Origin of the sequence: Taibaiella sp. KBW10, assembly GCF_003852495.1 — a bacterium.
Taxonomy (GTDB): domain Bacteria; phylum Bacteroidota; class Bacteroidia; order Chitinophagales; family Chitinophagaceae; genus Edaphocola.
Genome location: NZ_QAJI01000003.1, coordinates 443342 through 501012 on the forward strand (window position 1 = coordinate 443342; position 57671 = coordinate 501012).

At 41.3% G+C, this 57671-nt stretch carries 47 protein-coding genes and 1 tRNA gene (2 of these 48 running past the window's edge); 22 read left to right on the forward strand and 26 right to left on the reverse strand.

From position 1 onward, the window contains the following. The 4 genes from DBR32_RS06240 to rfbG all read left to right on the forward strand — a co-directional run. Positions 1 to 495 carry the 3' portion of an ACP phosphodiesterase gene (locus tag DBR32_RS06240; protein WP_124635438.1) on the forward strand. The gene continues 105 nt to the left of window position 1, outside the view, so the window shows 495 of its 600 coding nt (coding positions 106-600); its start codon lies beyond the left edge, outside the window; its stop codon occupies positions 493 to 495. Positions 496 to 583: 88 nt separating this feature from the next. Continuing rightward, positions 584 to 1795, forward strand: a complete 1212-nt coding sequence (locus DBR32_RS06245; RefSeq protein WP_158605923.1) for a serine hydrolase — start codon at positions 584 to 586, stop codon at positions 1793 to 1795. A gap of 36 nt (positions 1796 to 1831) precedes the next feature. After that, a complete protein-coding gene (rfbF, locus tag DBR32_RS06250; RefSeq protein WP_124635440.1) occupies positions 1832 to 2605 on the forward strand; it encodes a glucose-1-phosphate cytidylyltransferase in 774 nt (257 codons plus the stop codon). A gap of 21 nt (positions 2606 to 2626) precedes the next feature. Next, positions 2627 to 3700, forward strand: coding sequence for a CDP-glucose 4,6-dehydratase (rfbG, locus tag DBR32_RS06255; RefSeq protein WP_124635441.1), 1074 nt, complete (start codon positions 2627 to 2629; stop codon positions 3698 to 3700). A gap of 135 nt (positions 3701 to 3835) precedes the next feature. On the opposite strand, the gene DBR32_RS06260 is transcribed toward rfbG, so the two are convergent. From DBR32_RS06260 to DBR32_RS06270, 3 genes are all read right to left on the reverse strand, one after another. Beyond that, entirely contained in the window at positions 3836 to 5014 is a 1179-nt protein-coding gene (locus DBR32_RS06260) for a TlpA disulfide reductase family protein (RefSeq protein ID WP_124635442.1), read from the reverse strand. Positions 5015 to 5088: 74 nt separating this feature from the next. Then, positions 5089 to 5697 carry a hypothetical protein gene (locus DBR32_RS06265; protein ID WP_124635443.1) on the reverse strand — a complete coding sequence of 203 codons (609 nt, stop codon included), beginning with the start codon at positions 5695 to 5697 and terminating at the stop codon, positions 5089 to 5091. Positions 5698 to 6006: 309 nt separating this feature from the next. Continuing rightward, positions 6007 to 6591, reverse strand: coding sequence for a DUF4126 domain-containing protein (locus DBR32_RS06270; protein ID WP_199724372.1), 585 nt, complete (start codon positions 6589 to 6591; stop codon positions 6007 to 6009). Between the two features lie 128 nt (positions 6592 to 6719). Here DBR32_RS06270 and DBR32_RS06275 point away from each other — a divergent pair, with 128 nt between their 5' ends. Continuing rightward, on the forward strand, positions 6720 to 7316 hold the full coding sequence (locus DBR32_RS06275; RefSeq protein WP_124635444.1) for a tRNA-(ms[2]io[6]A)-hydroxylase: 597 nt from the start codon (positions 6720 to 6722) through the stop codon (positions 7314 to 7316). 13 nt (positions 7317 to 7329) lie between these two features. Next, positions 7330 to 8127, forward strand: coding sequence for a 3-deoxy-8-phosphooctulonate synthase (gene kdsA, locus DBR32_RS06280; RefSeq protein WP_124635445.1), 798 nt, complete (start codon positions 7330 to 7332; stop codon positions 8125 to 8127). Positions 8128 to 8186: 59 nt separating this feature from the next. On the opposite strand, the gene DBR32_RS06285 is transcribed toward kdsA, so the two are convergent. Beyond that, positions 8187 to 8786: a DUF255 domain-containing protein gene (locus tag DBR32_RS06285; RefSeq protein WP_124635446.1), complete on the reverse strand. Its 600-nt coding sequence runs from the start codon at positions 8784 to 8786 to the stop codon at positions 8187 to 8189. A gap of 123 nt (positions 8787 to 8909) precedes the next feature. Here DBR32_RS06285 and DBR32_RS06290 point away from each other — a divergent pair, with 123 nt between their 5' ends. After that, positions 8910 to 9470 carry a UbiX family flavin prenyltransferase gene (locus tag DBR32_RS06290; RefSeq protein WP_199724374.1) on the forward strand — a complete coding sequence of 187 codons (561 nt, stop codon included), beginning with the start codon at positions 8910 to 8912 and terminating at the stop codon, positions 9468 to 9470. 8 nt (positions 9471 to 9478) lie between these two features. Here the strand turns inward: DBR32_RS06290 and DBR32_RS06295 are convergent, their stop codons facing one another. Together DBR32_RS06295 and DBR32_RS06300 are read right to left on the reverse strand one after the other, a co-directional pair. After that, positions 9479 to 10228 (reverse strand): LytTR family DNA-binding domain-containing protein, encoded by a 750-nt coding sequence (locus DBR32_RS06295; protein ID WP_124635448.1) that lies wholly within the window; start codon positions 10226 to 10228, stop codon positions 9479 to 9481. Further along, entirely contained in the window at positions 10218 to 12083 is a 1866-nt protein-coding gene (locus tag DBR32_RS06300) for a histidine kinase (RefSeq protein WP_124635449.1), read from the reverse strand. The genes DBR32_RS06295 and DBR32_RS06300 overlap by 11 nt, the downstream gene beginning before the upstream one ends. A 199-nt stretch (positions 12084 to 12282) precedes the next feature. Between DBR32_RS06300 and DBR32_RS06305 the strand changes: the two genes are divergently transcribed. From DBR32_RS06305 to DBR32_RS06320, 4 genes are all read left to right on the forward strand, one after another. Beyond that, a complete protein-coding gene (locus DBR32_RS06305; protein ID WP_124635450.1) occupies positions 12283 to 13233 on the forward strand; it encodes an SIMPL domain-containing protein in 951 nt (316 codons plus the stop codon). 105 nt (positions 13234 to 13338) lie between these two features. Beyond that, complete coding sequence (locus DBR32_RS06310; RefSeq protein ID WP_124635451.1) at positions 13339 to 14520, forward strand: VWA domain-containing protein; 1182 nt, start codon at positions 13339 to 13341, stop codon at positions 14518 to 14520. A 146-nt stretch (positions 14521 to 14666) separates the two neighbouring features. Beyond that, positions 14667 to 16085, forward strand: a complete 1419-nt coding sequence (locus DBR32_RS06315) for a serine hydrolase (protein ID WP_199724376.1) — start codon at positions 14667 to 14669, stop codon at positions 16083 to 16085. Between the two features lie 212 nt (positions 16086 to 16297). After that, complete coding sequence (locus DBR32_RS06320) at positions 16298 to 16555, forward strand: hypothetical protein (protein WP_124635452.1); 258 nt, start codon at positions 16298 to 16300, stop codon at positions 16553 to 16555. A gap of 380 nt (positions 16556 to 16935) precedes the next feature. Here the strand turns inward: DBR32_RS06320 and gyrB are convergent, their stop codons facing one another. Then, positions 16936 to 18918, reverse strand: coding sequence for a DNA topoisomerase (ATP-hydrolyzing) subunit B (gyrB, locus tag DBR32_RS06325; protein ID WP_124635453.1), 1983 nt, complete (start codon positions 18916 to 18918; stop codon positions 16936 to 16938). A 264-nt stretch (positions 18919 to 19182) separates the two neighbouring features. Between gyrB and DBR32_RS06330 the strand changes: the two genes are divergently transcribed. From DBR32_RS06330 to DBR32_RS06345, 4 genes are read left to right on the forward strand one after another with little or no spacing between them, the layout of a single operon-like run. Then, positions 19183 to 20307, forward strand: coding sequence for a GNAT family N-acetyltransferase (locus DBR32_RS06330; protein WP_124635454.1), 1125 nt, complete (start codon positions 19183 to 19185; stop codon positions 20305 to 20307). 15 nt (positions 20308 to 20322) lie between these two features. Next, positions 20323 to 21375 (forward strand): cell wall metabolism sensor histidine kinase WalK, encoded by a 1053-nt coding sequence (locus DBR32_RS06335; RefSeq protein ID WP_124635455.1) that lies wholly within the window; start codon positions 20323 to 20325, stop codon positions 21373 to 21375. Positions 21376 to 21384: 9 nt separating this feature from the next. Further along, entirely contained in the window at positions 21385 to 22476 is a 1092-nt protein-coding gene (locus DBR32_RS06340) for an AI-2E family transporter (protein ID WP_124635456.1), read from the forward strand. A gap of 32 nt (positions 22477 to 22508) precedes the next feature. Continuing rightward, positions 22509 to 23471, forward strand: coding sequence for an ion channel (locus DBR32_RS06345; protein WP_124635457.1), 963 nt, complete (start codon positions 22509 to 22511; stop codon positions 23469 to 23471). A 2-nt stretch (positions 23472 to 23473) separates the two neighbouring features. Here DBR32_RS06345 and DBR32_RS06350 read toward each other — a convergent pair whose 3' ends face one another. From DBR32_RS06350 to DBR32_RS06365, 4 genes are all read right to left on the reverse strand, one after another. After that, the gene (locus DBR32_RS06350) at positions 23474 to 24850 is read right to left on the reverse strand and encodes a di-heme oxidoredictase family protein (protein ID WP_124635458.1); all 1377 of its coding nucleotides are present in this window, start codon (positions 24848 to 24850) and stop codon (positions 23474 to 23476) included. 98 nt (positions 24851 to 24948) lie between these two features. Continuing rightward, a complete protein-coding gene (locus DBR32_RS06355) occupies positions 24949 to 26055 on the reverse strand; it encodes an imelysin family protein (protein WP_233559676.1) in 1107 nt (368 codons plus the stop codon). A gap of 51 nt (positions 26056 to 26106) precedes the next feature. Further along, on the reverse strand, positions 26107 to 26565 hold the full coding sequence (locus DBR32_RS06360; protein WP_124635460.1) for a ubiquinol-cytochrome c reductase iron-sulfur subunit: 459 nt from the start codon (positions 26563 to 26565) through the stop codon (positions 26107 to 26109). Between the two features lie 6 nt (positions 26566 to 26571). After that, positions 26572 to 27849, reverse strand: coding sequence for a hypothetical protein (locus tag DBR32_RS06365; protein ID WP_124635461.1), 1278 nt, complete (start codon positions 27847 to 27849; stop codon positions 26572 to 26574). Between the two features lie 214 nt (positions 27850 to 28063). Between DBR32_RS06365 and DBR32_RS06370 the strand changes: the two genes are divergently transcribed. Both DBR32_RS06370 and DBR32_RS06375 read left to right on the forward strand, forming a co-directional pair. Beyond that, positions 28064 to 28321: a hypothetical protein gene (locus DBR32_RS06370; RefSeq protein ID WP_124635462.1), complete on the forward strand. Its 258-nt coding sequence runs from the start codon at positions 28064 to 28066 to the stop codon at positions 28319 to 28321. A 132-nt stretch (positions 28322 to 28453) separates the two neighbouring features. After that, complete coding sequence (locus tag DBR32_RS06375; protein WP_124635463.1) at positions 28454 to 30454, forward strand: PKD domain-containing protein; 2001 nt, start codon at positions 28454 to 28456, stop codon at positions 30452 to 30454. A 94-nt stretch (positions 30455 to 30548) separates the two neighbouring features. Here DBR32_RS06375 and DBR32_RS06380 read toward each other — a convergent pair whose 3' ends face one another. The 3 genes from DBR32_RS06380 to DBR32_RS06390 form a co-directional block, all read right to left on the reverse strand. Further along, on the reverse strand, positions 30549 to 30767 hold the full coding sequence (locus DBR32_RS06380) for a hypothetical protein (protein ID WP_124635464.1): 219 nt from the start codon (positions 30765 to 30767) through the stop codon (positions 30549 to 30551). Between the two features lie 1338 nt (positions 30768 to 32105). Further along, the gene (locus DBR32_RS06385) at positions 32106 to 35504 is read right to left on the reverse strand and encodes a cold shock domain-containing protein (RefSeq protein ID WP_124635465.1); all 3399 of its coding nucleotides are present in this window, start codon (positions 35502 to 35504) and stop codon (positions 32106 to 32108) included. Between the two features lie 108 nt (positions 35505 to 35612). Continuing rightward, positions 35613 to 36104, reverse strand: coding sequence for a hypothetical protein (locus tag DBR32_RS06390; protein ID WP_124635466.1), 492 nt, complete (start codon positions 36102 to 36104; stop codon positions 35613 to 35615). 1311 nt (positions 36105 to 37415) lie between these two features. On the opposite strand from DBR32_RS06390, the gene DBR32_RS06400 reads away from it, so the two are divergent. Next, positions 37416 to 37901 carry a hypothetical protein gene (locus DBR32_RS06400; RefSeq protein ID WP_124635468.1) on the forward strand — a complete coding sequence of 162 codons (486 nt, stop codon included), beginning with the start codon at positions 37416 to 37418 and terminating at the stop codon, positions 37899 to 37901. A gap of 124 nt (positions 37902 to 38025) precedes the next feature. Here the strand turns inward: DBR32_RS06400 and DBR32_RS06405 are convergent. After that, positions 38026 to 38102 (reverse strand) — tRNA-Asn (locus DBR32_RS06405). 90 nt (positions 38103 to 38192) lie between these two features. Continuing rightward, a complete protein-coding gene (locus tag DBR32_RS06410; protein WP_124635469.1) occupies positions 38193 to 41645 on the reverse strand; it encodes a tetratricopeptide repeat protein in 3453 nt (1150 codons plus the stop codon). Between the two features lie 135 nt (positions 41646 to 41780). Between DBR32_RS06410 and DBR32_RS06415 the strand changes: the two genes are divergently transcribed. Genes DBR32_RS06415 through DBR32_RS06430 form a run of 4 tightly spaced genes read left to right on the forward strand, consistent with a single transcriptional unit; the run spans position 41781 to position 44394 of the window. After that, positions 41781 to 42275: a GNAT family N-acetyltransferase gene (locus DBR32_RS06415; RefSeq protein WP_199724378.1), complete on the forward strand. Its 495-nt coding sequence runs from the start codon at positions 41781 to 41783 to the stop codon at positions 42273 to 42275. A 42-nt stretch (positions 42276 to 42317) separates the two neighbouring features. Beyond that, entirely contained in the window at positions 42318 to 42929 is a 612-nt protein-coding gene (locus DBR32_RS06420) for an L-threonylcarbamoyladenylate synthase (RefSeq protein ID WP_124635470.1), read from the forward strand. 14 nt (positions 42930 to 42943) lie between these two features. Continuing rightward, the gene (locus tag DBR32_RS06425; RefSeq protein ID WP_124635471.1) at positions 42944 to 43366 is read left to right on the forward strand and encodes a hypothetical protein; all 423 of its coding nucleotides are present in this window, start codon (positions 42944 to 42946) and stop codon (positions 43364 to 43366) included. Between the two features lie 17 nt (positions 43367 to 43383). Next, positions 43384 to 44394, forward strand: a complete 1011-nt coding sequence (locus tag DBR32_RS06430; RefSeq protein ID WP_233559677.1) for a BtrH N-terminal domain-containing protein — start codon at positions 43384 to 43386, stop codon at positions 44392 to 44394. A gap of 271 nt (positions 44395 to 44665) precedes the next feature. Here the strand turns inward: DBR32_RS06430 and DBR32_RS06435 are convergent, their stop codons facing one another. The 10 genes from DBR32_RS06435 to DBR32_RS06480 all read right to left on the reverse strand — a co-directional run. Then, positions 44666 to 45358 carry a murein L,D-transpeptidase family protein gene (locus tag DBR32_RS06435; RefSeq protein WP_124635472.1) on the reverse strand — a complete coding sequence of 231 codons (693 nt, stop codon included), beginning with the start codon at positions 45356 to 45358 and terminating at the stop codon, positions 44666 to 44668. An 87-nt stretch (positions 45359 to 45445) separates the two neighbouring features. Further along, complete coding sequence (locus DBR32_RS06440) at positions 45446 to 46177, reverse strand: Bax inhibitor-1/YccA family protein (protein WP_370453697.1); 732 nt, start codon at positions 46175 to 46177, stop codon at positions 45446 to 45448. 128 nt (positions 46178 to 46305) lie between these two features. Beyond that, positions 46306 to 47319 carry a DUF3078 domain-containing protein gene (locus DBR32_RS06445; RefSeq protein ID WP_124635473.1) on the reverse strand — a complete coding sequence of 338 codons (1014 nt, stop codon included), beginning with the start codon at positions 47317 to 47319 and terminating at the stop codon, positions 46306 to 46308. A 25-nt stretch (positions 47320 to 47344) separates the two neighbouring features. Continuing rightward, entirely contained in the window at positions 47345 to 48376 is a 1032-nt protein-coding gene (locus tag DBR32_RS06450) for a hypothetical protein (protein WP_124635474.1), read from the reverse strand. Positions 48377 to 48435: 59 nt separating this feature from the next. Next, entirely contained in the window at positions 48436 to 49164 is a 729-nt protein-coding gene (locus tag DBR32_RS06455; RefSeq protein WP_124635475.1) for a tRNA1(Val) (adenine(37)-N6)-methyltransferase, read from the reverse strand. 4 nt (positions 49165 to 49168) lie between these two features. Next, complete coding sequence (tsaD, locus tag DBR32_RS06460; RefSeq protein WP_124635476.1) at positions 49169 to 50188, reverse strand: tRNA (adenosine(37)-N6)-threonylcarbamoyltransferase complex transferase subunit TsaD; 1020 nt, start codon at positions 50186 to 50188, stop codon at positions 49169 to 49171. 23 nt (positions 50189 to 50211) lie between these two features. Further along, on the reverse strand, positions 50212 to 52656 hold the full coding sequence (locus DBR32_RS06465; protein ID WP_124635477.1) for an AsmA-like C-terminal region-containing protein: 2445 nt from the start codon (positions 52654 to 52656) through the stop codon (positions 50212 to 50214). Positions 52657 to 52705: 49 nt separating this feature from the next. Continuing rightward, positions 52706 to 56134 (reverse strand): hypothetical protein, encoded by a 3429-nt coding sequence (locus DBR32_RS06470; RefSeq protein ID WP_124635478.1) that lies wholly within the window; start codon positions 56132 to 56134, stop codon positions 52706 to 52708. A gap of 9 nt (positions 56135 to 56143) precedes the next feature. After that, entirely contained in the window at positions 56144 to 57304 is a 1161-nt protein-coding gene (locus DBR32_RS06475) for a hypothetical protein (RefSeq protein WP_124635479.1), read from the reverse strand. Positions 57305 to 57374: 70 nt separating this feature from the next. After that, on the reverse strand, positions 57375 to 57671 hold the final stretch of the coding sequence (locus DBR32_RS06480) for an FAD-binding oxidoreductase (RefSeq protein ID WP_124635480.1). Its footprint extends 708 nt past the window's final position; 297 of the gene's 1005 nt are visible here — the last part of the coding sequence; its start codon lies off the right edge, out of view; it ends in the stop codon at positions 57375 to 57377.

Below are 57671 nucleotides of genomic sequence, written 5' to 3' on the forward strand. Positions count from 1 at the left end.
CCGGAAGGGATTCGTGAAGGGGTATTACTGCACCGTAAGCTGGATGCCTTTGCCGATACCCACCCTGCTTCCCAAAAAGCAAAAACATTCTTCCGCAAAGATTACCGCTTATATGCCGGTGCTTTTGTAGACAGTCTGTATGACCATTTCATTGCCAATGATCCGCAATGTTTTTTGAGTGAGCAGGACTTGTTTCAGTTTACCCAGGAAAGCTATGCGATCATCAGTGAGCGGCTACCGCTCCTGCCGGAAAGCTTTCAGAAAATGTTCGCATATATGAAAGAACAAAACTGGCTATATGGCTACCGAAACGTCAGGGGCATGCAAAAGTCCTTTAACGGCCTGGTGCACCGCGCCCGTTATATAGATAATGCCGACATGGCCTATGAGGCATTTGTATCTAATTATTATACCCTTAATCAGTATTACTACGAGTTTATTGATGACATCAAGGCCTTTGCCGCAACGGCCATAGATGCCCTCCCAAAGAAGTAAAACTTATTGTTAATTTTTTCAGATAATTGCAGGTTAAGAGTAACTTCGCAACAATCGTATTTTTGAAATGGCCATAGATAAATCTCTAATGAAAATCATTAAAGCATCACCATATATTATTTTATTTTTCTCTGCAATATTCATTGCCTGCCAGACAGGTCCGGCACATGATGCCAACGGCAGACCCCTTATAGATAAAGATAATTATCGCAAAATAAATATCACTTACGCAGATACCACAAGTCCACAGGCCCGCCAGTTAATCGCCACCTTAGATTCTTACTATAATGCACAAGTACTAAGAGGATTTAACGGGAGCGTACTCTTAGGCCAAAAAGGAAAGATATTGTATAAAAGATATTTTGGCATGGCCAACAGAAGTGCTAATCTGCCGCTGTCGTCCGACATTTCTTCGCAACTCGCGTCTACCTCCAAGCCTTTTACAGCTACCGCGGTACTTTGGTTATATCAAAACAAATACCTGGATATTGAACTCCCGGTTAATGTATACCTGAAGGATTTTCCCTACAGCAATGTTACCGTAAAAATGATGCTGGATCAACGAAGCGGTTTACCGGACTATACCAAAGTAGGCTTGCCGAAATGGGCGGCTAAAGCACCTATGTACAACATAGACCTGCAAAGGTATATTGCTACTTACAAGCCCAAATTAATGTTTACGCCCAATACCCGTTTTAATTATAGCAATACCAATTATGCCCTTTTGGCGCGTATCATTGAAGAGGTATCGGGAATGAGTTATAAACAGTTTATGCAAGAACTGATCTTCGATCCATTGGGTATGACACATACTTTTGTTTATGATCCTAAAGACGATTACAGCAGCCGCAAACTGACGACCAGCTATAAATTTAATTGGGCGGTACACGACAATACCCATGAAGATGGTGTATACGGTGATAAAGGTATATACAGTACAGTAGAAGATATGTATCGCTGGGATCAGTCTTTTTACAACAATGATATCCTGAGTGATAAAATGCAACACCTTGCGATTACAGGCTGCTCTAATGAGATGAAGGGCATGAAAAACTACGGTTTGGGATGGCGCATGTACGATTTCGAGAACGGACGCAAGCTTGTGTATCATAATGGATGGTGGCATGGGAACAATACCGTCTTCTACCGGTACATTCAGGATAATACAACGGTTATCGTTTTAGGAAACCGTTTCAATTCCAAAATTTACGAACAAGGAAAAGACGTATACCAGATCTTAAAAAGATTTTCAAAAGACTGTGTGTACAGTTTCGGAAAAGATACTGTCAGCGAAGAATAAATTATACAAAAAAACCATCTTAACACCCTTATCATTATGAAAGTAGTCCTATTTGCAGGCGGCAGAGGCACCCGTATCTCGGAAGAATCGCAACTACGGCCCAAACCGATGATCGAAATCGGAGGTAAGCCTATGCTGTGGCATATTATGAAAACCTATGCCCACTATGGCCATAACGAATTCATCATTTGCCTGGGTTACAAGGGTTGGTTGATTAAAGAATATTTTGCTAACTATTTTCTGCATAATGCCGACATGACGGTAGATCTGCGTAATAACAGCATCGAATTTCTGAACAACAATGCCGAGCCTTTTAAAGTAACCATGATCGATACCGGTCTGGATACCATGACGGCAGGCCGACTGAAAAGAGTATTGCCCTATACCAATAATGAACCCTTTCTATTGACCTATGGTGATGGACTGATTGATGCCGATATTAACCAAACTATTGACTTTCATAAGCAAACCGGGAAGATCTGTACCATGACTTCCATACAGGCCGGTAGTCGTTTTGGCGTGATCAAAATGCAGGATAACGGAATTATCGAGTCCTTTGAAGAGAAACCAAAAGACAGTGGTTCCTGGATCAATGCAGGCTATTTTGTCCTGCAACCCGAAATAAAGGACTATCTGCAAGGCGATATGGACGATATTATGTGGGAAACGGAACCCATGGCCAATCTTGCGGCAGACCAGCAGATTGCTGCATACAAACATCATGGCTTCTGGAAATGTATGGATACCCTGAGGGAGAAAGAAGAGCTGGAAGCAATGTGGGAAAAGGGTGCCAAATGGAAATGCTGGTAACAAAGATTTAAGCTATTGACAATGCAAGATCTCAAACAAATATTCAAGGGGAAACGCGTTTTTCTTACCGGACATACCGGTTTTAAAGGAGCATGGCTCTTACTGATGCTCCAGCATTTTGGTGCCATCGTAAAAGGATATGCCTTAGCACCGGAGCAGGATAATGACCTGTATCATCAAATCAATGGAGATGAGCTATGTTATACTTCCGTGATCGATGATATCAGAAATGCCAATACCTTACAAGGCGAATTGATCCGGTTTGAGCCGGACTTTGTTTTTCACTTGGCCGCTCAGGCTTTAGTACGTAAAAGCTATGAAATACCGGTAGATACCTTTGCCACCAACGTCATGGGGACCATCAATGTATTGGAAGCCATACGCCATCTTGATAAAGCCTGTGTGGGCATTATGGTCACTACCGATAAGGTGTATGAAAATAATGAATCCGGCGTTCCCTTTAAAGAAAGTGATAAATTGGGTGGTTACGATCCTTACTCCGCCAGCAAAGCGGCTTGTGAGCTCGCCATCAGTTCTTATATTAATTCCTATTTCAATACCGCAAGCTACGATAGCCATCAAAAGAGTATTGTCGCCATGCGTGCGGGCAATGTAATCGGTGGCGGCGATTTTTCTTCAGACCGTATTATTCCCGATATTGTCCGGGCGATACAACAGGATGTTCCCGTGCAATTGCGTAATCCTAAAGCTGTACGCCCCTGGCAGCACGTGATAGAGCCGCTATACGCCTATTTGCAAATGGCCGCCTGTCTTCAGGCACAGCCAACTGCTTATGCAAAGGCTTATAATATTGGCCCGGAAGCCGCAGATGTATTGGAAGTACAAACTGTGACCGAGCTATTTATTAAAGCTTTCGGAAAAGGAACTTACACCATACCGGAACAAGTGCTAGCTCAGCCGCATGAAGCTCATTTATTATTGTTGGACAACAGCCTTATCAAAAAAGATATCGGTTTTAGTCCTAAGCTAAACGCGCTGCAGGCCATACAATGGACCGCAGACTGGTATGCCGATAAAACAAGGCCGGCAACCGAAAAATGTATACAACAGATAGATCAATATTTTGCAAGTTAAGCTGCTGCCTATAAATAAGAGGGGTAATCAATATATTAGAACAAACGTAACATAATTAATTTAAAATCAAAACATAGTAAAGGCATTGCAATAGCTGCTGAGACAAGTAAAATGGTTATTGCAAAAAATAATAGGTCATTTGAAATTAGCTTCTTTAATTTTTGCTTCTATTTCGTCTGCTGCCTCTGTTGAAAAACCCGTTAAAGTAGAATGAACTTTGCCATCTTTACCAATTATTATTGTGGTCGGAAAACAAGTCACTTTTAACTTAATTTCAAGCTGCCTACTATCATCAATTGTCTGATATATAAAGTTATTCTTAGTAAGGTATTCTGTAACCATTGAGGTAGCATCTCTGGAGTTAACACCCAGAAACACAACATCTTTATATTTAGAGCTTAGTCGGTTAATCTCCGGCATTAATTTTAAGCAGTAAAAACACCCCCTATACCAAAAATCCAATACAACTACCCTTCCATTAAATTTATCTAATGAAGTGCGATCACCATTTACATATTTTAAAGGAACTCCGTTAAAAGGCAAAGGGCTTTCAATGATCTTATGATCAACAACGAGTTGATCAATACGACTCGGGAATGAATCCCGTTTCGTAATGTTTACATAAGCCTCATTATAGGGCTTATTGATATGTATATTGGATATTTCGTAACGATCATGTATAACAACTCCCTTTTCTACCTCACCATGAAATGAAAGGCTAAGAGGCATGTAATCGGCTTTCCTTATAATAATGGATTCATGTATTTTATTGATATCTGCATCAGGACTATCTTTTATAAATAGATCAATGAAAAAACAAGCAGTACCATTATACAATGTATCTTTTATTGAATAATGATCTATATTTTTTTCCCTGAACTGTATCATATCCCGTAAATTTTTTGCATTCAGGAATTCACATTTCTCATCACCAAAATTATTGCTCGTTGTTTTTTCTGTATTTTGCTGCATTTTACCATTCTGATAGAAGAGAAATGTAATACTATCCTTACTTAATGCTCTTCGATAGCCTACAACACCATCGGTATAATTCTGATCATATATCTGAATCAAGCCAGTATATTTATTACTCTCCTTATCAATATCAAAATACTTTAAATAGACATTAGCACTTACTATCTGTGTATCACCTGTTCTTATTGAAACTTCTGTAAAAGTCCTGTCAAATTGTAAGCTCTGAACAGTATCAAGTAACAGACAAGACTTCTCCATAATTTTCCCAAACTCCGTTTTTGGGCTATTGCATCCACCAACAAAAGAGGTAAGGAATATCAGATAAAATATCTTTTTCATATTCTAAATATAAGCTAAAGCAAGCCATTTAATTACTTACTTTAGTATCAATAAATCTGCTTATAAGTATAACTTTATATTGCAATAAGAATTGCAATTACGGCTATAATTAATGCACCGCCTGCGATGCCATCAGAAGTAGACATACCATCTTGTGCGGTTACTGATTTTGTATAATTGCAACTGCCACCCGAACACATAGTACAACCTGTAATATTCCTATTTGCATCGCGTGTAAAGTTACAAGCATTGCAGCTACCAGAACAATTATAGGTCGTATGGCTTTGTATTTCATTATTTGTGGGGTCTTGTACCTCAAAATAGCCATCATCATTTACCAATAATTCAAATTGATGCGCTACTGCTGTCCCATTTTTACGACCAATAATAACCAAAGATGCTTTGTATTTCTGAGTCGCATTATCATGATAGTAGGTAATATATGCTTCTGAAACCTCGTCTAACGCTCCACCATCTTTCAATGCTTTAACAAAAGCATCATTATACAAATCATATGTTCCTTTTTCACCATTCTTTTGATATTTAGTCACTAAAGGATATTGAGTAGTACTCGATGTAATTAACTGTCCTGCATTTTGGGTTTTGTTTGTGTTTTGTGGTGGATCACTCTTGCTACAGGAGAGAACTGTTACCGCAACAATAGAGAAAAAAAGTGCAGTCAATAAAATAATTTTTTTATAAAATAATGTTTTAACATATTAAATAAATAATAAGGATTTCACAATAATAGTAATTAACATTAAAGTAAAAATAATCTAAGAAAAGAGTTTATTGATTGTCAATAAACTCTTTTTACTTTTTAAAATAAATGATACTTACAAAACAACAACTGCCTTAGAAGAAGAATAAAAAGGCATCGTAATCTGACGCCTTTTGGGATAGCTAAGCTTGCTCCAACATCTTGGTCATCCCCATAAATAAAAAGGGTCAATGAAAAATATTTCATTGACCCTTTTATATTTTCTGAATCTTCAGGATTCCCCTATCTTCATTTTTCTAAATCGCTTAACGGCATACCGGCCCATGACCAATACAAGAATCAGTGCGGCTATTCCGGTTATAATGGGCAGGATTAAAGACAGTAGCGCACCGGCCGTTGCCGCGACATTTTCTCCCGTAGACACAACCGCATTACCTGTTGTCAGGGTCGCTTTACTGGACAATAAACGGGTAAATACGGTACCCGATTGTACAATACCGGCACTCCCCCCACCTACAATAATCCCCAGTCCCCATTTCAGTAAATCATTGTCAATAGGCAGCACAGAAGTAGCCAGCAAAGCTCCTGCAATTACAGCCAAAGGAGAGGCTACCGCGTCCAGCGCATTATCTACTACAGGGATATAATAGCCCAAAATCTCCAGGACAGATGCAGAACCAAAAGCGATAATGGCCGGTAAGGTGCCCATCCAGGCAAATTGGTTATGGATCATTCCCGGAAACCAGCCAAAATGTGTGGCCACAGCCGTCACCAATAAAGGTACAAAAACCCTAAAACCACAACTGGCACTTAATCCCAGACCTAATAGCAGTGCCATTATTATTTCCCAATTCATCGCCGTATTGATTTGTCTCCTGTAAAATTATTCTTTTATAAGGGGAATACCATGGATAATATTGGATAAAAATATATCCGACCCGCTACGGCTAAAAAAATTAATTTTGCACTTATATAAGCTTAATAATGTCAGAAAATACGATACTGGGGCTAAAGTTACCGACCGATCCGCGTTGGGTAGACATCGCCGCTATTTCACTGGAAGATATTCTTACCGACCATGCTTTTTGTGAACAGAAAGCAGCCACTACCATGATCTCTATTATTCAACGCTATTCGGACAGGGAAGAACTGGTAGACAAGCTCGCACCGGTGGTGACAGAGGAATGGGGTCATTTTCGCATGGTGCTCGCCGAACTAAAGAAAAGGGGGATGCACTTGGGTAAACAACGCAAAGATGATTATGTAAATGCTCTACTGGCACAGGAACCTAAAAGTATCAGCCCGGAAGAAAGGCTGTTGCATAAACTGTGTATCTGTGCCCTGATCGAAGCAAGAAGTTGTGAACGGTTCCGTTTGCTGAGCCTGCATATTTCAGATGAAAAACTAAAAGACTTTTATCATAAATTCATGGTGTCCGAAGCCGGACACTATCGTTTGTTCCTTGATCTTGCCCGTACCTATTACGAAGAGGAAAAGGTGCGCGAAACCTGGCAAGGGTGGCTGCAAATCGAAAAAAACATTATGGCGGACATGCCTCCAAGAGCCGACAGGATACACTAAAAATATACACACAATGACGTTTACACAAACTGATAATTTCTTTTTAATGGCCGGCCCTTGTGCCATAGAGGGCGAAGAGATGGCGCTGCGTATTGCCGAGCAAATCGTAAATATCACCAGCCAACTGAACATTCCTTATATTTTTAAAGGTTCGTACCGGAAAGCCAACCGTACCCGGCTCGATTCATTCAGTGGTATCGGTGACGAAAAAGCCTTAAAAATACTGGAGAAAGTCAAGCAAACTTTCGGTGTGCCGGTGGTCACTGATATTCACGATGCAACAGAAGCCGCTATGGCAGCACAATATGTAGATGTATTGCAAATCCCGGCCTTTCTGTGCCGCCAAACCGATATCCTGGTGGCTGCTGCACAAACAGGTAAGGTCGTGAATGTAAAAAAAGGACAATTCCTGGCGCCGGAATCCATGCAGTTTGCCATCAATAAAATAAATGAAAGCGGTAACAACCAGGTAATCCTGACGGATAGGGGAACCACTTTTGGCTATCAGGATCTGATTGTCGATTATCGGGGTATCCCAACCATGAAAGCCATGCAGGTACCCGTAGTGATGGATTGCACACATTCTTTGCAACAACCCAATCAGACCTCGGGAGTAACCGGCGGTAATCCGCAAATGATTGAAACCATTGCCCGGGCGGCTATCGCTGTTGGCGTAGATGGTTTGTTTATTGAAACACATCCTGATCCCAAAAATGCAAAATCAGATGGTGCAAATATGCTCTCGCTTGAATTACTACAACCGCTTTTGGAAAAAATGGTCAAATTAAAACAAGTAGTCAATACTTTATAAAAATAATAAAGCGCCTGTAAATACAGGCGCTTTATTTATAAATATATTGTTGCTTCCTTTTAAGGGTTTGGGGTCCAGGAAGGTTTAAAATCTTTTTGAAAATCCTGCCAGGCCATTTTCTTCGGATAGGCCTCTACAAAGAACTTCAGGATCGTCTCCATTTGATCAATGCGTTGGTAGCCCGGTATCGGGTTTACAAAACTCATGTGCTCACCCAGAATAACGGTAGTCGGGTAACTCATACGTCCGCCCATCATCTCTGCAGCCAGGCGATTCGATTTGATTTCAGATTCAAACTTATACTCCTTACCGTAAAATTTCACTACATCTTTGCGCTCTGCGTCAAACTTAACAGCATAAAAGTTTTTGTTTACATATTTGATCAATTCTTTGTTGGTATAGGTTTTGGAATCCATCACCTTGCACCAGCCACACCAGGAAGTATAAAAATCGACCAATACCATCTTAGGAGCCACTTTCATTTTTGCTTCCACTTCTTCCATAGAAATCCAGGCGATCTCATTGGTATCAACGACAGCATCTTTAGCTACAGTAGTCGTTACGGCAGCCTTATTGTTACTTTTCGCTTTTTTCTGTGCCCAAAGCGAAGGGGAAGATAAACTCAGGCCTAAACACGCCGCAATTGCAATATACTTCATATCAAAAATTTACAATAATTCATCTCTTAAGACATCCTGATCTTAAAATATGGTTTGTAAATTTAACTATAAAAACAGGAATTAAGAAGTAAATTTGCGAGGGCAAAAGAAAAGATTAACATTATGAAAATTGCAGTGGCGATAACAGGAGCAAGCGGATCCATCTATGCGAAACTATTTTTAAGCAGTTTGCAGGCATTGATCGCCTCTGGCATGGCCTTGCAGGTAGACCTGGTGTATAGTAAAAATGCTTTTACCGTCTGGAAAGAAGAATTGGAGGACACCACTTATCGGCAATTCAATTTTAAGGTTTGGGATACCCATGACTTTTATGCGCCATTTGCTTCGGGCAGTGCCGGCTACGATGCCTTAGTGATCGTACCCTGCAGTATGGGTACCCTGGGAAGAATAGCCACCGGCATCAGCGACAGCCTGGTGACCCGTGCCGCAGACGTAATGCTCAAAGAAAGGAAGAAACTGATCTGTGTGATCCGCGAAACACCTTATAACCTGATCCATATTCAGAATATGAAAACGGTAACAGAAGCCGGTGCGATCATTTGTCCGGCATCTCCCAGTTTCTACAGCAAACCTAAAAACCTTGAAGAGGCTGCAATGACCGTTGTTGACCGTATCATAGGGCTCTTAGGCCTGCCGGTTAAAGGATATAAATGGGGTGGTTAAACCCTTACTTAGACCAGTGATTTTAAAAAGTGCTCCTTATAACTTGCCGATACCTCAATTTCATTACCATCGTTTAAGATCACATAACCGCCAGCGCCCTTATGGTATTTCTTTACAAAATTGACGTTGATGATATGCGATTTATGGATGCGCACAAAAGGGTAGGTCAATAGTTCTTCAAAATGTTTCAGGAAGCGGCAGACCATTTTCTTCGTTCCGTCTTCCATATAAATATCGGTGAAGTTGCCATTCCCTTTTAACCGGATGATTGCCTTATTCTGCACCACTTCAAAACCCTCAACAGTAGGCAGGATCAGCTTTTGCAATTCAAAATTATTCTTATTGTTATCGATCACAATCTGGTTGCGCTGTATGCCATCTTTTTGCAGGATCATTTGCCCAACCTTGTTTACCGCCACGATCAGCTCTTCGATACTGATTGGCTTAAGCAAATAATAAGCGGCACTTTGATTCAGGGCTCGTAGTGCATAATCGGAATATGCGGTTACAAAAATCGTTTCAAAATCGAGGCTTTTACAGCCTTCCAGTACATCAAAAGCATTACCAAAAGGCATCTCTACATCCAAAAATACCAGTTGTGGCGCCACTTCATTAATCAGGCTAATGGCATCGTTGCAATTGTGGGCAACGCCAAGCAATTCTACTTGCGGGCAATACTTGCCCAGGTAGGCTTTCAGTGCGTTAACGGCAGCCAGCTCATCTTCGATAATTACAGCTTTCAGGGTATTAATCTTCATGGTTTCGTTTTTGTATGGGTATGTTTAGGGTAACCGTGGTACCGCTTGCGCCTTCAATTCCCCGGTCTTTGATATGGTATTGAATATGGGTTTTGTATAAGCTATTCAACAAGCTGATCCGCTCCTGCGTATTCTGCATGCCCAAAGATTTATATGCTTTTTGGTTCTTGGTTTTTAAGGCCAGGCTATGTTCAATACCAATCCCATCGTCCGTAATCGACAACTCCAGTTCGGCATCTTTTTTTACAATAGACAAGCTTAGCAAACCTTTAGATTCTTTATAACGCAGGCCATGCCAAATCGCATTTTCCAGGAAAGGTTGCAGGATCATATTCGGCATCAATACCTCATGCACTTCAATCTGCTCATCTACCGAAATGGTGTAGTCAAACTGATTGCTGAACCGCTGATGCTCCAGAGCAAGGTATTTCTGCAGGTGATCCAGCTCCACACTTAAGGGCACAAAATCCTGGTTGGAATGCTCCATAATAGTCCGCATAAGGCGGGAATAAGCATTCAGATAAGTATTGGCCTTACGATCATCATTCTCGGCAATAAACTGGTTCACACTGTTCAGGCTGTTAAACACAAAATGCGGGTTCATCTCCCGGCGCAGCGATTGCAATTTGATTTGTTTGTTCTTCTTGATAATAGCATAATAGGCTTTGATCATAAAACCCAGAAACAGCGCGACAATAGCCACTACTGTCAGTAAAAGATAATTGGACAATTTTGATTGGGCGATCACTTCATTTTGCAGGACCTTTTCCTTTTCCAGTTGCTGAATCTTCTGCTCCGACTGCTCAAAAGCCTTCATATCCATTAAGGAACTGTCTTTGGCTAGCAGTTGATCCATATCGTCCAGAAAGCCCAACATCATCAATTGCGCTTTTTGGGGCTGATTGGTTTGCAGGTAATATTCCAAAAGGCTTTTCAAAGCTGCTTTACCCGCTTTGGTATTGTAAATCGATTTGGCCGTGTCATACGCCTTCTTTAAGTTTTCTTCCGCCAATACGGGTTTACCGGATTGTGCATACAGTGTTCCTAATTGTGTATAGGCCGATATTTTCAATAACACATTCTGATTTGCCTCACTTGATTTGATCAGTTCTGTATTGAGTTTAATGGCATCGTCTATTTGGTTGTTTTGCACCAGCGTCTCCGATATTTTTTGCGCCACCAATTCTGCCCCCTGCTTATTCTCTTTATCGGCCGCTACGGCTTTTTGAAGCGAGGCAATGGCACCTTTACCATCATCCTGTTTGCTCTGGGTTTCGGCGAGCTGGGTATAGGCATCACTCAACTCCTTCTGTACCGCACCATTTTGTTCCGGGGCTTTTGTTAAAAGATCCAGGTTGTTTTGGGAGTACTTTTGTTGTACCTCATAACTGTTTGTACGCAGGCGGGAGGCATCATTATAATTGAGCTGACGGGTCACGCCATCCTTTGTATTACTTCCGGCAAAGTCATAATTTTTTGCGGCAGCAGCCAGCTTGTTCTGCTCTTCCTGAGCCTTAGCCAGCTTGCGCTTTGTAGCCACCAGCTTTTGTTCCGCTTCTGCTGTCTTAAATCGTTCCGAAGACCGCGCATAAATAGCGGCAGCCCGCTCAAAATAGGCCTCCGCCCGGGCAAATTCCCCTTGTGCCCTCAGGACTTCCGCAAGCCTTACATAAGAATCTGCAGTCGCCATTTCATCATTCGAACGCACACTATTTTCCGCTTCCTGAGCAGTAGCACCAAGGCTTTTTGGCTTATTGGCTTTCTTCCCCGATACGGATTCAGTCGTGTTGACAGACTGCCCGTACGTGTACGGTATCGCAATGCCTACAAGGATTAAAAACAGAACATATTTCATAAACAATATTGAAGGATAAAATTATAACTAATTCAAACAATGACCTCATATTTCACCAAGTCAGAAAAGCATTTCACCAAATGCGACATGATCCCGAAAGACAAGCCCTATATTTTTGTGCCATAATCGTTGCATATGCATCTTATGTATATCGGCTTGAAATGATGAGGATTCAAAAAATAACCCCAAACATAAAAACATGAAAAAGATCTTCTTTTTAGCGGCAAGCTTGCTCGGCGTCCAACAGGCCTATACCCAGATTTCGGGCAATATTAATTATGAAAGAACCACTGTGTTCCCCGATAATAATATCAGTATCGCGGCACCTCAGAACGCCAACATTACCCTCAATATTAAGGGTATGGCCAATGTAAAACCAGATGCTTTAGTGGCCATTTTTAGCGTATTGCAGGTAGGAAAGACCACACAGGAAGTGAATGAGCTGATCGATAAACGTATCAATCAGGCCATTCAGGAAATTGCTTTAAAAAAGGATGCGGAAACTTATGTTGATATGATTTCTTTCGTACCGGTTTACGAAACGGTGGTGGAGAAAAAGATCTTTAGTAAAAAGACCTATAATGAAGTGCCTGCAGGTTTTGAACTCAAGAAGAACATCCATATTAAATTTCTGCGCCCGGCACAACTCAATGAGTTTATGAAGATCTTATCGGCTTACGAAATCTATGACCTGGTAAGGGTCGATTATACCTTAAACCAGATGGATCAAATCAAGAAAGAGCTGATGAGTAAGGCGAAGACGGCTATGCAGGAGAAAATAAAATCGCATGAGTCTTTGTTAGGTGAGTCTTTTACAACGGTAGAGAAAAACATTACTGATGGCTATAAAGTGTTTTTACCCACAGAGATGTATAAAAGCTATACGGCCTACAACAACACCGCTCTCATGGAGACCGGTAATAATAAAGTAAATACCGCCAGTAAAGCAAGTGCGCTGTACTACCAACCGGTGATTGATAAAGAATTTGATTTTGTGATAAACCCCACCGTTTTGGAGCCTTCTGTCCAGGTACTCTATCAGGTACAGATCACCATCAACAGAGAAAAAACAAAACCCGTTAAAGCAACTAAAGACTATTTTATAATCACGCCCGGCGGAGAATTGAAGAATCTGCCCATTACGCCTTAGATGCTTACGATTTCCTTTTTATCCAGTCAAAAAGGGTGTTCACCAAGTGATGCCGTCTCCAATCAAACTTAAAAATATTTTTGTATCCATATAAAAACAAATATTATGAAAAAGATGATTTTATGTGCCTTTACCGCACTATACACGATAGTGGCTATACCCGCCACCCTTTTTGCACAACAAAGAAGGGAGCCAATCAGTTCTTTTGACAGACCGGCTCCCAGGATCACGGACCGGCAGAAAACAAAGATTCAGGTAGCGATCCTGCTCGACACTTCCGGTAGTATGGATGGCTTAATCGAACAGGCAAAATCCCGCTTATGGAATATTATAAATACCCTCAGTACCCTGCGCTTTAGAGGACAACAACCGCTTATTGAGATTGCTTTGTATGAATACGGCAATGACGGTATTCCGGCAAAGAATAATTATGTACGCTTGGTAACACCTTTAACAACAGACCTTGATCTGATCTCTGAAAAACTGTTTTCTTTATCGACCAATGGCGGATCAGAATATTGTGGTGCCGTGATCAAAAAAGCGGCACAGCAACTGGAATGGTCTGACAACAGCAATGACATCAAACTGATCTATATTGCCGGTAATGAGCCTTTCACGCAAGGTCAGATTTCTTATAAAGAGGCCTTAAGCCTGAGCAATCAAAAACAAATCACAACCAATACGATCTTTTGCGGCGACTACAATGAGGGGATTAATACCATGTGGAAAGATGGTGCCAGCAAAGGAAATGGCAAATACTTCAACATTAACTATAATGAGAAAGTACGCTTTATAGAAACGCCCTATGATGACCAGATTTCGGTATATAACGATAAGTTGAACAGTACTTATGTAACCTACGGCAACAGTGGCGCTACGAAGAAAGCAGTACAGATGCGCCAGGATTATAATGCGGAAAGCCTGGGGAAAGCCAATAAAGTAGAACGTTCTGTCAGCAAATCAAAAGCAGCCTACAGCAACCAATCCTGGGATCTTGTAGATAAGATGAACACCGATCAGTCGGCACTGAAAAGCCTGGACAAAAACTATTTACCTACGGAGATCAAGGACAAATCGGAAGCGGAAATCAAAAAATATGTTCAGGCAAAAGCTGAAGAAAGAACTGCTTACCAAACGAAGATTAAGGTACTGGCCAAACAACGTCAGGATTTCATTGACCAGAAAATGAAGGCTGATAAACCGGATGCTGATGATCTTGGCTCCGCCATCAATAATTCTATTATAGAACTGGCGGGCAAAAAAGGATATGTCATAGATAAAAACTAAGCTGCCGCATCCGTTCCGGGATGAACCCAATATCCTTGCTGTTCATCCCTTCTCTATCCTACAATACTTTTTTTACAAACAGCCGCCCCTAAGAAATCAAAAAAATTACGCTCCATTTTTCCACCCCTAATCCCTCGAAATAAAACATGATGACAAGCATAAAATTATTATTCCTTTTATCCTGCTTATCTGTTATGTGCTTTGGACAAGCGAAACAACAGGTACAACAACTCGACAGCATTTTTTCAATGTTGTCTGCACAGCAGCAGTTTAATGGCACAGTACTCATCGCGGAAAAAGGAAAAATCTTTTTTGAAAAAGGGTATGGCTATAGTAATGAAGTAAACAAGGAACACAATGGGATACATACCATTTTTGAACTGGCTTCCTGCTCCAAACAATTTACGGCAACGGCTATTATATTGTTGAAAAGACAAGGCAAACTCGACTATAAAGACAAAATATCGAAATACCTGCCTGAATTAAGCTTTTGGGATAAGGTAACGATCGAAGACCTGCTCCGGCATACCAGCGGCCTTCCGGAATTCCTGGGAGATATGGCTAAAGACTGGGATAGTACAAAGATTGCCACGAATGAAGACCTGCTGCGTTTCTATGCGGCCCGGAAAGACAGCTTGCAATTTGAGCCCAAAAGCAAGCATCGGTATTGCAATACCAATTATGCTTTGCTGGCCAGCATCATAGAGCGCGTTTCAGGTAAGCGATATGCCGATTTTCTGGCGCAAAACATCTTCAAACCTTTAAAGATGAACCATACATTTATTTATAACAGAAGGGAGCAGCCAAAGAAAGTAAGGCATGATGCTATCGGTTATGTATGGTCCAGACAATCGCTCAAAAAGATCCGCTCGGAGGAACCGGGATATGGGGAATACACGGTCTACTCTTTAGACGGTATCGTGGGTACAGCCAAAGTAAATTCCAGTGTAACCGATGTCTATAAATGGGTAAGGGCTTTAAAGGACAATACCTTGCTGACCAAAGCGGAATTTGAAGAAATGACTGCCATTACGAAAACCAGCAACGGAAAAGATATACCATATGGTTTCGGGCTGATGGTGTCCAAAGGTGAAAACAGATTCTCCTTCGGGCATAACGGGAGCTGGGACGGTTACGCAACGATGATCCATCACAACATGATCAAAGACCGGACAATCATTATACTGCAAAACTTTAAATTAGGTGCTTTTCCCTATAACAACATCGTACAAATACTGGACAAGCAAACCATAACAACGGAATTTCGCGAAAAGATCACCTTGCCTGCAGCCGAAATGGAAAAATATACCGGTATATACACAGACCCGGAAAACGCAGGGGAAGCGCATGCTATTAGCTATCTGGATGGACACCTTTTCTATAACACGACCAAGGTAAACTGGGACATGCGTTTCTTCCCGATCAAAAGCAATGAATTCCTGGGGCTGAGACAAGGCAATTATGACAGCATATTAAGGTTCACCACCCTTGATAATGGAGACACCAAAATGGAAGTCGTTGAAAGCGGCACCATTATCGGCAGTGGCATTAAGAAAAAATCATAACAGAATAACATTTGTAATCAGATACAACTGCTTCAATTCAACGGAACAAAACCTATTTCCCCTATCACCCCTAAATAGAAAGAGCGCTCATTCGGCGCTCTTTTCTTGTAAGCCGATACATTTGCATACCATAGACATCAATGGCCGAAACTTCATTCTTAGGAATATTTTTCATACTTTCGATATATAATAATATTCAATAAATCGAAAGTATGAAAAAAAGTATTGTACCCTTCATCGCCTTAACCATTTTTGCCGGCTTCTTCACTTCCTGCAAAAAAGATTATGAATGTGTGTGTATCGGAAAATATGATGATGGTACCATTGAACCTGTTTCCAATAAAGTACTTATACTACAAAACAATAAATCCAGAAAAGCCGCAAATGCCGGTTGTGCCACCTATAACACCAAACAGACAGCGGCAAATGGCAAAACCCTGACCACTACCTGCACTGCACATAAATACTAGGTGCAAACCTAAAGTATCATATCAAAATATTTAATTCACTCCAGTAAAAAAACATGAAAAAATAATTTTATGCTCCTTCAGTTTGGTCGCTGTTACCACTGTATTTACTTCCTGTAAAAAGGATTACCAATGTGTCTGCATAGGAAAATAGGATGATGGCACCACTGAATCTACGGTCAAGCCGATGATGATCGTACAAAATAATAAAACTAAAAAGAGGCGACTTCTGGTTGTAATGCCTATAATAATAAAGAGCCGATGGCGAACGGAAAAGTGTTAACGACAACCTGCACTCGGAGTAAATACTAATTTATAATTATAATATAAAAGCGACCTGCTCTTAAAGAACAGGTCGCTTTTTCATTGTAAATTAAATTTACTTATACATCAATTTTGGCATACTTCGCATTGGCTTCGATAAACTCTCTACGCGGAGCGACCTCCTCGCCCATCAGCATCGCAAATACACTATCCGCTTCCGCAGCGCTATCAATCGTTACTTGTTTCAAGGTACGCGTACCCGGGTTCATGGTTGTTTCCCAGAGCTGCTCTGCATTCATCTCTCCCAAACCTTTATAACGCTGTATGTTCACATTATCTTCTTTACCACCGGCAGCCAGTTTTACCACAGCATTCTTCCGTTGATCTTCGGTCCAGCTATAGATCGATTCTTTACCTTTTTTCACTAAATACAAAGGGGGTTGTGCCAGGTATAAATATCCCTGCTCTACCAAAGGCTTCATATAACGGAAGAAGAAGGTCAGGATCAGCGTCGCAATGTGCGACCCATCCACATCGGCATCCGTCATGATGATGATCTTATGATAACGTAGTTTCGCAAGGTTTAATCCTTTAGGATCTTCTTCCGTACCAATGGTCACCCCAAGTGCAGAATACATATTCTTGATCTCTTCGTTTTCGTATATCTTATGTTCCTGTGCTTTTTCAACGTTCAGGATCTTACCTCTTAAAGGTAAAATCGCCTGGAAAGAACGATCTCTACCCTGCTTGGCGGTACCACCTGCAGAATCCCCTTCCACCAAGTATAATTCACAACGGCTTGGATCTTTATCCGAGCAATCCGCCAGTTTACCCGGCATACCACCACCGGTCAGTACACTCTTACGTTGTACCATTTCACGAGCCTTTTTGGCCGCGGCACGGGCTTGTGCTGCCAAGATCACCTTATCAATGATCAGTTTGGCTTGTTTCGGGTTTTCCTCCAGGTAATGCTCCAGTACCTTACTCACGGCACCATCCACAATACTGCTCACTTCCGAGTTCCCCAATTTGGTTTTGGTTTGCCCTTCAAACTGTGGTTCGGGTACTTTCACCGAAATGATCGCACTTAAACCTTCCCGGAAGTCATCTCCCAGGATTTCCACTTTGGCTTTTTCAAACAATTTGTTTTTATCGCCATAAGCCTTAAATACCCTGGTAATCGCACGTCTGAAGCCTGATACGTGTGTACCGCCTTCAATCGTGTTGATATTATTTACGTAAGCAAAGATATTCTCACTATAAGAGCTGTTATACTCCATAGCTACCTCTACCGAAACGAAAGCTTCCTGGTCAAACCCTTGCATATAGATCGGCTCAGGAATCAACACATCGCGCTTTGCATTTTTATCTAAAAGTTGGATGAACTCTACGATACCGCCTTCACTAAAGAAGATCTCGCTCATAAATTCACCATCATCATTCGTTTCCCTTTCATCGATCAGGCTAATGCGGATTCCTTTATTCAAAAAGGACAATTCACGCAAACGGGCTGCCAGGATATCCCGGCTATAGGTCGTTGTGGTTGTGAAAATGCTATGATCGGGCCAGAAATGTTGTCGGGTACCGCGTTTGTCTGAGGGTCCGATCTCGCGAACATCATATTGTGGCACCCCGCATTTATATTCTTGCTCAAAAGATTTTCCTTCGCGGAAAACCGTTGTGTGCATGTGTATGCTCAGGGCGTTTACACAACTTACCCCTACCCCGTGCAAACCACCGGATACTTTATAAGAATCTTTATCAAATTTACCACCGGCATGCAGTACGGTCATTACAATCTCCAAAGCCGATTTCCCTTCTTTGGCATTGATCCCTGTGGGAATACCCCGCCCGTCATCTTCTACCGAAATAGAATTGTCCGGGTAGATCACTACATTAATATTTTTACAATGACCGGCTAACGCTTCATCGATAGAGTTATCGACTACCTCGTACACCAGGTGGTGCAAACCTTTCACTCCTGTATCCCCGATATACATCGAAGGGCGCTTACGCACCGCTTCCAAACCTTCTAATACCTGAATAGAGTTAGCATCATATCCCTGCTGCACGGTTGCGTTTTCGTTATTTTCCAAACTCATTTGTATATTTTGTTTTTCTTGAAATTTTGGTCCTGTTTTTTAGCGTATGGCTAATATGCGAAGATAAGGTTTTAATGCCATATATAGGCCATATTTATCCCCATAATCAGGCCCGAATGTAGATAAATAGCCGGGGATTACGGTCAGCTGATTCCGGTCAAAATTAAATCTGAAAATTGTGCTCTTTCAAGTACTTTTGTGCCAATTATAGTATACATTTATAACTGTATTAGCCTATTTTTATTTATAAAATACAAAAAAACGATGTCCGTAACGATAAGAGCAATTAACACCAAGGCCGATTTCAAAAAATTTGTACAATTCCCCTTTGACTTATATAAAAATAATAAATACTGGGTACCCCCTATTAAAGACGATGAATTAAAGTCTTTAATGCCGGAAACTAACCCGGTTATGAAGTATTGCAAGGCTGCTTTCTGGCTGGCGGAAAAAGATGGTAAAGTGGTGGGTCGTATTGGTGCCATCATCAACCCTGCGGCAAATGAAAAATACGGAGAGAAAATGTGCCGGATGACTCGTTTGGAATTTATAGATGATGCCGTTGTATTCAGCAAACTGATCGAGACCGTAGAACAATGGGCATTGGCAGAAGGTATGGACGGCGTACACGGACCTTTAGGCTTTACCAATCTGGATCACCAGGCCATGCTCATAGAAGGCTTTGACCAATTACCCTCTATCGCTTCGGAATACCATATGGACTATTATAAAAAGCACATCGAGGCCCATGGTTATGAAAAGGAAATAGATTGGATCGAATTCAAATTAAAAGTACTAAAAGAAATTCCGGAAAAAGCGGTTAAACTCAATGAGCTGATCAAAAAAAGATACAACCTGACGGTAAGGAGTTTTAATAATAAAGAAGAATTAAAAGCGGTAGCCTTACAGGTATTCCATTTGCTGAACACCTCTTTTGATGAATTGTTCAGCTTTGTAAAAATGCCGGATGATGTGTTGACCTTTTACATCAACAAATACATCGAGGTGCTGAATCCAAAGTTTGTGAAAGTGGTCGAAGATCCCGATAAAAAGATCATCGGTTTTATTGTAAGCCTGCCCTCTTTAAGTGAAGCCATGCAAAAGGCAAAAGGCAAATTATTCCCCTTCGGTTTTGTACATATCATGAAGGCCCTGAAAAAGCCTAAAGTCGCCGATCTGCTGCTGACCGGTATCCATCCCGACTGGCAGGCACAAGGTGTGAGTGCCTTACTGATCACTGAACTACAGCAGATTATGATCGAACATGGTGTAGAATGGGTAGAAACGACGGGTATGATCGAAACGAATGAAAAAGCGATCAACCATTGGAAGAATTACGAGCATATCCAACACAAAAGGAAAAGATGCTATAGAAAAATGTTACGCTAAAATCATGCTGCACCCATGCCCAATTCGATAAGATACCTTTCTCCGAAAATGATCTGCCTTTTGGCGGCCTTTATCTTGGCGGCCTCCCTTTCTGTGCTCTCTTTGGCCATAGAAGGAGACTGGAAACTGCCGATCATTATTTTTGGGGTTACGTTTGCCCTATCTTATTTTGTTTATAATTATTTTCTGCAAATCTTTATCGGGCGCAGGTTAAAGCTGATTTATAAATTTATTTACAACACCAAAGCAGGCAAAAAAGAACAATTCTTTTACGACAAGATCCTGCCGCAGAAAACGATCGAACAGGTAGAAAGTGATGTGACGCAATGGGCGGAGAAAAAAAGTACGGAGATTGAGCAACTTAAGGTGAATGAACAATTCCGGAAAGAATTTCTCAGTAACCTGACCCATGAGTTGCGTACGCCTATCTTCACGGTACAAGGCTATGTACACACGCTGCTCGATGGCGCCATAGAAGATGACCAGGTAAACCTTAAGTTCTTAAAAAATGCCAGTAAGGGATTGGATCGCCTGGTGCAGCTAGCCAGCGACCTGGAACAGATCTCCGCTTTGGAAGCAGGCAACAATCCGATACTCCTCTCCAATTTCAAAATCATGAATCTGGTAAAGGATACTTATGAGGAGCTGATGCTGAAAGCCAAAGAAAAAAACATTACCCTGCTGTTTAAAGAAGATGCCGATGAGCACCTGATGGTGCATGCCGACCGGGAGAAAATCAGGCAGGTTGTGGTCAATATTATTGAGAATGCGATTAAGTACGGCATTGTTGATGGTACGATTACAACGGGTTTTTGGGAACTGGATAAGCATAAAGTATATATAGAAATATCAGATGATGGCGTCGGTATCGAAGAGCAGCATTTAAGCCGGATTTTCGAACGCTTTTACCGTACCGATAAGAGCAGAAGCAGTGCCATTCCCGGTACGGGATTGGGACTGGCCATCGTGAAGCACATCATTGAAGCACACGGCCAGATCATTAATGTAAGAAGTAAGGTGGGTGTTGGCTCCTCTTTCGGCTTTAGCCTTGCTAAAAGTAAAAACTAATTTATTACTATGAATCTACCGATGAAACCGCATAAAGATGTAATGCAATACCTTGCATACCGACTGATCGTGATCAGCATTATCCTGCTCATGCTCTTCTTTGCGAAAAGTGTTATCCTTCCTTTAGCTTTTGCAACCATTTTTGCTTTAGCCCTGGCAACGCCTACCCGCTATTTGGAAAAGAAAGGCTTTAAACGGTCTTTGGCTGCATCGGTATGCCTGGTGCTGGCGCTGTTATTGCTCAGCGGTATATTTGTCTTTATCTCTACACAGGTCATTAATTTCAGAAATGACTTTCCACAACTGGAATATAAATTTAATGAACTGATCACCAATGCCCAAGTCTTTATTCAGGAAAGGATGCATGTATCGGGAGCAGTGATCCGGGAGAATGTAGATCCGCTGTTGAAGAAATTGCTGAACGAAACCCCTAATGTTGTGGGTACAATGCTTTCCTTCTTCTCCAGCTCCTTACTGCTTGCCGTATTCACCTTTATCTATACCTTGCTTATCCTGATCTATAAAGATAATATTGCGACCTTTCTGAACGTTAGTTTCCGTCATCTGGAAGATGATGCCATGGAGCAGATTGTTTCAAAAACACAAAATGTCATCAAAGGCTACCTGAACGGCCTCTTGATTGAGATGGTGATGGTCGCCGCTTTCCTGGCCATCGGTTTTTCCATAGCCGGCGCCAAATATGCAATCTTACTGGCCGTTATTTCTGCCATGATGAATGTTGTACCTTATCTTGGTTTTATTACAGCAGCCATCATCAGTGTGGTCATTACCTTTGCGACCAACTCACCCCATGCCGCTATGTGGATCGGGATTATTTCGATTATCGTACACCTGATCGACAGCAACATTATCTTGCCGGTGCTGGTGGGAAATAAAATCAGTATTAATGCCCTCGCAACCATTGTGAGTGTGTTTCTGGGTAGCCTCATCTGGGGCATACCGGGGATGTTTCTTGCCGTACCTGCTATTGCCATCTTCAAAGTTATTTTTGACGAAATCCCTAGCCTGAAACATTGGGGTATCCTATTGGGCGGGCGACCGAAGATCCCGAAAATGAAGAAAGTTGCGGTAAAAAAATAGTTGTTACAGGATCAAGAACCCAAGCCCATATTATGGCAAAACCGATACACAGCCCTAAGAAAAAGAATATTGACAACACCGGTCTGAGTACCAATGCAACGGTCAAATATGCCCGGTTCATTAATAAAGACGGCACGCCCAATGTGGTGCATCAGGGAGCCAACATATTGGATCGCTACAGCATCTATCATTTTCTGATCAATATTTCCAACTGGAAATTTATCCTGCTTATTTTCGGCTATTATATGCTGATCAACCTGTTGTTTGCAGGCATCTACTATATATTTTGCCTCGACCATTTGATCGGCCTCATTAAGGGAACAGCTTTCGAAACGTTTGAAGAAGTATATTTTTTCAGTTCCCAAACCCTGACGACAGTGGGCTATGGGCGCATTAGCCCGGAAGGGCTCGTTACCAATACCATTGCTTCTACCGAAGCGCTGATCGGTATACTGACCCTGGCGATCATCACCGGTCTGCTTTACGGGCGCTTTGTAAAACCCAAAGCCTACATCCGCTTCAGCGACCGTGCGGTAATTGCTCCTTTCCAGGATGGCAAAGGCCTGATGTTCCGAATGGTACCCATCAAAAATGCCCGCCTGAGCGAGATATCGGTACAAGTAACAGCCAGCATGATGGTAGAAGAAAACGGGAAAACAATCAACAAGGTATTTGCCCTACCCTTACAATTCAGTACCATCAATATTTTATATCTGGGATGGACTGTAGTACACCCAATCAACAACGATAGCCCAATTTGGGGTATGAGTTTCGCAGATCTGGAAGTGGTCGATTTTGAATTTATGATTTACCTGAAAGCCTATGATGAAGATTTTTCCAATACAGTAATCTCGCGTACGAGCTATACCTACGACGAAATCGTTAATGGCGCTAAATTCGTGACGATGTACTATGATTCTACCGAAGGAGCCGGTACCATTATAGATATGAAAAAACTACATGATTATACAGAAACACCTGAAAGCAGGATATAAATCTATAGCGACTGCAGAAAACGAAGCAAGGCATCCCGGTCTGTTTTGGATAACTGTACAAATTGCTGTTTAGATCGTTCTGCTTCTCCGCCATGCCAAAGAATCGCTTCTTCCAGTGTACGCGCTCTGCCGTCATGCAGATAGAAAACAGCATTCCCATTTACCCTGGGCAATAAGCCTAGACCCCATAAAGGAGCGGTACGCCATTCTGAGCCCGTAGCTTTATAATCGGGTCTTCCATCGGCCAGGTCAACACCCATATCATGTAATAACAGGTCGGTAAAAGGTTGTATCCTTTGGTTGGATAAAGCAGCCATACGCAGGTCTACACCGGTACGTACCAGCGGAGTATGACAGCCTTTACAGTTTAATTGATTGAAGAGCTGTTGTCCTTTCAGCACCGTAACATCATCTACATTCCGGCGCGCCGGTACGGCTAAGGACTGAATGTAAAAAGTAGTGGCACGCAACATACTGTCTGAGATTTCAGGATCATCATTTAATCCATCAGATTGCGCTTGTCCGAAAGCGGCTTCTCTGGAAAATACAGGATTGGTAATGCCCATATCCTGGTGGTAAGCGCCGGCAACCTGAACCAACAAACTAGGGTTATTGGCTTTCAAGCCGAAGCGGCCCAATTCCATGCGATTATTCACCGGATTCCATACATAATTGGCCTTGCCGCTGATCCCATCCCCATCACGGTCATTTTCATCAGATAAGGCCAGAATCGTTTCTTCCGGAATTAATTCCAGTAATCCCAATCCAAAAACCGGTGGCCCTAAACGAACGGAAATCATATGATTGGCCGGAAGCGTCATATAAGCAGCCGTAATACTGTAAGAAGGTTTACGCAGGGTTACGGTACTGCCATCGGGATAGGTAAATATTTTATTCTCGTAATTAATACTAAGTTTCCCTTCCGGTGTTTTTCCGGAAACGGCCTTATCCTGCAACTGGGTACCGAAACCGGGAATATCTAAAGGAGCGCCATGCGGACCTTCGCCCGGAATACTGATCCTGGTCAGCAAGCCGGAATTTATCAATCCTGCAGTAGGAATCCCTTTGCTGTCGTTATGATGACAACTCACACAAGAAACATTATTGTAAATCGGCCCCAGGCCCTGAAAGTGTGGTGCAGGAGAAGAGATAAATGTTTGTGCAAACAATTTGTCGCCCACATCATGTATATAGGAATCCCAGGTAGATAAGCCATCAATAGAAGAACCAAAAGCCTTTGCATTCGATAAAAAAACTGTAGCCGCACCACCCGATAACCGGGTGTCATAAAATTCATCACTAAAGGTCGTGGACTTCTTACATACTATCCCTGTAAACACAATGGACATGAGCATTACAACGACAAGGACTTTTTTCATTCTGCTACTATTTTACCGAAAACAAATACTGTATTAATATATCAAAAGTTGGCAGCCTTTAAGCCACCAACTTTCTTTTAAGATTATAAGGAATGCGTCTAGTCTTTAACGTACTGACGGATATAAGGAATCAATTTATCATCAAGGCTTGTTTTCAAAGCATTCAAAGCATTCAAAGTATTTTGCACCTGAGTTCTTTGGTTATAAATCGCACTTTCAAATGTAGTGGTGAATCCATCAAAAGAATTAATGGCCACTTCAAATTTTTGTTTGATCTCCAGGTCCAGCGTCTTGTTATTGAAACCAACCAGATCACTCAGGCTTTTGCCGGTAGCCCCGTTAAACGTACAGGTATATACATTTCTCGCACCGATAATGTTATTTTTAAAATCGGCAATAGAGTTATGGGCATAAGGCGATTCTGTAATTGTGCTGTCCGGGTTTGGTTCATATGGTTCGAGCATTTTTCCACCGGCTACTTCAGAGCAGATATCGATCAAGGCATTGGCCAGGGCTTCTAAGGCTTCTTTCTTATTCGTGTACAGATCATTTCCGGATCCCGGTGTGATCAGTTTGTTGCCAAAATAAATAGAACCCGGTAACCAACTTGCTTTTAAAGCACTAACGTTATTATAAATATCGCTGGCTAAAGCCACCATATATTCTTTTTCTCTTGCGCTAATGGTGCTGGCATCACGATTGCCTCCTAAACCCCATAATAAATACTCTAAGGGATGAAATCCACGTAAAGTCAGTTCTGTAGCATCTTCCGGATCATCCAGACCGGCAAGATAAGATACGGTGATCGGTGTGGTGCTGGATAACAAATTGTCCATGGCATTATGATCGGTAGGCCAGGTATCCATATAAGGATCATAGTTCAGATCATCTACAGGCCCGATCAGAAAACCTTCAGATTGTTCCCAGATCACACGCACATTTTTCCATGCGGTGCGCGCAGTCGCAAGGTTTGCCGGTGTTGGGTTACTGGATAAATTTTGTACGGCTGTTTTTAATTCTCCTGCCAGGGCTTCGAATTTTGCATACAAAGGATTACCCACCACATTTACAAAATCAGTCAATGTCGCTTGCTCCAGTTCGGTAAAGGTTTGCGTTGTTGGTTTGGGCGTCTTGTCTTTACAGCTGGTAAAGAATACCGTTCCGGACAATAGGGCAAGGCCTAAAACTTTGGAGACATTTTTCATATTCATATGATTATTATTATGTGTTTATGATGAGATAAAATAATTACGTGTTTAATATTTAAACCCTCCGGTATGAATCAGTAACCGATCGGCACTCAGCTCTACCGGCAATGCCGTCATTCCCCTGGCAGAAGGGCCTTTTACCACCGCCCCGTCTTTGGCAAAACGGCTGCCATGCATGGTACAAAAATAACCGGAACCTGTTTTGGTCAGGGGTTGATTGGCATGCGGGCACATAAGCACCAGCGCCAGAAAAGTATTTTGCTCCGTTTTTTGTACCCCCAAGTCAAAAGGAAAATCTTTTACCCTGATTAAAGCATAATTGGATTGTTCAAATTGTGATAAGGGTATCGATACAGTTCCGTCTGTCGCACTGAGTTTCAGTACAGACAATCCGGAGGCACAGGATTGCAGAAAGGCTGTTCCGAATACAAAGCCCAAACCTATGGCACCACAGGCTTTTCCGGTACATTTTATAAAGGCTCTTCTGTTGATCCCGTCTTGTTTCATAAATTATTAAAAAGAGTATCCTATACCAAAAGAAATGGTATAATTATCTTCCGCATATGGTCTAACGACCGGTGCGGGATTGATCTGTAAATTTTTATTAAAAGGACCGGTATGCGTATACCGCACATCTGCCTTGACTGCCACATTAGGCACCGGGAAGAATCCAACTCCGGCAATGACATGGTGCTGATCCAGTGTACCATCCATAATCCCGTTTTCAGGAAGTGCCGCATTCAGGTTTAAACGTTCGTAACGCACAAAGCCGATCAGCGATTTATTCGTCCTGTTTGCATTATAAGCATTATTCAATACATCATAGCTCAGCTCTGCATATAAGCCATAGGTTTTTTCTGCCGTGTTGTTGGCAAAAGTCCGGTTGATATCCGATGCTTTGGGATTATAGATATAAGCCCCCAATAGTTTAAAATTAAAGCCATCTTTTGCATATTGTACATTGGCCTCTCCCATGGTAATCGGTGCGGCAAAGGCACCATGTTCAATACCCAGACTATCAGCCGTATAAGGACTCAGTCCAATTGAACCGCCATAATATCCGGAAACCTGTACCTGAAAATCGCCCCAATACGCTCTTAACGATCCGGTAAGTGCCAGATTGTTGGCTGCTACAGACTGACCGCCGCCACTCCCCTTTCCAATACCGAATCCATGCTGGAATTTAGCGGCATCAAAACCATTCAAAACAGCAATAGAATAGGCAATCGGGAACTTACTCATTTGCCCGTAAAAACCAATACCCAGTTCGCGCCAGGTGGTGGGTATAACCAATTGCTCGACCTGAGGCCTTTCGGTACCATTAAAATTAGTTGGTAGATGGTTTTCGTTGGTAATTCCTATTCTGGGAGTAATCAACCCCGCAATAAAATATTGTCTGGGATTTAAACTGTATTTAAGAAAAGCCTGCTCCATACCAATCTCACCCAATACACTCCCTCCTTCTACACGGGCATCGGCCACTTCCAATTCCGAGAAAAAGGAAATACGGCTGCTGAACTGATGCCCTACAAAAAGGACGACACGATCTAGGCTCGCTTTAGAGGATTTGTACGCAACATTTCTTTTAAAAGACATCTCTCCATAACCGGAGATTACTGTAGAGGCTTCACCGGCGTTACCGCCCGTCAACAAGTCCTCGCCCGTATTGGCAATCAATTTCTGAGCAGGTGTTAAACCAGACTGCCACTTTTCCTTTTTCTCTTCTTCCTGAGCAAAGGTGTTATTACAAACCATCAGGGCTGTAATAACCAATAAGTATTTTTTGAGCATGTACTATGACTTCGTCTATATAAAAAATAGTCTGCAAAGGTTGCATAATTAATGGAGATGCACACATCTTTTTTTTAGAAATGACAATTAAATTACAAATCATTATTTTCCCAATATTTAACAAGTTGCGCTGCAAAAAATCAGCACTTACATGCGCGATATATGAAACAAATCATTTAATTTTATATGCATAATCAAAAAAAACAACTTAATTATGAAAAAGTTCTTAACCATCCTGCTGGTGTTGATCTTTAGCATCACCGGCCTGTATGCACAGTCTACTACGGCTACCTCTAAAAAAGCGGCAAAGAAAGAAACACAATCAACCACAAGTGGCACTAAATTAAAAGCCGATGGTACGCCGGACATGCGCTATAAAGAAAATCAAACAAAGACTAAGCCCGCTGCAGGCCCTACAAAAAAAGATGGCACAGCAGATATGCGTTATAAAGCCAATAAGAAGGGGAAATAACCGGGATCCATTTATATAATAAAAAGCTACCTAATATTAAGTAGCTTTTTATTTTTTGTATTGATTATCCGGACAACGGGGTAATGCAAACCTTGCTTCTTAAAAGTATGTCTTCTTAAAAAAACCAATACCATGAAATACATCTCTACCTCTAAAATTGTTTTACTCCTGCTCAGCTGCTTTGCCCTGAAATCGGTAAAGGCCCAGCCCTCCTGGCAATGGGGCAAACGTGGCGGTAGCTCCAGTTCGGCAGTCAATTCCTGCTGCTTCGAAAAGATCTCCGATATGGCCACAGATAAGAACGGCAATATCTATGTATTGGGCAGTGCAAATATGGGTATTAATGTGGATGGACATACACATACCGGATATGGCAATAACCTGTCCTCAGGTAATATCATCGTAGCCAGCTGGAATTGCAGTGGTAGTTTCCGGTGGATGAAAGTGATTGGGAGTTATACCTCCAGCGGTGGCAAAAGCCTCCGGACAGATACCTTGGGCGGTGTGTATGTTGGTGGGTACACCATCAGTAATAATACGCTTGGCTATACTCATTTTGATAGCGACACCGCATTGGGCAATACCAATAAAAGCATGTTTATCGTAAAATATGATACTGCCGGTAACTATCAATGGCTGCGCATGCCACAGGCAGATACGGTAGGACCGGCGGCAATAACCTACACCGGGCTGGTCGATATGGATGTAGCGCCTAACGGCGAGCTGTTCGCCTTTTGCTATCTTAACCCGGGTATCTACAATGGGACTTATGTAGTAGGCATCCCGGGCATCTATGTGTACCGTTATAATGCATCCGGCACCTTTCTCGGAGGCACCCCAATGGCCATAACACTTGCCGGTGGCTCGGGCGGCGGCCAAAACTTATATAACCTACAACAAAGCCGCTTTAAAAGGGATCATCAGAACGGCAGGTATTATATTGCCGGACATTATGATGCGAGCTTTGGAACAATGACTTTTGGTGGCATCAATGTGAACAAAGCATCTTATATTGGTTGCTTCAGCAGCGCGGGTTTTGAACAATGGACCCGGCAATCGGCCACCACCAATCCCGCTTATGAAACGGCCGGCATGATCAGTGGCAGACCTGCCATTGATGAACAAAGCAATATATACATAACCGGTAATACCTTTAACGGGCAGAGTTTTAACGGGCACACGTTTACCAATACCCTGTCTACTTTGGAATGGCCTTGTCCATTTGTAGCAAAGCTGAATATAAGCGGTAATATTGTATGGGCGGTAAATGCCTCGGTAATTGGCGCGGCCAACAGTTATAATATTACGGTTGCAAACAACGAACTCGCTATAACCGGCAATTTTTACCAGCAACTAAAATGGGATAATATCAGCCTGCAACAAGGCATGAATGAAGGTTCGGATGTCTTCCTTGCCCGCTTAAATATGCAGACCGGCAGCGTATCGGGTATCGATACCTTGATCAGCAGTTATGGTGCAGAAGAAATGCCGGCAATCATTACCCATGATAAAAAAGGTAATTATTACCTAGGTGGCCAATTCTTTAATGACCTTACCGTGGCGGGCAATACCCTTCTGAACAGCGGGGGAGAAACGGATTGGTTTGTGGCCAGATTCGGCGCCGCAAATTGCAATTGCACGGTTCCCATCGCACAATTTACCAACAGCAATGGCTCTGGCAGCAACACGATCAATTTCAGTTATACGGGTACGATGCCGGTAGACAGCGTGGTGTGGGATTTTGGTAATGGTAATCGCGGAACGGGCCTGAATAGCTCCCAAACGTATGCTGCAAGCGGAACGTATACAGTATGTGCCACCGCTTACAATAGCTGCGGCAGTAATCGCATTTGTAAAACCATAGCTACAAGTGGCGTAGGGATCAATGAGCGTGAGGGTTTAGCCGGTATCCGGTTTTTCCCAAACCCGGTTACCGGGATACTCTCTGTAGACGGTCTTCAGGAGCCCGTACAATTTGTGATGTACAACAGTCTCGGCAGTGCCCTCCAACAAGGCACATTATCCGAAGCACAGGCTAGCATAGATATGCATCAATTTCTTGCAGGTTTGTATGTCCTGGCCCTGCAAAATAAAAATGGAGCCCAACAGAGGATCAAAGTAGTGAAGCGCTAAAAAAGCACCTGATATAGGTGCTAAAGTAAGTATGATGCGATAATCATCATCGCACAAAGAGGACAAGTAGCGGGATGACTTTTCATGCATTTAATTAATAGTTGCTGACGCCCGAATACCGTGCGTGGTTCAGCATCAACATAATCATCGCGGGAGTTTGCTTTACATAAATCTTCCCGCCAAACCGGTTGATGATACAGGTTCTGATAAGCGCTAAGGGATTTTGTGATATTAATCTAAAGGATACAATATGATGTATGTCCAGACTATAGTTTCTGCCATTAGCCAGCTGCAGCTTAATAAATTTACCCATAGATAACCTGTTTTATTAAGAACAAATTTAGCGCACAGGCACAGTTATTGAAAAGTTAATGTTTAACCATTCAATAACAAACGGTTTCCTGTGCTGCAACATACTAATGCGATAACAGGAGAAAGCGGCAGTTCCAATAATTCTTGGTTTAAATGCTTTGAAACCCGCCTGAATAATAGTTGACCTTAAGTAAATAATTATTATTCCGGTTTGTGCTTAACAATACCAGTTATGCCCAAAGCTTTTCTATTTTTCATAAAGTATCATTTCCCTTTTAAGGGGTCAAAACGAAAGCTCCTGACGTAACCCCGAATTTTGGGTTTGTGTTTCCGTACAGGCGCATATTATATATAGCCGGGATCAGCACCAATAGTCAGATAGGAGGGATTTAATATTTCATAAATGAATGGTGTTTTCACAACCAACCATTTGCGGTGTTAAGCTTATAGACCATAATACCTTCTTTTTCTGCACTCCGGTTAAATGTCCCTGTAAAAACATACGTCTTCTGGCGGAACAAAAACAAAAAAGGTTATAAAAAAATAAGTTATAGAAAAGTAATGCCAATGGCATCAGGCGCAGATAAAAAACCGGAATAATATTGGACGACTGGACTGATGCAATCTTCTTTAATTGGAAATCTGCGCTAAAATGCCAACTATAAATACTCAGGCCATTTTCATGATCCTTTTTGTGTCCGCATTGTGTAACGAAAATAAAAAAAAAGTTTCAACAATACTGCTGAAACGCTTTCCTGTGGTGGCTCACCTGACTGGTGAAAAATTACACCAATTGGAGCAAAATCTGGCTGAAATATATGCTTTTAGGGAACTATTACCCATTTGAGTCATTAATCAAAACCTTCTAAAGTGCCTTTTAAGCCTTTAAACACTATTATATAATACACAGGCAGCCTTACACCACGAAGCTTTTTAGAACAGCCTCTAATACAGAAGTTGTCTTGAACCCTTAATTTGTCAAGATTTATGCTATAGTTTAAAACCGCGTATGGGCAAAAACTATTAGACCCCAAATCTTTTCTAAAGCCTATTATTGGATAGGTTTATAGACAAAAAATAATTTTAGGAGGGGGTGCATCAACGGGGATGCTTCTTTCATCCAGGGATGATTAAAACCAAGTTTATTCTAAAACATATAGGCTAACTGCTACTAAATAAAGATAAAAAGTTGATGACATATTCTAAAGCTAAATTACTAACGTCAAGCCGGATATGAAGCCAAATTGAAAAACAGAAGTTGAAACGCTGCTTCCGTCTGCCCCCATTTTGGCAAACCCCATGTTAGCCGTTCGTGCTATTCGTCATACCGCATGTGTCGCTATGTAAAATCAGTATCAAAGTCATTTGCTCCATAGTTTGTATTTGTCGTCCTTAAATGTCTGTGTGGTCGCTTTATTTTATACCTGACTGTGTCATACTTTACATTGCATTTGCTGCAAACAAATATGTCGGCACTTGTTTCCTGCATTTCGTCCTTACACTTGTAGCAAAAATATTCCGCTCGTTCAAGATGTCCCAATTTTTCATTTACACATTTTATTAGGTTTTGATGTATATAGCCACCTGTTGTTTGCAAATTCGTTAATCGCCTTTGAAGCATGCTGTGTGAACAGCAACTTCCGCAATTTTCACAAATATACAAGCCGTTTTTACAGCTTTTAGAAACCCTACTGTCAACAATAGAATTACATTGTCCATTTAGGCAATGATTTAAGTAAACTTCCTTTTTGTGCTGTCCGCACTTGTCATTTTCGCAGCAAAATCTTACAACATTATGTGCTGCAAAATGTGAAGTGTCCACCGGATGAAGCATTTCGTTACACTCATGGCAATATATTTTGTCCAATAACCTGTTAAAGCGATTTATTAAACCAATGAACTGATAGTAATGCCCTTTGAGAATGAAATCGTTCATACGATTGGTTTCATCAGTATTTAATTCCAATATTTCACAAAAGTCAAGAAGTGTATATGATTCCCACTGCTCTAAGCTGTGATAGGTTTCGCATTTCTGAAAGCACTTTTGATTACCACACCACCAAAACTCTTTTTTGAAAAGTTCGTCTTGCCTATTGGCTAATCGCCCTTCGCAGAATGAAATTCCGTTTGGAACTTCACCTCTTAAAAATTTGGCTAAATGTGTATTGTTAGCATAGTTGCTACCCTCAAAGTCTAAAAAGAAACGGTGGCTCTTTGCAAATTCTAATACCTCTTTTTCATATTGTGAAGGAACTCCCCAAAGTTTTGTGTCGTTATTCCATTTTCTTCCAGGTATATTTTTAACCGCTTCAACTAAGCCTGGGTCATACTCAAATTCAATTGCGAAATAAAATCTCCCTTCGCCGAAACTTACTTTTGAAATATTTCCATTCCTGCTCCAATCAAATTCTGCATTTAATCTTCCACCGCAGTTTTCAAAGTAATTGGTAAGCTTTAATTTTCTTTTTTTGTCAGCACCTAAACTTTGTAAAACCAAAGAAAGAAGTTGACCTTCAACCAGAAATTTATTTGTTTGAGTATAACTCAGCAAGGCACTTAATATGATTTCTGTTGAAATATCAAGTGGAGTTTCCGGGTTGAACCTTTTGCTGGTTCTGTAAAGGTCTAAATCAACACGGGTTAGTTTGTTTAAATCACTAATTGCTAATTGTATTGTTCCATTTGCTTTTAGGAAAAATAATTTGCGAATGATTTTAACTTGGTCATCGAGTGAAAAGTAAATAAACTTGCTTGCTAATAAGTCGAAGTCAAAAGTTATTCCACTACCTAAAAACCAAAGTATAATTGAATAAAAATCATTTTTAAAGTCTTCAATATTACTGACGGTGCTGTTGTCTAAATCAACTAAACATTTGATGTGATTATATTGTCTGTAAAAAATAATTCTATCCGATACTTCTTGGTTTTCTTTTAAATAGCTAAGCAAGAATGATTTTATTTTCTCTAATGAAACAAGTCCGTCAGTTATCCATTTTTTTAACTTGTTGTAATCTTCGTATTTTTCATTGAGGATAGATGCAATGTAGCTTTCTGGAAAAATATTTACTTTCCCATATTCCCAAAGTTTAAAGTAATCTGCAGGGGTTAGAGTGGCAAATATTTCACTGTCGAATTTTCCAAATATTTCATTTTCCAAATATTCTTTTCCAAATGTCACTATCCATTTTAAATCTTCTTGTTTTGCTGCAGCGACTTTTGTATTCAGACACTCGTAAATAAATCCCTGATTTGAAGAATAGGTTTTGAAAAGCTTCTCACATTGATTTGTATTTAATGATGCTGCATTTTTAATTGCCAATGTTAAAGAAAGGTCTTGTGTTAAACCTTTGAAAAACAGATTGTATTTTTCATCTTCGGTTGCTGTATGAGAAACATAATCATTAAATAAGGTTAAAAGGCTATTGCCTATTTTGTCCTTCAAAAATTCTCTATCAAATATTTTTTCGTTGAGTTCAAAATAATAAGGTAGCGAATTTTCTGACTTAAGATAGTTTTCAAGGATTTCAAAAGTCTGTTCAAATGTATTTTGTCGATTATAATTTTTTAGAAGTTCAAACTGTTCTGCTAAAGCTATCTTTTTAAGAATGGATATTTTAGTTTCGCTATCGCATTTGAGAAACTCTTTATTGATTAAATCAAATGGAATGCTTTGAATTAATCCTTTAAGCCAAAGACTTACCTTGAAGTTTTCGGTGCATTTGGCTATAATAATGTTATCAATTTCAACAGTAAGTTCATTCTTTATTTTTTCTGTTACTTCGCTTCCAATGAGTTGTTTTAACCTGTTGTGCTTATTGAAATCCTCATTTGTATGAATTTCGCTAAAGGAATTTGCTTGTTCATTAATTTCTTTTCGATACGCAGTAGTAAGTAAAATTGTAAATTGTTGGGTAATAGCTTCCTTTTTTTCAGTTAAAATAAAAGGCAATAAAAGCAGCAAGTTTCTTATTTCGGCTATTGTTTCTTTTTTTGATATTTCAATTCTATTAAGTGCTATGCTTTCGCAAAGGGCATTTCCAAAATCATATTCCTTTATTCTATTTAATTCAGGAATGCCAATTTCATTTGAAAATTTACTTAGGACTTCAATTGGTATTTCATAATCTTGCTTTTCTGCATAAGCTATATACTTAAACTTCTTTGTTTTCCAAACACTAAAAAGAATTTTGTCATTTAGCTTCCCTTTAAAATATTCAAATATTTCATTGATTAAGGGTTCTGCTATTTCAGACGAAATATTTTTACTAATTCTCGCTTCAATAAACTCACAAAATGTTATAAAGTTTTCTTTTTCTAACTCCTTGTCAAAATACTCCAGTATAAAAGATTTGATTGTATCCGTGTCAATGCTTTTAAAAAGTTGACTTGTCGCAGTAACTTTTACACTAAATGGAACACTTTCTTTTCTCAAATAAGTGTTACCATGTCTACTTGTGCCCCTTATTTCTTTTTCAATTGAAATGTTGTCTTGTTCAGTTAGGGATTTAAGAATAAGAGAAAAATCTTCTCGTGTTGATACTGGCTTGCAATTAACTGCAGTATTGCGGTTTTTCTTTGGGTCAATTAATTTTTTAAAAACGATAGCAGTCCCTTTTACAAGTTTACTCGGTTTTTCAAGAAAGTTATTTGTGTGTAGAAAAAATTCTCCTTCTTTATATGTGTCTATTGCTCCAAATCCTTTTTCGGTGTCAAACCATTTTATTAGTCCTATTAGCATTATGATGGTCTTTGTCTTTAATTAGGGATGTCAAAAAGGTCTGCTTTGAATTTAACGCTATCGCCGCAGCATGACGGCTAACGAGCAGGGCTTGGCGATAGCAACGCTTTACCCACTCAATTTATCCCACCAATTAATTGTATCATACCTAAACTCTATTTGAATTATAGATTTATCCTTTTTATAGCTTTCTAAATAGCTATCACCCATTTTCCAAATTGACACCGCTTTTCCTAATGGAAATAGTTCTAAGAGTTTTGATTTGCTTAAAATGAAGATATCAATAATATTGCTCCTGTCAACCAATATAGCAAAGTATGGTACACAACCAAATGCCTCACAGGCTTTGTCAACTTTTTCAAAATTATCGTTTGGAATATTTAAGTGAGTTTTTTCTGTTCCTGTGCCCCTTGATCTGCTTTTTACAGAAATTCCCATTAGTTCTTTAGTAACAGGGTTTCTCGCAATTAAATCAATACCTGTATGGTCAACTTTTGCAGATTCAAATCCGTGTTTTGAAAGCCAATAAAGAATTAAGCTCTCGGCAAAGTCTCCAGTTATTTTAGAGTGCCTTGAGCTTTTGTTTATTTCAGGTATCATCTTATAATAATGTCATTTTTATATTGGTCGTATTTAATAGGAAAATTGCTTTTTGTAATCAAAAATACCATTTTTTATAGATTATTAATCTACTATAAATTAGTGATTTATCTAAAGATATTTTACTCAAAAATTACAATGTTTTTCTTTAGGAGAATACATAAATGGGCATATGATACAATTAAAGTAACAATACCATCGAACTATTATTTCACTCTTGGTATGGTTGTACCTGATGTATAGCTACAACTTATACAGTCGACTTCTAAACGGGGCAGTTCTCAAAACAAGAAATATAATAGTAGCAAGGGCTTCAAGGTATTCTTGCATCATAATGGGGTATTTGCTACTTCAATCTTGTAATATCAAGCAACATGCCCACTACCAAATCTGGTAAAATGTGTTGATGGTAATCCTTGCACAAAAACAAAATACCTTTCATTTCCACTTTTACCTGCAATGGTATTTTATTGTTGACTCTCACCATGATGGTATTATCGGAGGCAATAACCAGTATTTCTGTAGGCTTTGTAAACTCATTACCCTGTAATTCAAAAACTCTAATTATGGGGTCGCAATCAATGTAAAAGGCATGGTAACTCTCTTGTCCCAAAGCGTTGTTCCAGTTAGTTCTATCGTATTTTGTATTATCAGTCGGGGCAACAGCGGTTGCGATATAATTGTCTGAATACAAAATATTTTTTGCACCTGTATCAATCTATACCGATACACATGGCGGCATAACTTCGTATTCATTACTATCCCTCAAGTCGCAATAGTAATTATAGCTTGCCTCGTAATTGGCTTTGAATAATAGTACTTCGTGATGTGCGCTATATGAAATTGGAAAGGCATAATTGTACAATGGGCATTTCAGCAATATGCTAGGGGTATTTATAGTGCTGAGGAAGTTAGGAGAATTGCAAAGGAAAGAGGGCTTGACTTGCAAAAGCAAGACTTTCTCAATATGCTGGCAAACGTTTTATATATCGGCAAGATATTAGTTCCTAAAACTAAAGAAGAACCCGAAGAAATAGTGTAAGGTTTACATGAGCCATTGATAGATAAGCATATTTTTTACACCGTTCAAAGTATACTCCAAGGCAAGCGTAAGCCATTTAAAGAATCCAAAGATAGCGTTAGTGGAGCCTTTCCATTAAGAGGGCTTTTAATTTGCCCCAAGTGTGAACGTACCTTAACAGGGGGAGTATAAACCAAAACAGACCTTACGGCAATAGGATGCCATACTACCATTGCTAAACTAACAAATATGCCTGCAACCATAGGACAAATGCCAATGTTGCTGATAAGTTGTTTAAAGAATATTTGCAAACGTTTCAGCCAACAGGGGAAGTAGTAGATTTATTTACCCATGTGTTGGATGATATTTTCAATACAAATGATGTGGACAGGCGTGGTCGTAAAAAGCAGGTCGAGGCGAAAATTGAAGATTTAAAAGGTCGTATAAACACTATGGACTATAAATATGCAGACGGTGGCATTAGTGATGAAAATTACTCCCGTATAATAGCTAAACTAAATAATGACCTGAACGAATTGGTAATGCAACACGCAACATTTGCCAAAGCTTCACCTGACCTGAATAAGTATATGAATTATAGCATAGGTTTATTGCAGAACGTTAGCGAATATTATGCTTCTGCTGCTGCAAATACCAAACACAAGCTTGTTGGTGTAATATTCCCAGAAAAATTGACTTTTAAAGAAAAATGGTATTACACCACAAAAATCAATGAACTTTTGATGTTGATCCTGAATTCTTCCTTTTCAGATTAGCCAAACTCTACGCTTAAATTTTATTCCTCCACAACTTTTTAATTTGATCCCATTTTTGTGTCCGCATTGTGTAACGAAAATAAAAAAAGCGTTTCAACAATACTGCTGAAACGCTTTCCTATGGTGGCTCTCCCTGCTGGACTTGAACCAGCGACCCCCTGATTAACAGTCAGGTGCTCTAACCAACTGAGCTAAGGAAGATTCTCTTTTTTCCCCGTTTGGGATTGCAAAGATAAGACGCAATTTTTATTCTTCAAAACTTTTTTTCAAAAAATTTGAATATTTTTTTGCCTAATATTTTGTCTTGTAAAAAGACAGGTAAGCGGCCCAGTCCTTATCGGTAAACAGCTTGATAATATTATAGCTGGAAATGCTGATGATCTCGTATTCCTTAGCATCGGGATATTCTCTAAACAAAGCATTGACCTTCATAATCTCCGCAATGTAAGCTTTCGCCGCTGCGGCATTTTTAAATTCTTTCACCACTAATGCACTTCTTTGCTCATTGACCGGTACGAGGGAAATCGCAAGTTCTTTATTATTCCGCTTAGACTGGTTATAATCCTTTAAGCCCGCTCTTAAGCCCGACAGACGGCTATCGGCAACAGGTGTACTGATCAGTACATAATGTAATCCCGCAGGACTATACGTGTACTCTTTAGGTGCATCGACGCCGGGCAACACCTGAGGTCCTGCAGCAGCAGAATTGGCAGTAGCGGGATTCGCTGCAGCACTCTTTATGGCTTCTTTTACATATTTCTGTAAAGCACCCGCCCATCCGATTGTTTCATCATTCGGGTTCTGCGCGATAAATCCGGTAAGCAAAGAATCGGCCATTGTATAATCGCCCATACCCGCTATGGATGCAATGCTGATCAGGTTGTATTTTCGGGCAAATTTCTCATAGACATTTGGATATAAAGCCTGTGCGCCATCTGCTCTCTTTTTAGCCTCTTGATATTGTTGCTGCATCAGGGTCTGATACGTCGTTTCATAATGTGCTTCGATCGTTTCCGTACTGGCATTTTCGTTCAACTGTGCCGCATCGGTACTGATCAAAGTAGCCCATTTAGAAGCTCCATGTTTGCTTTTTAATTCCTGTGCATACCCATCAGCCTGTTTTACTTCCGATTTACTTAAAGCCATCAGATAGCGATAATATAGCTCTTCTGCCCGATTTGGATGCTCCGGAAAACGCTGGTCAAGGGTATCATAAGTTTTGAGCGCCATTGGAATATCTTCCATGTTTTTGTAATAGGCGGTACCCAGATCAAATAAGGCTTGTTGTAGTTTTTCCTTTAAGGCATTAATATCTTTTTCTCCCTTAGGTATCTGTGCCAATAGCTCCTCTTCTGTAGGCAGATTTTTCAAAGGATCGTTGTCCGCTTCCGGTTCCTCAATATTACCGGCGCTACTGCTGCCCGCACTATAGGTACTGCTTCTGTTCCAGCCATCTTTCAAAGTACGTTCTCCCCACTTCTGCTTAAAACTGTTGACCCCTTGTTGTACGGTAGCTGCATTAGCAAAATACCAGGATCCGCCACCAGAGCCCAAGGTAACCGGTGCAGCCAAAACAGGACTATTATTTCCCGGATTTTGTGCATTGTAAGTACTGTCGCTGATCCTGCGCTCCAGGTCTTTAATATATTTTTTCGCAACAGCTCTTTGGTCTTTTTCACTTAAGCCTGCTAAGGTCAATACACTATCAAGATACTTCGCATCATTGCCCGGTATAGACACTTTGTCTAAGGCACTCGCTCTTTGTACCGCAATGCTATAGACCGGATTGTTGGCTATAGTAAGGAATGCGATGGCACTGTCATAAGCTTTCTTCGCCTCATTATAATCATTCTTCCCATAATACAAGGAACCCATTGCAGCAAAAGAAAGTCCGCGCTGCACTACATTTCCGGAATTAACGGAAATACTTTTTTTATAGTTTGTGATCGCTAATGCAGCATCATTGTTTCGTTCGGCAACTTTCGCCTTGGTAAAATATATTTTATCGTAGAATGCTTTGTACTTCGCTTCTTTAGCCATCTGATCCAAAGTCGCCATTAATTTTGTTGCATCTCCTGTACCCGTTTCAATGCTATTGTTCACGATATGAATCCTGGCATAAAAATCCATTTCCATATCGGGTTTCAGGTCGATCACTTTTGCAAAAGCAGAGTCTGAGGCGGCCAGCTTATTTTCTCTTTGCAGCACCTGCCCTCTCAGGTAAGCGGCCCGTTCCCGAAGCCATTTCGGCATTTTCTGATCTTCGTACAGGACTGCAAGATCGTCTGTCGCTTCACTATATGCATTCTTCTTAATATCGACAAAAGCTTGTGCTGCGGCGAACCTGCCCTCCAGATCTTTATTATAATTCTTGCTGCTCTTCACCATATTCAATACCGTCTGTGCCAGATTCACCTGGCTATCCTGCGCTAAAGTACGTGCCAGCCAGAGCATCGCATCATTCTTGGAAGACAGATGAGTGAAGATATTTTTCTTTTCCGCTTCGGCCAGGTCATTAACGACCTTCTCAGCCTTTTTACCCGATTTATTTTGCTTTTCCTTTTCTTTCTGTTTTTTCTCCGCCTCTGCTGTTGCTACAATGTACTTAAAAGCATTGGCTGCATTGGTATAATCACCCTTATAATAATAGGCCTGACCAACGATCATATAGAGGTTATCCTGCCATTTACTTCTCGGATCATGAATCTGTATGCCCACACCCGCCCTGCGAATGAGGGAGTCCATATCGCTGGCCATACGGGCCGAATCTTTGTCCGGATCGAAGGGGTATAAAGGCAACAGCGAATCATAATTATTCGCGTTGGTGGCCAACATGTTCTTAATGGTTTGCTCAATCTTTAGATTGGCATTATAGAAGTAATTATAGCGGGTCGTGGTGTTCTGATATGCCTGGCGCATAAAACTCCACTTCTTTTTCCGCATTTTCTCGTTGCTGTAGGCATTCCGTTTTTTCTGCTCCTTATCCCGCTCCCGTGCCGTCGCTTTTTTATCACGGTCTTTCGATCTTTTCTTACTCGCCGCTTCCCGCTCCACTTTCGCTTTGGCCAGACTATCTGTTCTGGCTGCCCTCACGACTGCCAAACTATCTTTCATCACCTTATTGCGGGCCTTCTGCGCATCTACAATCGCTTTCAGGCTGTCATTATATTGTTTCCGCACCGCCAGCATGCTATCCTGTATTTTTTGCCGCTCCAAAGCCATTTGCTCATTCCGTTGTTTCCGTACAGCTGTCAGGCTATCCAACCGCGCTTGTTTTACCCGGGCAACACTATCTTTATATCCTTTACTTTCTTTATAAGCCTTGGCCCTTGCCAAGCTGTCTGAGCGTTGTTTTTGAAGCGCCTTAAGGCTATCGGTACTTTTTAATCTTGCCGCTCTTTGCGCATCCAACACAGATTTGATACTATCACTATAGCGCTTATTGGCCGCCATCGTACTATCTGAAATACGTTGTTGCACGCGTTTCATACTATCCAGTTCCGCGGCTCTGGCCGTCTTCAGGCTATCTACATAGTTTTGACGCGCCCTCTTCATACTGTCAATGTATTCGGGAGATCCGGCTTTTAACTGGCTTTTTTCATAAATCACCTTCTTCTTTACCGTATCCTGCGTGCCGGCGGGAATGTTCTGCCCGCCCTTCTTAGCGTCTTGAGCAGACAGGTTCTGTATCCATATGAGTACAAAAAAGAATAAGAAGTAATATATATATCTGTGTTTTCTCAATTTAAGTAGCTTAATGTACGCGATGTTACAAAATTAATAACTACTTTAGAAATAAAATATTGCGTATATTTTAATTTTTTTTTGATATAAGTTTATTTTGCAGCCTCAATAATGCCGAAAGGATAAAACATCATCGTGAAGCCAAAAATCACCCCAATCGCTGAAAGTCAACTCCCCATTGTTACCGATATTGCGCAAAACACATGGCCGGTTGCCTATAAAGACATTTTAAGTCCCGAACAGATGGCTTATATGTTGGCCGAGTTTTACAATTTTGAAACCCTGAAAGAAAGGTCTCGTAAAGGAAACCTCTTTTACCTGATTTACGATGAAGAGGAGGCAAAGGGATTTGCTGAAATCGAGCTCAATGCAGCAATACAAACGACTAAACTGCATAAAATCTATGTACTGCCTACGGCACAGGGTAAGCAGTTGGGACTGCATTTACTAAATTACATCAAAGAAATCGCGGAAAAAGCGGCGCAGGCACGCATTATTTTGAATGTAAACCGCTACAATAAGGCGAAAACCTTTTATGAAAAACAAGGATTCGAGGTCTTCGAAGAAGAGGACATTGATATTGGCCGGGGCTACTTCATGAACGATTATGTGATGCAGTTTGTTTTTTAGCGTATTTTTGTCGGGTCAATCAATTCTAAAATTCAAGTATTTATGCTTATTCACCTCCATCCGGACAATCCGCAGGAAAGGGTCTTGAATCAAATCGCCGAGGTCTTACGCAAAGGCGGTGTCATTATCTATCCTACCGATACGATCTACGGGATCGGATGTGATATTCATAGTACACAAGCCATTGAACGCATCTGCAGGATCAAGAACCTCAACCCTAAACAAGCTCAGTTTTCTTTTATTTGTAAAGACCTGAGTGAATTGAGTACTTATGCGGCCAATATGAGTAATCCGACTTTTCGTTTTCTGAAAAGCTGTATACCGGGCCCGTATACTTTTATTTTAAACGCAACTAAATTGGTTCCGAAACTGCTTAAAACCAAGAAAGATACGGTGGGGATCAGGGTACCGGACCATAAGATTACGCAAGCCATTGCAGCTGTGTTGGGCAACCCGATTATGAGTACTTCTCTTCCGCAGGAGGACGATGTGGCCCATTATACTGATCCGGAAGTGATCTATGAAGAATTTGGGCACCTGGTGGATATGGTGATTGACGGGGGGATTGGCAATACGCAAGTCTCTACTGTAATTAACCTGACAGAGGACTACCCGGAACTGATCAGACAGGGAGCGGGGCCTTTTGAAATATAATTTATTTTTGTCGCATGAAAGCAAATGAAGTTCCTCAGGATAAAGGAAACTATAAGAACCGGGATCAAAGCAGAAAAGTGGTTTATGCCACCAATGAGGCGGGCGACTATACGACCGTCAATAGTGAGGGATGGGAAGTAGAGCACCTGGCTACGATGCAGGCCTGGAATGAGGCGGCTATAGAATTGGAAGAGGTGCTGGAAGAGATCCGGAAGGGCCTGCTGAGCCCGCTTGCTTATTTTATGAAAAAAAACCTGATGGACATCGCGATACTTTCACGCCATGTAGGTAAATGGCAATGGCAGGTAAAACGACACTTGAAACCCAAAGGCTTCAACAATCTTTCAGCGGCTATGCTGCAAAAATATGCTGATGCATTCAATATCAGTCCGGAGGCTATAAAGCATTTCGATCCCGCCACAGCGGAAAAACATTAATGTAAAAATACCATACTTTGTCTTCCATAGATTTTAAACACCAGATGCATGCCCACTGTGAAAGTGGCGTGACGACCAATTTATTAAAACATTACGGCATTCATATGACCGAGCCTTTGGCTTTTGGTATCGGTGCCGGGCTTTTTTTCACGCATATTCCCTTTGTTAAAGTAAATGGCGTACCGGGTACCAGCTACAGAAGCTATCCGGGTACAATTTTCAAAACCTTAATGAAGTCGCTGAATATTCAATATGAAATGCAGCAGTTCGGCAATAACCAGGAGAAGGGACAAAAAGCCTTGGACGATTTGCTGGACAGAGGCATACCCGTGGGCTTATTATCAGGGATCTTTTACCTGACCTATATGCCGGAAGCCTACCGTTTTCAGTTCAATGCACATAACCTGATTGCTTACGGCAAAAATGAAGCCGGCAATTACCTGATCAGCGACCCTACCCTGGAAGGCTTGCATGAAATTGCACCGGCGGACTTGCAAAAATCACGCTTCGCCAAAGGATTCCCTGAGCCAAAGGGCAAACTCTATTATATTACAAACGTGCCGCAGCAACTGGATATGGAAGCGGCCATTCGTAAAGGTATTAAGAAAAATATCTGGCTATACACCTCTCCGCCAATCGGTCTTTTCGGCAATAAGGCGATTCATACCCTAGCCAATAGATTGGAACATTATCCAGACAAGCTCACTGATCGTCAGGCAGTATTGTATGTGGGTAATATCATCAGGATGCAGGAGGAGATCGGCACCGGTGGTGGTGGGTTCCGCTTTTTATATGCAGCTTTTTTACAAGAGGCGGCTCAAATCCTTGGCAAACCGGAGCTGAAGGAATTTTCACAACGCATGACAGCGATTGGCGACGCCTGGAGAAATTTCGCCTATAGTGCCGCCCGGATTTGCAAGGCCAGAACATCTGATCTGGTAAGTTATAAAGATCTTTCTAAGATGCTGCATGAGATCGGACACCAAGAAAAAGCGTTTTTCATGGATCTCAAAAAGGTAAACTTATAAGTAATAAGTACTTCTCTATAAAATAAGAAATGCCGGATNNCCGGCATTTCTTATTTTATATCATCCGCATATAGGCATCCAATTTGTTCGTCCTTTTGTAGCAACAAAGGACCAAAATGCCTGTTTTCATCAAGGCAAAAGGTAGCAATAGCTACAAAGGGAACCCAAAAGAATAAAGAAAATCTTTGTTTCCTAAAAGCGGATATCCGATTCTTATGCTATAAGGTCTATTCCATCACAACTAAATACTAGGTACTTTAAAATACGGTACTTATTTTTTGATATATACCCTAACTCCCGGTCTGATAAACTTATAAAAGTCCATAATATCTTCTGTGGTCATGGATACACAGCCGTCTGTCCAGCCTAGTCCCATTTCGACCATTTTAGCACCGGTAGGATAGGTACCATGAATCCCGATGGCACTCCCGATACCGACACTCGGAGGGATAAGCCCTTTTGATTTGGCATCTTTGTGCTTTTTATAAGACTCATCATTCGGATAATTCAGCAAGATAAATTTTCCCCAATTGGAGTTATCATTCACACTTAAGATTTTAAACCAGCCTTCGGGTGTGGCCCTGTCTCCTTCATACGTTTTATCTTTCAATCGATCGGGACCGAATACGGCTCTGTACTGGCGTATCCTTCTTCTTTTATATAAGAGGGCTACCAGATAATTGGTTTTATCAACATAGACCAGTAAGGAATCCTTATTCATGGTATCTACATTAAAGGGCTTACGGTCTTTAAAACTGGGCATCGGCGGCGATACCGTCGTTTGGGTTACGCGCATGCCGTCTTTAAAGAACTGCACTTTACGCACAATATTACCATTAGCATCTTTATGCTCTTCTAAAAGCGTAATTTTCTGAGGCGTTTTCTCCTGTGTCTGAGACCAGGCACTTGTTGTGGCAACAAGTACAAGCAGCACCATTATCGCGGATCTTATAAATAATTTCATTTCAGGCACTATACTAAATAAATGAATAATTGTTTATAAAAAAAGCAGCCAAACAAGGCTGCTATATTACATACAAATATATGAAAATTAATCTTTTCTTCCAAAGATTCTCAACAACATCAAGAAGAGGTTGATAAAGTCGAGATACAAGGCCAAAGCACCTATAATGGCTCCTTTTTTACGATCTTCTGCATTTTCAAGATAAGCATATTGCTTTATTTTCTGCGTATCATAAGCAATCAACCCAACAAATACGGCTACTCCTACATAAGAGATAATCCAGTATAGCACCGGGCTTCCAAGAAAGATGTTGATCACAGAAGCAACAATAACACCAATCAAGCCCATCAGCATCAGGCGGCCAAAGGAAGTCAGGTCTTTTTTGGTGAAATAACCAACAGCCGTCATGATCCCGAAGGTAACTGCCGTTACACTAAAGGCGCTTAAAATAGAGGCATTTGTATATCTGAAAAAGATGGTAGATAAGGTAATACCTGTTAAGGCTGCATACAGCAGAAAGACCAGCGTAGCCGTAGTGGAACTCATTTTTTGCACCCGCAGGCTAAGGTAGCCGACTAAGAACAACTGTCCGATGAATAAACCAAAGAAAATTAAAGGGTTAGTAGCCAATAATTTCATCACCATACCGCTTTGTGCCGTAAAAAATGATACACTTGCGGTAATACACAAAGCAAGGAACATCCATCCATATACTTTGGTAATGTATTTCGCCACAAAATCGCCATCCATACTTCTTTCCTGAGCAGCGATAATCGAATCTATATCGTAGTTGTTATTGTCGTTTTTATTGTAGTCCATTATTTTCGTTTTTACTGTGCACAAATATAGGTGAATTTGCCCTCATTTACTTCCTAAATATAATACAAAAGGGCTGTAATTTTATAAGACAGCCCTTTCGTATTATGATATATAAAATTACTTTATCATTAGAATTTATAAGCAAAACCTAAAGTAAAGGATTGCTTGATCTGCCACCATCCCAGGCCACCTAAAGGTTCTTTTACCGGATTACCCATTGCATCTTTTAAAGGCACAAAAGGTACGTCATTATCATAAATGGCCGTCAGCCCGAAATTGGCGGAGAAGAACTTGAAAAATTTGAAGGCCAAAAAGTTATCAAACAGGATATCAACATTGCCCGGATTATCTTTTTTAACCAGTTTACCCATATCATCGTAGGTATTTTTAGCCAGGTAGTTGGAATATAAATCCAGTCGGCTTCTGTAGGTTATGGTCTTGGTCAGGTCTTTTTGGAAACGGGCAGACATATAAGCGCCTACTTCAAAACGCATTGTTTTATTGTAAGGTACGCCAAAGGCACCTGCTTCATCTCTGCTGGTATATTCCTTAGACACAAATGTCGAACGCATGGCCGCAGGAGAAAGGAAGACACTGAACATCGAGCCTCTTCTGTATTCTATACCAGGAGATACCAATACATATAAAGGAGAAAGGAAACCGGAAGTACTGCTGTCTCTCCAGTTTGTCTGGTCGTAATTAAAACCTTTACTAAATTGTGATTTTGCATTTAACAGGCCAGATAAATACCAATTGGAAACGGGTTTCAACCGATATCCGTATTTGGAGGTAAAGTCTAAACGATCATCTGTTTTTCTGGGTTCAAAACTATTGGAATACGCGTAAAACATCCCATAATTGGCATCCAGCGTATTCGTCCACACATTCCGGTTGTAATAACGGACAATATTACCGTTAAACACGCCATTAACGGCTAAAGAGGAGAGCTCACCACCGGCAGCCCAGTTATGGAGCATCCCTTGGTTACCCCCGACAGATACATTTGCATTTTTAATCCATGCAATGGTATCGATGTTATTCTCATCCATTCTTTGGACACAGATCTCATCTACTTTGTTTAGTTGTGCCAAACTGCCTAAAGCGGTTAATAAGGCAGCCGCAAAAAGTAATCCTTTTTTCATTGTAAACTGTTATTTAGTATAAGTATTATGGCTTGTATTTTGATGCCTGAAAGAGGGACATCAGATTTGTTTCGTTTAAAATTGCCGGCAGGTCTTTGCCCGTTTTTGCGGCATATGCTTTTATAATCTTGTACCCGATATATGTACTTATATTACCCGGTGCTTCGGCCGGAAAGCCGGCAGAATTGGGTGCCGGTGCCACGTAGCGCATGATATCCTGGTAATTTTTACTGTACAGTAAATTGTCTTTTAAAAAGAAATTATAGATCAGCGGTTCATTGGCTTCACACCATTTAAACTGCTCCGGAGTGTAGCCAAGCAATAAGCTAAGCGGTTTTTTGGGCAATACTTTATTTAGATAGTATACTTCCTTTCCGTTCAACAACATCAGATCCAGCAAAGATTTATTAAAGTTGTCATGCTCGTACACATTATTATACACCGCCTTAGCTGCCCATACGGGAATATTTTCCGGCGTGTGGTTGATCAAGGCATACTCCGGCAAGCCAATGGCTTGATAAGGCCGGAACCCTTGTCCCAAAAACATATCTAATCCCACACCTAACTGATCATTATTGGTGAAGCAGGTCCATTTGTTTAAACAAGAGGTAAAGTAGATTACTTTATTCGGAAGTGCGATATTGGGTAAATAGTATTTTATATGTTTAAAGGCATCCAAAATACCCTCATCATATTTTTTGGTATCAGGAAACACCTGGTTTACGGTATCGTTCAGCGCCCTGAAATCTTTATGTACAAAAATATTCCGAATCGGTACAATATGCTCTGCATCGGTATAAGGCTTTTCTATCCTACCAAAAGGCAAAAGGGTATCTATATAAAAGGAAAGAAAATCAGGATATTTAGCCTCCAGTTGTACCAGCCCCTGCGCTACGGTATTGCTATCCATAGCAGAAAATTCTTTATAGAAGGGGATGTATTGGAGCTGTACCGAAACCTTACTGACATCTACCGCGCCTTCTTCTGACTGACAGGAGGTAAAGGTAAGGGTCAACAGACCCGAGAACAGGATAATCAGAGTAGAAATAAGACGCACTTTGTTGATTTTTTTGCAAAAGTATTAAAAATTATGGCAATTTATACAGAACCCACAGCTTAGAGATAAATGTAGTACTGCTTCATAAGTAAAATAAAGTCGCTTGTATAGGTTCTTGTTCCTGCTTCATAAATACAAAGTGTTTCGGTAAGCGGTTCGGAACAAGGCTTTTTACCAAAAACCCCGACTACCCTATTAGCTTCTTTTTGTTGATGTGGCTGTACCCGTAATTGCCGCTGACAGTATAAACCCTGTTGCGCCGCTACTTTGAGCCAATCGGCCCATTCTGACACAGGATACATCAGCCCAAATTGCCCTTCCGGAGCCAGATATTCCTGTACTTTTTCTGCCAATACCGCTTTGCTTAATGCAGGACTATGCCTGGCTGCACTGCGGTCTTCATCTTTACTTTCCAGGTGTTTATGAAAGAAAGGCGGATTGCAGATAATCGCCTCAAAAGCATCTTCTGCCGGGCTAAATTGTTGCAGTGAGGTATGTTGTACCTGTATCCGGTTGGCCCAGGGGCTTTGCTGTATATTATCTGCAGCTTGGATACTGGCCTGCTCATTGATCTCTATCGCCGTGATGTGTACTTCGGGGAGGCTTTGCGCCAAGAGTAAACTAAGCAGTCCGGTACCGGTACCAATGTCCAGCAAACGTGCGGGTGGTTGTAGCTGAAGCACCTTTGCCAGCCAGGCACCCTGGATACAGGCATCTGTACTCACTTTCATAGCGCAATGGTCTTGTGCGATGCGGAATTGTTTAAAATCGAAGTAAGAATTGGCCATACACTTATTTCCATGCGGCTCTTGCCGTAGGCACCGCCTTAAGATCGGTGAATTCTTTTTGTAACATTTTATAGTGCGCTGTTATGGCAATCATCGCAGCATTATCGGTACAGTATTCAAATTTGGGTAAGTATACCTGCCATTTATATTTTTGTCCAAGTTCGGATATGGCTGTTCTTAATCCGCTATTAGCCGATACGCCTCCGGCAACGCCAATATGGCTTACGCCATAAGCTTTGGCTGCTTTTTCGAATTTCTTCATCAAAGCCTTGACAATGGTATACTGTACAGACGCGCAAATATCTTTGAGATTTTCTTTTACAAAATCAGGATCGATTGCTTTCTTTTTTTGTAAGAAATAAAGCACGGCGGTTTTCACCCCGCTAAAACTAAAATTAAGGCCTTCCAGATTCGGGATGGGAAATTCAAATGCACGGGGATTGCCCTCTTGCGCATATTTATCTATCAAGGGACCACCGGGATAAGGCAATTCGAGCATTTTGGCAATTTTATCAAAAGCTTCTCCTGCAGCATCATCAATGGTTTCGCCCAAAATCTCCATATCGAGTGGTGCGTGGCATAAAACGATTTGGGTATGCCCGCCGGAAACGGTAAGGCATAGGAAAGGAAATGTGGGTTTCGGATCTTCTATAAAATGGGCTAAAACATGCGCCTGCATGTGGTGTACCGGGATCAGGGGAATATCCAGTGCCTGTGCCAGGCCTTTGGCAAAGCTGCTGCCTACTAATAGCGCACCCAATAACCCCGGAGCTTGGGTAAACGCAATGGCATGAAGGGATTCTTTACTGATCTGCGCAGCTTTAAGCGCTTGATCTACCACAGGTACAATGTTTTGCAGATGCGCTCTGGAGGCTAGCTCCGGCACAACGCCGCCATATTCTTCATGCACTTTTTGCGTGGCAATAATATTGCTTAAAACGACCCCATCCCGCACAACTGAGGCAGACGTTTCATCGCATGAACTTTCGATGGCTAAAATGATTTGATGTTGTTCTGATTCCATTCCGGATGCAAAAATAAATCATTTTACTCTTCTTCCTCGTCTACAACTTTTCCATCGTCTTTACCATTCACTTTTCCGACCCCAATCGAGATTTTCCCCGAAGCATCGGAATGCGCATTGAGGTTCAGTACCAGTCCTTCGCCTTTTCTTTTTTTCAATCCCCTTTCTACCCGGTCTTTATCAATCTGCGGATTGCGTAAAGGTACCCGGAAGTCAATATTAGTTGCCGCTCCGGGCACCAATCCATAAACACCCTGGAAAGAAAGGTTCAGGGCACTGGTCTCCAATTTAGTGGGTGGAATAATAATATTACCATTCTTCAAGCTGATATCACCTGCAAATTTATCGATCTCGATATTATCAAGCCCTCTGTTCTTAAACCATTTCTGCACTTTGGCAAATAACTCAAAGTTACGCAGGGCGGCATTATTGAGGTTGTATTTCATACCGCCGTTGAGGCGATTGGTCATCAAAGCACCTTTATCGGTTACATTGCCGCTAAGATTCCCATTGATAGAAATATTGCCCGCTACATTTTTATCAGTCAGGTTTTTAAACCCAAAGTTATTCAACGCGTAGAACAGCTGATTAACTTTTACATTGGCCACGTTAAAATTAAGGTTAAAGGGATTATTCTGGCTTTGCTGATCAATATTAGCCTTGAGGTTTATAGTTCCCTGTGCATGGTTCAGGCTCAGGTTATGAATCGCTAAACCAGCAGTCGTAAAGGACATATTGGAGACGACGTTCGTCGCCACGAATTTTTTATACAGCGCTTTATTAATGCGCATGTCAATAGCAATATCACTATTGGTCAGAAAATCATCGAGCCGGTCTGCCGCAAATTGTTTTCCTTTTTTACTGGTACTTCGTTTCTGTACGAAATAGGTCATGAAGGCTCCTAAATCAATATTATTGCTTTGTAGATGCAGATCCATCGATGCTTTTCCGGGAATTTCCACAAAGGTTTTCAGAAAGTCATGAGACACCCCATTTATATTGATATCACTGTTCTGCGCAAAGATCTGTAGCTTATTCAACAACAGGTCTGGCCCGTTAAAAGCCAATTGTGCTGTTCCGTTATGAAACTTCAGGTTTCGTTCATTATAAATAAAATCAAAATTTTGAATCGTGACGTTTCCGTATATCTCATCAGCGATCAGGGAGTTGGCAAAAAGGTTGCCATTATATTTCAAATCGTAGCTACAAGTCCCTTTTGTAAAATTAAACTGTTCACCGAAGGTGTTGTTTAATACCGTCGCATCAAACTGTGCTTTTAAATAGGCGACGACATAGGGATGTATAAAATTCACGATACTTATATCACGCGCGCATACCGGAAGGCCATTGTATAAAGCAGATAGGCTGTCAATCACAATTACGGAATTACTATCATGCTTTGGCTGATCCGGCTCCAATTGATTCACAAATTTCCCTTTAAAATAAACCTCTGTAAAAGTAGAACCCAGAAGGCTTACGGTATTATGCTCCGTTGCAAAATCAATCCCGATATAGGGATTGGTGCCCCGCTCGAGCATATCGCCCTTAATGAGCGCGGCCACACTCAGGTTTTTATTGAAATCGAACTTGGAAAGTTTATTGAATATATTTTCTGACAGCCATTTTACGGCTACGTTATAGGTAATTTTTTTTCCAGTCAGGTATATTTCAAAGGGTAAGGCCTTGGGTTTACCCATATCAAATTGGGCCTTTAATTTCAGCTTTTCATTGTCAATATCCAGGTCATTTTCCAGTACATTACCTATTTTCGATTTGGTATTATAATCAAAATTGATGGCACCTTTTATGGCTGCATTTTTAAGGAAAGAACCTTTAGACAATTTAAAGCCTAACTGCCCCACCAGGGCATTTACATCAGCCCTTACTTTGAGTATACTGTCGACGGTGTATATCTTAGCAGAAACGTTATTAAAACGCACATTGAAGCGTTTATTCATAGGCTTGTTATCGATCAGAAACGCAACGCCGTCTAGTTCGATATGTTCAATATCCACTTTCTTTTTTTTCTGCTCGGGGTTCTTTTGCTTTGATTTGAGCAAGTAATTATTGGAATATCCGTTTTCATCAATAAATAGGTGCAACAGGCCTTCTTCCAGAATTATTTTAGAGATTTTCGGTTTGCCGAAAATAACAGAAAAGATATTGATCCTTACATAAGCATGCTTAAGATCCAATAACTTCCGGTGGTGTTGCTCATAGAGACTGTCTACCAGAGACAGGCCATCTAAACGTATGGCCATGTTGGGGAATGTTTTAAAAACATCAGGCCGTATATCTTCTATGGTGAGTTTACCTTCTATTTTGTCGCCAATAGCTTGTTCCAGTTTGGTGATCAGCTCTTGCTTATGGGCACTGACATACCAGTACAGGACACCCCATAATATCAGCAATAGTGCGATGAGGGTACCGAATATATAGAGGATTCTTTTTAACCATTTTTTACGCATAGGTATTGTGTATAGTGGCGGTTTGTGTGCTATAAATATACTGCTTATTTTATTTACCCTGCACTTTTCTGAGGTATTCTTCTGCCATTTTTTGGTAAAAAGGTTTCAGTACCGGCACGGTAGTCCGGTATTGCTCAAACAGTTGTTGCTGCCGTTTCAGGTAGTCAGAAAGCTCTGCAGGCATTGGTCTTGGCGCATCTTTACCTGCTTCGGCACTACGTTTATTATCTTCTTCCTGCTCCTGAATGGCCTTTTCGGCTTCCAGCATACGGGTCAGGATTTCTTTATTGCGCTGAATGAGTTCATCGATGTTTCTACGGAAGACCAGATCGGTTTCTTGTTTATCCAATGCCGCCTGGATGGCCCTGATTTCATTGGTAACCTTGCCACCCATCCCTTTACTGTTCAGGACATCGATCAGCTCCTGCATCTGTTTCCGCAGCATGGCCTGTTGCTGTGCCAGGCGAGCGATCTGCTCTGCGGTGCCCTGGCTACCGCCATTTTGCTGCCCGTTCTGCCCTTGGCCTTGCCCATTTTGACCCTGACCGCTTTGTCCCTGACCAGATTGCCCCTGGCCTTGCTGGCCTCCGGGTTGCTGCCCCTGTTTCATTTGCTGCATGCCCTGCCCCATTTGTTGCTGACCCGTAATAATGTCTTTCATCATTCCGGAACCACTTCCCTGACCTTGGCCCTGGCCTTTTCCTTTTTTCGGTTTGCTCTGTCCGCCACTGCCACTCGCGCCACCTTGTTGTGATTGCATCAAATTACTGAGCAGCTCATTGAGCAAGAGGGCAAGGTTATTGGCCGCCGTCATGGCATACTGCTGACGGGGCAATATTTCGCCGATATTTCTTTGTTCAAAAGCATCGAGGGTACGCGCAATATTCTGATCCAGGTCAGATGTTTCTTTGTTGACGGTAGCTGCTATTTTAAAGATCCGCTTGCTTAAGGTATACAAGCTATCCTTGATCATCTTGGTGTTATTCTTTAATCGGTTCTGTTCTTTGGTCAACAGCAAATAAGATGGGCTATTAATGCTGGTTGTACGCACCAGTTTCATCAGGTTTTCCTGATCAAAGGAGAAACGAATAAGATTGGTCAGTAGTTGACGGGTCGCTTTTATATCGATATCCAATTGCTCCATATCCATACCGCCTGCCATATCCATCAGGCTTTTGCTCATTTCTGCCAATTTATTTTTGGCATTCTGCTGCGATTGCTTGGCCTTACTCTTATCGTTTTGCTGCAATTGCTGGCTGCTCTTATCCATTTCTTCACCAGCCTCTTTGCCCTGCTCTTGTGCTTTATCCAGCTTCTGCGGTTGCTCTAATTGTTCATTTTGTTTGGTAATCTCTTTCAACTCGTTTTGTAAAGCCTTATCCAGGGCATCTTTAATTTTTTCCTGTTCTTTCTTCAAGGCATCATTGGCTTTTTCCCCGGCTTCGGTTTCTTTCTGCAAGGCTCCTTCTCGCTTAGATAACTCATCCAGTTTCTGCGCCAGGGCTTCCATATTCATCTGCATTTCCAGCTTTTTCATCAGCTCTTGCATACGTTCCATATCCATCTTGAACAGTTTATTATTCTGCTCCATTTGCTGGAATTGATTAAGGGCATCGCGCTGGTCTTTCTTCTGCAGTAATTCCTGCAACTTTTTAATCTGTTCTTCCAGCTGTTTGTCTTTCAGGTTATCAATCTGTTCTTTAATAGATGCTTGCTTTTCCTTTATGTCTTCGCTGAAATTTTTGGCTTCACTTTGTTTCTGCTGTTCTTCAAATCGTTTCTTCAGGTTTTCCAGATTTGTTTTCAACTGCAGATTTTTATCCAGTACCGATTGCATTTTTTGGGTACGCTCCCAACTGGATTCACCCGATTCCAGCATTTCTTTCTGCATATTCTGCAATTCCTCTTTCAACTGTTCCGATTGTGCCGCACTGCTACTCATACTGGCATTCATCTTCTCTGCATTTTCGGCCATTGACTTATCCAGCTGTGTCAGGTTCGGCGCTTTCCAGGACATCACGGTGCTCTTACTACTCTTACTGCCGTTCACGCAATCATTATCCCAGGCTTCTACAAAGTAATTCACCTGGTATCCGGGTGCCAGCTTTAAGGTGCCGATATCGAAATAATGGGAGAAGGCAACAACTTGCCCTCCACTCTTCAGAGGAACTGATTTTGTACTCAGAATTTTATTTTCGGCATTAAGGATCTGGTAGACAAAAAGTGTCTGCCGCACTTCATAATCATCGCCGGCGGTACCGGTAATAAGGATTTGCTGTGCCAGTGTGGTATCTTTATTCACATTGATACTTACTTGCGGGTACTGATCTTCTATGGTTTGCACCTGGTATTGTAAGGTATCTACCCTGCCCTGCTGTTTATTTTTAAGAATCAGAAGATAGGGCATTGCCGACATAAACCGTATGGCACTGCTAAAGCGCTGCCCGTTTTGAGCAAGTAATTGGTTTACATTTCCGGCAATCACTTGTATTTCATCCGTGTGTTTGGTCTCCAGCTGCCATGCCAAGGTGGTACCAACCGGAACACTGACATCCGATAAGCCTTGTAAGGTTTCGCTTTTCTTACCGGTATAGGCAGGGTAATTCAGGGTCATGCGCATCGACTGTATTTCGGGTTTATGAAACACTTTGAGCTGATAGGCCTCTGAGTAGTAATCTGCCGCTGTAAGCCGGAAAGTTATATCCTGCGTCACTTTCGGGAAGGTATAGGTAAATTTGTTTTTGCCACTAGCCTGCATTTCTACCTGCTCACTCCCTAAAACGACAAACAATCTTTCGGGCAATTTGTCGCCCGCTACCGCCGCGATCAGGGTAAAGGCCTGCCCTTCTATTACATTCAGGTTTTTATTGATAAGCTTGAAGGTAAAAGGAGCGGGTTTGGCAAAGAAAACGGAGGGTTGTGATAAACGATAGCCCCCTTCTGTAAAGATCTTAGGTGCGATTAAAAAAACCCCTAAAGCAATGAGCAAAGGCAAGCCTAAGAGCGGTAAGTATTTTTTATTTTTACCCAAATCAATGGCCGATCCAAAGGGTAATATACTGATCTTAGCCGCACGCTGATCAATGCTGGCTGCCACCAGCTCCTCACTCTCGGATGCATTACCAGTCTGATGTTTTAATTGTAGTACATTCAGGAGTTTATCCTTCACCTCCGGAAAAAAATTGCCGACAATGACTGCTGCCTGTTCATGGGAAATGATTTTTCCCAATTGTTTCATTTTAAAAAAGGGAATCAGTACCCAGACAATCAAGGCCAGTAGTCCGACGGAGAAAAAGAAACCCAAAAGGGTCCATTTTACCTGAATGGAAAAGAAGAAAAAATACTCTCCTACAGTAATGAGTAAAAGGTATAATAGAACACAAGCTAAGAAGATAAGCCCGCCACGCATCAGCTGATTCGCATAATACTTACGAATGAAAGCGTCCAGCTTTTGCAGTAATAGGTCGTAGTGGCTCATCTTAAAAACTTACTTTATTTGTTTACGGACTCTTTTCAAGGCACTCATATATGCGGCATTGCTACTCACCGTATTGGCTGCTTTCTGGAAGCTTTGTGCCGCCTCTTTATATCTCAATTGCTTTTCATAAGCCAAACCGGTATTATAATGGGCATTGGCCTTATCCTGCGCAGTACTTTCATTTAAATTGAAAATACGTGTACTGGTTTCAATACACTCCTGATACTTGGCCAGTTTCAATTGCGAAAGGGCTATATTATTAATAATTCTGGGGCGCAGCATGCCACCGGCTTCATTAAGTGCTTTTTGATACAGCTTAATGGAAAGTTCGTATTCTTTCCGCGCATATGCTTTTTCTCCATGCTCTACATGATCAAGACCTGCCGGCATTGCGGCAAGGGCATCAGAAGGCACTGCAGTTGCGGTACTTTCCGGATCACTATCCGAGCCAAAATAACTTGTATACACCATACTGTTATAATCTACGATCTGATTGTTACGGTCAATGGTAAACACGCGCCAAAGATTCCCTAACTGTCCCGTAGGCACATAATATGTTTTGATCAAAGAATCACCCCGGTACACAAATACTTTAGCATTGCTCTTACTCAAAGCATCGCTTTGGTTTTTGCGGTTGGTATAGTCCCGCACCAGAAAACCGTACAAATCTGAAACACGTTCTGTAACCGTGATTGTTTCGGGTCCGTATCCATCTCTGTCGTCTACATCCAGGGCTGCTTTTGCACCCACTTTATTCCCATAGTACACATGTTGGTCGCCATATACGGCATGAATATCCAGATCGGCCGGCTGCTGTCCCCAACTCAGGACAACCCTAATGGATCCATTATCGGCCAGGGAAGGGCTCAAAGCATAGGTATAGCCTTGGCAAGGGCATTTCACGACGAGTGTCGAATACCCTTTTTTCTTGATAATAATCAGTGTATTTTCATCATCATCAAATGCTTGTCCCGTAACCATTTCGCCTGCAGCATTGGTTGTACCCAACACTGTTTGGCTGCCGTTTTTCTGTATATATACTTCTGCTCCTGTTACTACTGCGTCTTTGATGGTTGCATCCAGTACTTTTATTGTTGTTCTGTTTTGTGCCTGTACTTTAATACCGAAAACGAAAAGGGTCATCAGTATAACGTATCGCTTCAATGTCATATTGTTTTTGTTTTATTTCCGAAGGTCAAATATACTCGTTTTAGGGCTTTATCGCCATAGATACTACTTCTTAGTTCAGGAATTTATCTAAAACATGCTGCCAGGTGGCCGGTTCACGGTCCAGAAACTGCTGTACCCATGTGTGTATCCATTGCGGTCCGGCACTAAATCCTTTTGTACCCAAGCCATTACAGATTCCCAGCTGAGGTTGTTTAGGATGCCAGCCGATAAAAGGAATCTGCCCTACGGTAGTAGGCCGTTCGGCACAGACATGCCCCAGCACCCGGAAAGGAACTTTAAGCCAATCATTCAAAGCTGCTAAAGTATCTGCTTTCCATTGTTCATCGGGGATATGATCGGTAAAATG

What these genes read in the sequence shown, in the direction of transcription:
- DBR32_RS06245 (WP_158605923.1), top strand. Translation starts at nt 584, where the DNA reads ATGAAAATCATTAAAGCATCACCATATATTATTTTATTTTTCTCTGCA.
- rfbF (WP_124635440.1), top strand. Translation starts at nt 1,832, where the DNA reads ATGAAAGTAGTCCTATTTGCAGGCGGCAGAGGCACCCGTATCTCGGAA.
- rfbG (WP_124635441.1), top strand. Translation starts at nt 2,627, where the DNA reads ATGCAAGATCTCAAACAAATATTCAAGGGGAAACGCGTTTTTCTTACC.
- DBR32_RS06260 (WP_124635442.1), bottom strand. Translation starts at nt 5,014, where the DNA reads ATGAAAAAGATATTTTATCTGATATTCCTTACCTCTTTTGTTGGTGGA.
- DBR32_RS06270 (WP_199724372.1), bottom strand. Translation starts at nt 6,591, where the DNA reads ATGAATTGGGAAATAATAATGGCACTGCTATTAGGTCTGGGATTAAGT.
- DBR32_RS06275 (WP_124635444.1), top strand. Translation starts at nt 6,720, where the DNA reads ATGTCAGAAAATACGATACTGGGGCTAAAGTTACCGACCGATCCGCGT.
- kdsA (WP_124635445.1), top strand. Translation starts at nt 7,330, where the DNA reads ATGACGTTTACACAAACTGATAATTTCTTTTTAATGGCCGGCCCTTGT.
- DBR32_RS06285 (WP_124635446.1), bottom strand. Translation starts at nt 8,786, where the DNA reads ATGAAGTATATTGCAATTGCGGCGTGTTTAGGCCTGAGTTTATCTTCC.
- DBR32_RS06290 (WP_199724374.1), top strand. Translation starts at nt 8,910, where the DNA reads ATGAAAATTGCAGTGGCGATAACAGGAGCAAGCGGATCCATCTATGCG.
- DBR32_RS06295 (WP_124635448.1), bottom strand. Translation starts at nt 10,228, where the DNA reads ATGAAGATTAATACCCTGAAAGCTGTAATTATCGAAGATGAGCTGGCT.
- DBR32_RS06300 (WP_124635449.1), bottom strand. Translation starts at nt 12,083, where the DNA reads ATGAAATATGTTCTGTTTTTAATCCTTGTAGGCATTGCGATACCGTAC.
- DBR32_RS06305 (WP_124635450.1), top strand. Translation starts at nt 12,283, where the DNA reads ATGAAAAAGATCTTCTTTTTAGCGGCAAGCTTGCTCGGCGTCCAACAG.
- DBR32_RS06310 (WP_124635451.1), top strand. Translation starts at nt 13,339, where the DNA reads ATGAAAAAGATGATTTTATGTGCCTTTACCGCACTATACACGATAGTG.
- DBR32_RS06315 (WP_199724376.1), top strand. Translation starts at nt 14,667, where the DNA reads ATGATGACAAGCATAAAATTATTATTCCTTTTATCCTGCTTATCTGTT.
- DBR32_RS06320 (WP_124635452.1), top strand. Translation starts at nt 16,298, where the DNA reads ATGAAAAAAAGTATTGTACCCTTCATCGCCTTAACCATTTTTGCCGGC.
- gyrB (WP_124635453.1), bottom strand. Translation starts at nt 18,918, where the DNA reads ATGAGTTTGGAAAATAACGAAAACGCAACCGTGCAGCAGGGATATGAT.
- DBR32_RS06330 (WP_124635454.1), top strand. Translation starts at nt 19,183, where the DNA reads ATGTCCGTAACGATAAGAGCAATTAACACCAAGGCCGATTTCAAAAAA.
- DBR32_RS06335 (WP_124635455.1), top strand. Translation starts at nt 20,323, where the DNA reads ATGCCCAATTCGATAAGATACCTTTCTCCGAAAATGATCTGCCTTTTG.
- DBR32_RS06340 (WP_124635456.1), top strand. Translation starts at nt 21,385, where the DNA reads ATGAATCTACCGATGAAACCGCATAAAGATGTAATGCAATACCTTGCA.
- DBR32_RS06345 (WP_124635457.1), top strand. Translation starts at nt 22,509, where the DNA reads ATGGCAAAACCGATACACAGCCCTAAGAAAAAGAATATTGACAACACC.
- DBR32_RS06350 (WP_124635458.1), bottom strand. Translation starts at nt 24,850, where the DNA reads ATGAAAAAAGTCCTTGTCGTTGTAATGCTCATGTCCATTGTGTTTACA.
- DBR32_RS06355 (WP_233559676.1), bottom strand. Translation starts at nt 26,055, where the DNA reads ATGAAAAATGTCTCCAAAGTTTTAGGCCTTGCCCTATTGTCCGGAACG.
- DBR32_RS06360 (WP_124635460.1), bottom strand. Translation starts at nt 26,565, where the DNA reads ATGAAACAAGACGGGATCAACAGAAGAGCCTTTATAAAATGTACCGGA.
- DBR32_RS06365 (WP_124635461.1), bottom strand. Translation starts at nt 27,849, where the DNA reads ATGCTCAAAAAATACTTATTGGTTATTACAGCCCTGATGGTTTGTAAT.
- DBR32_RS06370 (WP_124635462.1), top strand. Translation starts at nt 28,064, where the DNA reads ATGAAAAAGTTCTTAACCATCCTGCTGGTGTTGATCTTTAGCATCACC.
- DBR32_RS06375 (WP_124635463.1), top strand. Translation starts at nt 28,454, where the DNA reads ATGAAATACATCTCTACCTCTAAAATTGTTTTACTCCTGCTCAGCTGC.
- DBR32_RS06380 (WP_124635464.1), bottom strand. Translation starts at nt 30,767, where the DNA reads ATGGGTAAATTTATTAAGCTGCAGCTGGCTAATGGCAGAAACTATAGT.
- DBR32_RS06385 (WP_124635465.1), bottom strand. Translation starts at nt 35,504, where the DNA reads ATGCTAATAGGACTAATAAAATGGTTTGACACCGAAAAAGGATTTGGA.
- DBR32_RS06390 (WP_124635466.1), bottom strand. Translation starts at nt 36,104, where the DNA reads ATGATACCTGAAATAAACAAAAGCTCAAGGCACTCTAAAATAACTGGA.
- DBR32_RS06420 (WP_124635470.1), top strand. Translation starts at nt 42,318, where the DNA reads ATGCTTATTCACCTCCATCCGGACAATCCGCAGGAAAGGGTCTTGAAT.
- DBR32_RS06425 (WP_124635471.1), top strand. Translation starts at nt 42,944, where the DNA reads ATGAAAGCAAATGAAGTTCCTCAGGATAAAGGAAACTATAAGAACCGG.
- DBR32_RS06435 (WP_124635472.1), bottom strand. Translation starts at nt 45,358, where the DNA reads ATGAAATTATTTATAAGATCCGCGATAATGGTGCTGCTTGTACTTGTT.
- DBR32_RS06440 (WP_370453697.1), bottom strand. Translation starts at nt 46,177, where the DNA reads ATGGACTACAATAAAAACGACAATAACAACTACGATATAGATTCGATT.
- DBR32_RS06445 (WP_124635473.1), bottom strand. Translation starts at nt 47,319, where the DNA reads ATGAAAAAAGGATTACTTTTTGCGGCTGCCTTATTAACCGCTTTAGGC.
- DBR32_RS06455 (WP_124635475.1), bottom strand. Translation starts at nt 49,164, where the DNA reads ATGGCCAATTCTTACTTCGATTTTAAACAATTCCGCATCGCACAAGAC.
- tsaD (WP_124635476.1), bottom strand. Translation starts at nt 50,188, where the DNA reads ATGGAATCAGAACAACATCAAATCATTTTAGCCATCGAAAGTTCATGC.
- DBR32_RS06465 (WP_124635477.1), bottom strand. Translation starts at nt 52,656, where the DNA reads ATGCGTAAAAAATGGTTAAAAAGAATCCTCTATATATTCGGTACCCTC.
- DBR32_RS06470 (WP_124635478.1), bottom strand. Translation starts at nt 56,134, where the DNA reads ATGAGCCACTACGACCTATTACTGCAAAAGCTGGACGCTTTCATTCGT.
- DBR32_RS06475 (WP_124635479.1), bottom strand. Translation starts at nt 57,304, where the DNA reads ATGACATTGAAGCGATACGTTATACTGATGACCCTTTTCGTTTTCGGT.